The organism is Sphingomonas sp. BE138, from assembly GCF_031456125.1.
Lineage (GTDB): Bacteria > Pseudomonadota > Alphaproteobacteria > Sphingomonadales > Sphingomonadaceae > Sphingomonas.
Map to the genome: position 1 here is coordinate 56298 of NZ_JAVDUC010000007.1, position 53598 is coordinate 109895.

The following is a 53598-nucleotide window of genomic DNA, read 5'->3' on the forward strand; positions in this document are numbered from 1 at the left end:
TGGCCGCTCGACACGCAGGCGGAGAAGGTGCGCGGCGCGGGGGTGAAGGCGTGAGCGCCGGCGTCGGCAAGGCTCGCGGGGCGATCGGCGTCGTCGGCGCCGGCGCCTGGGGTACCGCGCTGGCGCAGGTGGCGGCGGCGGGCGGGCATGAGGTGCGGCTGTGGGCGCGCGACCCGGCGCTGGTCGACGCGATCAACGCGCGCCACGAGAATGCCGCCTACCTTCCCGGAATCCCGTTGTCGCCGAACATCCGCGCCACCGGCGATCTGGCGTGGGTGGCGGCGGCGGCGGCGAACCTGGTCGTCACGCCCGCGCAGGCGATGCGCGCGGTACTGGCGCAGCTGCCCGCCAATGCGCAGCCGCTGGTGGTCTGTTCCAAGGGCATCGAGGCCGGCACCCACCGGCTGATGAGCGAGGTCGCGCAGGAACAGCACCCCGCCTCGCCGGTGCTGGTGCTGTCCGGCCCGACCTTCGCGCACGAGGTCGCGCGTGGACTGCCGACCGCGGTGACGCTGGCCGGCCACGATCCCGCGACGCGCGCGCTGCTGGCGACCGCGATCGCTGCGCCGCATTTCCGCCCTTATGCCAGCAGCGACGTGATCGGTGCGGAGATCGGCGGCGCGGTGAAGAACGTGCTGGCGATCGCGTGCGGCGTGGTCGAGGGCGCGGGGCTGGGGCAAAATGCGCGCGCCGCGCTAATCGCGCGCGGTTTCGCGGAAATGACGCGCTTCGGTCTGGCGAAGGGGGCGCGCGCGGAGACGCTGGCGGGTTTGTCGGGGCTGGGCGATCTGGTGCTGACCTGCTCGTCGACCGCATCGCGCAACTTCTCGCTGGGGCTCGGCATCGGGCAGGGGCAGGCGGCGGCGGATCTGCTCGCAAACCGGCGGACGGTCGCGGAGGGCGCGTTCACCGCGCCGGTGCTGCTGGAGGCGGCGCGGGCGGCGGGCGTGGAGATGCCGATCGCCGCGGCGGTGTGTGCGCTGCTGGACGGAGCCGAGGTGCGCGGCGTGATCGGCGAGCTGTTGTCGCGGCCCTTGAAGGAGGAGGGGTAGGGGACACTGGCCTCAAGCGCTGAACGTCCGCCACCCACACCGTTCGCCCTGAGCCTGTCGAAGGCCGTGCCAAAAACGTCACCTCTGCGGGCACGTGCTTCGACAAGCTCAGCACGAACGGAGTGGGTGAGGCGGGCGACTCCACGGTGCGTGCGTCTTCCCGGTCAAGTCGGGTAGCTCGAGAGCCTGCCGGCCGGGCCGGGCGCTGCGCCCGCAGCGGCGCGGACGTGGCCGCGCCTGCGCCCGGCCGTCAGTCGAACAGGCTGCTGACGCTCGCTTCGTCCGAAATCCGCCGCATCGCCTCGGCGATCAGCGGCGCGATCGTCAGGTGGCGGATCTTGCCGGCGTCCTTGATCGTGTCGTGGTTGCCGATCGAATCGGTGATGACCAGCTCGTGGAGCGCCGAACCCTCGACCCGCGCCACCGCCCCGCCCGACAGCACGCCGTGCGTGACATAGGCGACGACGTCCTCCGCGCCCGCTTCCTTCAGCGCCGCGGCGGCGTTGCACAAGGTACCCGCCGAGTCGACGATATCGTCGATCAGGATGCAGAAGCGCCCCTCGACGTCGCCGATGATGTTCATCACCTCCGATTCACCGGCGCGCTCGCGGCGCTTGTCGACGATCGCGAGCGGAGCGTTGTCGAGCCGCTTCGACAGCGCGCGTGCCCGCACCACGCCGCCGACGTCGGGCGAGACGACCATCAGGTTCTTCGAGCCGAAGCGCGCGCGAATGTCCTGCGACATCACCGGCGCGGCGAACAGATTGTCGGTGGGAATGTCGAAGAAGCCCTGGATCTGCCCGGCGTGCAGGTCAACCGACAGCACGCGGTCCGCGCCCGCGGTGGTGACGAGGTTGGCGACCAGCTTGGCCGAAATCGGGGTGCGCGGCCCCGGCTTCCGGTCCTGCCGCGCATAGCCGAAATAGGGGAGTACCGCGGTGATCCGCTTGGCCGACGCGCGCTTCAGGGCGTCGATGCAGATCAGCAGTTCCATGAGGTTGTCGTTGACCGGATAGCTGGTCGACTGGATGACGAACACGTCCTCGCCGCGGACGTTTTCCATGATCTCGACGAAGATCTCCTCGTCGGCGAAGCGGCGTACCAGCGCCTCGGTCAGCGGCACCTCCAGATAGTCGGAGATCGCACGCGCCAGCGGCAGGTTGGAATTGCCGGTCATCAATTTCATGGACGAACACCCTTTCGTGCGCGCTCGTCTACGCGCGGGGGCTGGCGAGGGGAAGGGGGGGCGCGTAAGCGGCGGACGCATGACCGTGATCACCCGTTTCGCCCCTTCGCCGACCGGCACCTTGCACGTCGGCAACATCCGCACCGCGCTCCACAACTGGATGTGGGCGAAGGCGCACGGCGGGCGGTTCCTGCTGCGCATCGACGATACCGATGCGGAGCGCAGCGAGGAGCGGTTCGTCGAGGCGATCCGGGCCGACCTGGCGTGGCTGGGTCTCCACCCCGACGCCGAGGAGCGCCAGTCGCTGCGCACCGCGCGCTACGAGGAAGTGTTCGCGCAACTCCGCGCCGCCGGCCATATCTACCCGGCCTATGAGACCGCGCAGGAGCTGGACCTGAAGCGCAAGATCCTGCGCGGTCGCGGCCTACCGCCGGTGTACGACCGCGCCGCGCTGTCGCTGACCGACGCCGAACGCGCTGCGCTGGAGGCCGCGGGCGTCCGCCCGCACTGGCGCTTCAGGCTGGACCATGCCACGCCGATCGCGTGGACCGACCTGATCCGGGGACCGCAACATTTCGACGCGGCGACCATGAGCGATCCGGTCATCCGCCGCGCCGACGGCTCGTGGCTCTATATGCTGCCCTCCGCGATCGACGACATGGACATGCGCGTCACGCATGTCGTGCGCGGCGAGGATCACGTCACCAACACCGCGCTGCAATTACAGATGTTCGCCGCGATGAGCGCGACCCCGCCCGCCTTCGCGCACGAGGCGCTGCTGACCGGCGCGGAAGGGAAATTGTCGAAGCGGCTCGGCAGCCTGGGCGTCGACGCGTTCCGCGAACAGGGCATCGAGCCGGCGGCAATCGTGTCGCTGCTGGCAAGGCTCGGCACCAGTCTGTCCGTAGAGCCGCACCTCGACCCCGCACCGCTGGTCGAGACGTTCGACTTCGCGCACTTCGGCCGCGCACCGGCGCGCTTCGACGAGCGCGAGCTGGCGCAATTGAACGCACGCATCGTCCACCAGCTGCCCTACGCCGCCGTCGCCGACCGCCTGCCCGCCGGCATGGACGGGGCCGCCTGGGAGGCGATCCGCCCCAATCTGGAGACGGTCGCGGGCGCCGCCGACTGGTGGCATGTCGTCGAAGGCCCGGTCGACGCCCCCGCCCCCGGCGACGACGCGACCTACCTGACGCAGGCCGCAGCGGTCGCGCGCACGATCGACTGGGCCGGCGACCCGTGGCACGCGCTCACCGCGGCGCTGAAGGATGCGACCGGGCGCAAGGGCAAGCCGCTGTTCCTGCCGCTGCGCCGTGCGCTCACCGGGCGCGACCACGGGCCGGACATGGCCGCGCTGCTCCCGCTGATCGGGCGCGAGCGCGCGATCGCGCGGCTGGACTCGAACAGCCGCGGCTGACGTCCTATATTACCCTGCATGCGAACCTTTCTCGCCCGCATCTCGCCGGTGCGCGCCACGCGCGACCTGCGCTACTTCCTTCGGACGCGCGAGCGTTACGAGTGGAGCTTTTTCGCGCTGTCGGTCACGGTCACCGCGGTGGTGATCTGGGCGTTCTTCTACGATTCCTATGCCGAGAAGGAATATCGTCCCAACATCGTCTACTTCCAGCAATGGAAGCTCGATCGCACCGACGCCGAGATCATCGCGCAGCAGAAGATCGACAAGCCGATCCGCGATGCCGAGATCGCCGCGCAGCGGGCGCGCGAGGAAAAATTGCGCGCCGGGTTCAAGCGGCTCGACGACAAATTGACCGACCTAGGCATCTGACCCGTTGAGCGACGATGCGCGCTGGATGGCCGCGGCGCTGGCGCTGGCGTCGCGCACGCGCGGTCGCACGACCCCCAATCCCAACGTCGGCTGCGTGATCGTCCGCGACGGCCGCGTCGTCGGGCGCGGCTGGACGCACGCCGGCGGGCGACCGCATGCCGAGGCAATGGCGCTGGCCCACGCAGGCGCCGACGCGCGAGGCGCGACCGCTTACGTCACGCTCGAACCGTGCGCGCACGTCAGCGCACGCGGCCCCGCCTGTGCCGACCTGCTCGCCGCCGCTGGGGTCGCGCGCGTGGTCGCTGCGCTCGGCGACCCCGATCCGCGCACCGACGGTGAGGGATTCGCGCGCCTCGCCGCCGCCGGGATCGCGGTGGAGACGGGCGTACTGGCCGCCGAGGCGCGCCGCTCGATGGCGGGCTTCCTCACCCGCCGCGCGCTCGGCCGTCCGCATGTCACGCTCAAGCTCGCGCTGTCGCTCGACGGCGCGGTCGCGATGGCGGACGGGCGCAGCCGCTGGATCACCGGTCCCGAGGCGCGCGCGCACACGCACCTGGAGCGCAGCCGCCACGGCGCGATCCTGGTCGGGCGCGGGACGTGGGAGGCGGACCGGCCGCGGCTGGACGTGCGGCTGCCGGGACTGGAGGATCGCGCGCCGCTCCGCGTGGTGCTGTCGCGACGCACGATGCCCGACGTGACCACCATCGCCGCTCCCGCCGCCATCGCCACGCTCCCCGCCGACCATCTGTTCGTCGAGGGCGGCGCGACCACCGCTTCGGCCTTTCTCCGCGCCGACCTCGTCGACCGCCTGCTCCTCTACCGCGCGCCGATCCTGATCGGCGGCGGGCGCACGCTTCCCGACCTCGGGCTCGCCGACCTCGCCGACGCGCACGCGCGCTGGACCTGCACCGATCGCCGCCAGCTTGGCAGCGACCGGCTCGAAGTCTACGAGCGCGCCTGAAAGGCTTTTCCCATGTTCACCGGCATCGTCACCGACATCGGCACCATCGAGGGCGTGGAGGAACGCGGCGACCGGCGCGTGACCGTCGCCACCGCCTATGACACCGCCGCGATCGACCTCGGCGCGTCGATCGCCTGCTCCGGCGTCTGCCTGACGGTGGTCGATACCGCGCCGGGCCGGTTCGTCGTCGACGTATCGGGCGAGACGGTATCGCGCACCGCGCGCGATCAGTGGCAGGCCGGGCGCCGCCTGAACCTGGAACGCGCGATGAAGCTTGGCGACGAACTCGGCGGCCATATCGTCACCGGCCATGTCGACGGCATCGCCGAGGTGACCGACGTCACCGTCGACGGCGATTCGCGCCGCATCGCCTTCCGCGTCGACGCCGCGCTCGCCCCGTTCCTCGCGCCCAAGGGCTCGGTGACGATCGACGGCGTGTCGCTCACCGTCAACGCCGTGATCGACGAGGGCGACACCACCGTCTTTTCCATCAACCTGATCCCGCACACGCAGGCCGTCACCACGCTCGGCGCGCTGGCGGCCGGGCAGGCCGTCAACGTCGAGATCGACGTGCTGGCGCGCTATCTGCAACGCATGGAGCATTATCGTGGCCGCTAACCCCGAACTCGCCCGCCTGCGCCACGGCTATCTCTCGACGCCCGAGGAGATCATCGACGAGGCGCGCAACGGGCGGATGTTCATCCTGGTCGATGACGAGGATCGCGAGAACGAGGGCGACCTCGTCATCCCCGCGCAGATGGCGACCCCGGAGAAGATCAACTTCATGGCGCGCCACGGCCGCGGGCTGATCTGCCTCGCCATGACCAAGGCGCGTGTCGAGGATCTCGGGCTCGACCTGATGAGCCGCAACAACGGCACGCGGCACGAAACCGCCTTCACCGTCTCGATCGAGGCGCGCGAAGGCGTGACCACCGGCATCTCCGCCGCCGATCGCGCCTGCACGATCGCCGCCGCGATCGATTCGACCAAGGGGCGCGCCGATATCGTCACGCCGGGCCACGTCTTCCCGCTCGTCGCGCGCGACGGCGGGGTACTGGTGCGCGCGGGCCATACCGAGGCGGCGGTCGACGTGTCGCGGCTCGCCGGGCTCAATCCCTCCGGCGTGATCTGCGAGATCATGAACGAGGACGGCACGATGGCGCGCCTCGACGATCTCGTCTCGTTCGCACAGCTCCACAACCTCAAGATCGGCACGATCCGCGACCTGATCGCCTATCGCCGCCGCCACGACCATCTGGTCGAACTGGTGAGCGAGGCGCCGTTCACCAGCCGCTGGGGCGGGGACTGGACCGTGCGCGCCTATCGCAACAAGGCGACCGGCACCGAGCAGATCGCGCTGGTCAAGGGCCGCGTGGATCCGGCGCGGCCGACCCTGGTGCGGATGCACGCGCTGTCGCCGTTCGCCGATCTGTTCGGCGAGGAGGGCGAGCGCAGCCGGATGCTGTCGCGCTCGATGGAGATCATCGCAGGCGAGGGCGCGGGCGTGATCGTCGTCATCAACCGCCAGCGCGCCGACGCCTTCACCACCGCGGTGCGGATGAAGGCGGGCGAGAGCGCGCCGGCCGATATGGAGGAATTGCGCGACTACGGCGTCGGCGCGATGATCCTCGCCGAACTGGGCGTGCACGACATGGTGCTGCTCACCAACACGCATCACACATTGGTCGGGCTCGACGGCTACGGGCTGTCGATCGTCGGCGAACGGAAGGTGGATTGATGGCCAACGTCCTCATCGTCGAAGCGCGCTTCTACGATCATCTCAACGACATGCTGGTCGCGGGCGCGCGCGCGGCGATCGAGGCGGCGGGGCACCGCGCCGAGGTGTTGACCGTGCCCGGCGCGCTCGAGGTGCCCGGCGCGATCGCGATGGCGGCGGACAGCGGCCGCTACGACGCGTTCGTGGCGCTGGGCGTCGTGATCCGCGGCGAGACCTATCATTTCGAGATCGTCGCCAACGAAAGCGCGCGCGGGATCATGGCGCTGACGATGGACGGCGTGCCGATCGGCAACGGCATCCTGACCACCGAGAACGAAGCGCAGGCGATCGTCCGCGCCGACCCGGCACAGCTCGACAAGGGCGGCGCTGCGGCGACGGCGGCGCTGGCGATGCTCGACCTGAAGGAACGGCTGGGGTGAGGCGGGGGCGTCACTGATATCGGAACGGCACGGACCGCAGCATCGTGCGCAACGTCGTTCCGAGAAGCAGCCCGATCAGCGATAGATAATCGATGCGATGCAGACCGAGCGCGACGGTGAAACATCCTTGCAGGGCGAGCCACAGGAGCAGGACGATCGCCATCTCGCGGGTGAACATCCGAGCGCGCGGCGACAGGCGGCGGTAATGACGATAGAGCCAGCCGTCGATCGCTCCCATGTCCGCCAGCCGTTGCCCGGCGTACAATGCCATCACATCGGTACGGGTCATATTGAGTTCCAGCGGTTCCTGTCGTGAGACCTCGGCCATGCGTTCTGCTCCGTCCGGACGTACCGCGCTCACCATTGCACGCGACTTGCCCTGGATAAAGCACAGGACCGCGTCGGTTCTGACCCGTTGTTCGCTCTTCCGTGTCGATAGGACACACGCGCTGCACGCAGTACCGGCGACCTTCCGCTTCGATACCGCGCCCCTGCCGTGTACGATCGATCGATGAACGACGGCCTTTTCGCGACGGCGCTACGCGGCGACTCGCCGGGCGGTTCGAACGAGGACGTGGCGGCTTTTCTCAACCGTTTCGCGGCCGATGTGGCGCATGCCTATCACCGCGGCGAGTTGCCGTACGCGGTGTGCGACAGCATCGTCTGCGATCTGCGCGCGCTGCTCGACGGGCTGTGGATGGATGGGGTCTCGCATGCCTGGCCCGCGCTGTTCCAGCAGGTGTATGATGCGTTCGAGGCGGGGGCCCGGCATGCGCGCGCCGATGGCTCCGACGATCCGGTGGCGGCCTATACCGATCCGGCGATCGCGGCGATCGTGGCGCGGCTGGACGGGGCGGCGTAGCGCTGTCCTACACGCGCCAACATCCCGCATGGAGCGATCATGGCCGACCCGCGAACGTTGAGGAAATGCGCCATCGTCTCAACATTCGCAACATTCGCACGGTTATCCCAGCCGCTCGATCAGCGCCATCGCCGCCTGCGGGGCCCGCACCTTCGCGCCGTTTATCATGAAGATGAACGTGTCGCGCGGCTGCACCGGGGCGGTCTGCGCGACATAGGGCAGACCGTCCGGCGACTCCCCCGCCGCCCACGCCCTGGCGACGTCGCGCCAGCGGTCGAGCGCGTCGGGGGCGTAGCCGGCCGGCTCCTCCTCGCGCGCATCCTCCAGCCGGGCGTAGACGAAGTCGCCCGACAGGTCGGCCAGCGCCGGATAGTCCGCCGAATCGCCATGCACGATCGCTACCCCGGCCGCACGGCACAGGTCGACGAAGGCGGGGGTCGCGAAACTAGCGTGCCGCACCTGGATCGCGTGGCGCAGCGGCACCCCGGCCTCGCTGGCGGGCAGCAAGTGGAGGAACGCGGCCATGTCCGCGGCGTCGAACTTCCGTGTCGCCGGCATCTGCCACAGGATGGGCCCCAGCATGTCGCCCAGCTCGACGATCCCCTGCCCGACGAAGCGCGCGATCGATTCGCCCGCGTCCGCCAGCACCTTGCGCGTCACGCAATAGCGGGACGCCTTCAGCGTGAAGACGAACCCGTCGGGCGCGGTCGCGCGCCAGCCGGCGAAGGTCGCGGGCTTGAACGAGGAATAGAAGGTGCCGTTCACCTCGATCGCGGTGACGTGGCGGCTGGCATATTCCAGCTCGCGCTTGTGCGGCCATTTGTCGGGATAGAAGCTCCCGCGCCACGGCTCGTAGGTCCAGCCGCCGATGCCGACTCGGATCGAGGATAATGTCATCGCACCGGCTTGCCGGGTCGCACGGCACGTGTCGAGCCGGCGCGCCGTGCCGCCGCATGCGCCTCCGCCCGCGTCAGCAGCGCGTCGAGATCCTCGGGCGCGATGTCGAACGTCTCGTGCAGGTCGGCGAGTGCGGCGTCGATGTCCGCGGCGTGCAGCCCGCCCAGCGCCGCCGCGGCCGGGGCGGGGGCGGGGCGGTGCGGATAGCCGTGCCCGGTCATCCGGTGGTAGCAGATGCCGAGCGCAACCAGCGCCAGCGAGTTGACGCCGACCGGCGCCAGCGCAAACATCCATCCCGCGGCATGGATGCCGGGGCTGCCGATCACCGCCGTCAGCGCCGCCGCGCCGCCGGGCGGGTGCAGGCACCGCAGCAGCGACATCGCCAGGATCGCCGCGCCGACCGCAACGCCCGCCGCCAGCGCGGTCTGCGGAATCAGGTGATAGGCCGCGACCCCGACCAGCGCGGAGAGCGTATTGCCGCCGATCACCGGCCACGGCTGTGCCAGCGGGCTCGCCGGCACCGCGAACACCAGCACCGCCGACGCACCCAGCGGCGCCACGATGATGGGCAGGTCGGCCTGCGACAGCGGCAACCGCGCGCAGACCAGGAACGTCAGCGCCAGGCACAGCGCCGCGCCCAGACAGGCGATCAGCCGCGCCGGCCAATGCGCGCCGGCGAGCAGGAGCGAAAACAACGGCTTCATCACGCGGCCGCCGTAGCGTGCCGCCCGCCCGCCGTCACCGCCCGCATGCTAGCCGCAGGTGATGTGGGTAACGTTGCCGTCGCGGTCGATGTGGATGTTGCGGCGCGTGGGAATGAAATCCATCGTCGCCTGATCGCCGGGGCGCAGAATGCGCAGCTTGGTCGGGTCGAGCCGCGCGCGCAGCCATTTGCCCGGTAGTGGCCTGCCCGGCACCACGCCCTTGATCGCGCAGGCGGCACCCGGCGCAGCGGATCGTTCGCCGCGGGGCGGATGCAGCGGCGGCAGAACCGATGGACGATCGACCCGCGACGGGTCGGCGGACATCGCGCCCAGCATGCCTAAGACGATCATCGCTCACCCTCCATCCGCGCGCCGAACCGACGCCATGCGCACGATATGCGGCCCGGCCCCTGAACGAAAGTCGTCCGGCCCCGTGGCGATATGTTCGGTGATGGTGGAAACTGGAGCGGGCGAAGGGATTCGAACCCTCGACCCCAACCTTGGCAAGGTTGTGCTCTACCCCTGAGCTACGCCCGCTCTGGCGCCGTGACCGGAAGCGTGTGAAGCGCTCCCGCCGGGTGAGGTGGTGCCATTAGCGGCGGTGTTTGCACCCCGCAACAGCTTTTTCGCAGCCACCGACGTTTTTCATGCCGAATTGACCCGCCCCGGTCCGGACCCTAGGTCGTGAGGGCATGACCGCCCCCACGATCCTGCTTGTCGAGGACGATCCGTCGCTCCGTATGCTCACCGCGCGCGCATTGCAGGAGAACGGTTTCGCCGTCCGCCCCGCGTCGGCCGCGCCGGAGATGTGGCTGGCGCTCGATTCCGGGCCGGTCGACCTCGTGCTGCTCGACATCATGCTGCCCGGAACCAGTGGGATCGACCTGTGTCGCTCGCTGCGCCAGAAAAGCGACGTCCCGATCATCTTCATGTCGGCGCGCGCCAGCGAGACCGACCGCGTCGTCGGGCTGGAGCTGGGGGCGGACGATTATATCGCCAAGCCGTTCGGGACGCGCGAGCTGGTGGCGCGGGTGCGTGCGGTGCTGCGCCGCCCGGCGCTCGATCGCCGCGCGGGGGCGGGTGATCAGGGCGTGCTGACCTTCGACGGCTGGACCGTCAATTTGCCGCGCCGCGAGCTGTCGTCGCCGAGCGGCGCGATCGTCGACCTGACCGGCGCGGAGTTCGACCTCCTCGTAGTGCTTGCCGATCACGCACAGCGCGTGATCGCGCGCGAGCGGCTTATCGAGCTCAGCCGCACGCGGCTGGGCGACAGTTCGGACCGCTCGATCGACGTGCTCGTCAGCCGCCTGCGCCGCAAGCTGGGCGGGGCAGGTGCGCCGGCACCGATCGTGACGGTGCGCGGGGTCGGCTACATGCTCAACGCGCCGGTCGAGCGCGCCTGACCGCGTGACGTTTCCGCGCCCGCCGGCCGCATGACCTTCCTGCGCCGTCCGGCGGTCGGCCTGCTGGGGCAGGTGCTGGCGATCCTCCTGCTCACCTTGGTGATCGAGTTCGGCGCCAGCACGTTGCTCTATGAACGCGCGAGCAGCTTCGCGGTGCGCGACGACGAAGCGAACCGGCTCGCCGAGCATCTGGTCATCAGCCGTCGCCTGATCGCCGAACGCCCGCCCGAGGAGCGCTCGGCGATGGCCGCGGAGCTGACCACCGACCGATACGCGCTGCAATGGAGCGCGACGCTGCCGACGATCCCTCCGATCGCCCCGGCGCTCAACGAGATGCAGCGGCAGGTGATCGAGTGGGAGCCGTCGCTGGCCGCGACCGATCTGTGGCTGCGCTTGCAATCGCCGGGCCGCCGCTCTGTGGTGACGGGGGGCTTGCGACTGTCGGACGGCAGCTGGCTGTTCTTTCGCACGCGCCAGCCGATCGCCAATCTCAATCTGTCGTTCGAGCGGATCGCGCTGGCCATGGTGCCGGCGATCGCGCTGATGCTGTTGGGTGGATTGCTGCTGCGGCGCGTGCTGCTGCCGCTGCGCCGACTGGCGACCGCGGCGGATCGGGTCGGGCACGGGGCAGTCGAGCATGTGGAGGAGGACGGACCGGGCGAGGTGCGGCGCGTGATCACCGCCTTCAACCGCATGCAGGACCGCATCCAGGCGCTGATCGCGGGGCGGACGCAGGCGCTGGCCGCGGTCGGCCACGACCTGCGCACGCCGCTGGCCCGGCTTCACCTGCGCACCGAGGGGCTGCCGCACGACGAGACGCGCGACGCGATCGCGCGCGACGTGGCGGAGATGGAGGCGATGATCACCTCGCTGCTCGCGTTCCTGGGCGGATCGGCCGAGCCGGAGCCGGCGAGCGTGGTCGATCTGGCGGTGCTGTGCGCGACGCTGGCCGACGATGCCGAGGATCGCGGGCGGATCGCGACCTATGTCGGTCCGGACCATGTCGAATGGCGGCTGCGACGCGTCGGCTTCAAGCGTGCGCTGGTCAATTTGGTCGAGAATGCGCTGCATTACGGCGACGAGGTGACGATCACGCTGCTGACCGACCGGCCGGGCGTGACGATCTGCGTCGAGGACGACGGACCGGGGATACCGGACGACGAGCTCGACCATGTGCTGGAGCCGTTCGTACGGCTCGATCCGGCGCGGGCGCGCGACACGGTGGGGTTCGGGCTGGGTCTCTCGATCGTCCAGCTGGCCGTGTCGGCCGAGGGCGGCGTGCTGACGTTGGAGAACCGCCAAGACGGCGGACTGCGCGCCGCGATCGCGCTGCCGCCGCAAGACACGAAATGACACGTACGCGCCGCACGGCGGAAAGAAGTCGGCCGTAGGCCCTGGACGATTAGGACAGGGAGAACGGACGTGGTCAGGGGAGGCAAGCGCGGCGCGGAGGGCGTGCCCGCGTCGCTGGTGCAGGCGACGGGTACCCGCTGGAAGGTGCACGCGTAATGGCCAGCGGCCCTCCCGCCCAGCCAGCGGCGGCGACCCGCCCGGGCATTTCCGTCCCGTCGATCCCGCTGCTGGGGCGCGACCTGACCTCGTCGATCGTCGTCTTCCTGGTCGCCATGCCGCTGTGCATGGGGATCGCGATCGCCTCCGGCGTGCCGGCCGAGAAAGGGCTGATCACCGGCATCATCGGCGGGATCGTCGTCGGTGCGCTCGCCGGTTCGCCGTTGCAGGTCAGCGGCCCGGCGGCCGGGCTGGCGGTGATCGTCTACGAGCTGGTGCGCGACCAGGGCTTGTCCGCGCTGGGTCCGATCCTGGTGGTCGCGGGTGCGGTGCAGGTCGCGGCAGGCGTGTTCCGGCTCGGCGGCTGGTTCAAGGCCATTTCGCCCGCGGTGGTCCACGGCATGCTCGCCGGCATCGGTGTGCTGATCGTGGTGGGGCAGTTCCACGTGCTGTTCGACCACCGGCCCCTGCCGAGCGGGCTGCAGAACCTGGCGGCGATGCCCAGCCGGATGCTCGGCCTGTCGCCGACCAATCTTCAGGTCAGCGAGTTCGCCTTCCTGATCGGCGTCGTGACGATTGCGGCGATGGTCGGCTGGGAGAAGTTCCGCCCCGCCGCGCTGCGGCTGATGCCGGGCGCGCTGGTCGGGGTGCTCGTCGGTACGATCGTGGCGTTGCTGCTCGGCGTCGAGGTCGCGCGCGTCCAGGTGCCCGATTCGATCTTCGCCGCGGTCGCGCCGCCATCCGGGAACGCGTTCGCGCGGCTGCTCGATCCGGCGGTGATCGCCGCGGCGGTGGCGATCGCCTTCATCGCCTCGGCCGAGACGTTGCTGTCGGCGGCGGCGGTCGACAAGATGCACAACGGCGTGCGTACCGACTATAACAAGGAATTGCGCGCGCAGGGTGTCGGCAACCTGCTGTGCGGGTTCGCGGGCGCGCTGCCGATGACCGGCGTGATCGTGCGCAGTTCCGCCAACGTCCAGGCGGGCGCGGCGACGCGGCTGTCGGCGATCCTCCACGGCGTCTGGATCCTCAGCTTCGTCGCGGCGCTGCCGTTCGTGCTGAAGCTGATACCGATGGCGGCGCTGGGCGCGATCCTGGTCGTCACCGGCTTCCGGCTGGTCAGCGTCAAGCACGCCACGCACCTGTTCCGCGACTATGGCGTGCTGCCGGTGCTGATCTGGGCCGCGACGCTGATCACCGTCGTGTCGACCGACCTGCTGACCGGCGTGCTGGTCGGGATCGGGCTGACGATGCTGGAGCTGATCCCGAACCTGCACCGGCTGCGGTTGCGGGTGTACGAGGGCACCGAGGCGGATACCCACGCGATCACGCTGGATGGCACGGCGACCTTCGTAACGCTTCCCAAGCTGGCGGAAACGCTGGACCGCGTGCCCGCCGATACCCGCGTGACAATCGACGCCTCGCGGCTCGACGCGGTCGACCACACCACCGCCGAGATGCTGCGCGACTGGTTCCAGCGCCGCCGTGCCTCGGGGCAGGCGGTGGAGGTGACCGGCGCGCGTGGCCGGATCGCCACACTGACCGAGGATCGTCACTGATCGTCCTCGTTGGCAATGTTTTGATACCAAACAGACACATTGCTGCAATGCGGCGCGGATACCTCGGAAGGGTGGACCAGCCCACGCCCTTCCGCTGCATGTAGCGGGAGAGAGCGAAGCGGACCGCAAGCAGGAGGAGCCTCTTTCCATCAGGAGGTTCCATGAAGTACGCATTTCTTCTCCCCGCCGCCATGCTGGCGCTGGCCGCCGTTCCCGCCGCCGCGCAGGAGGAAGCGCCGCCGAAGCCGGTGACGGTGTCCGGCTCGGTCGGATTGGTCAGCGACTATCGCTTCCGCGGCGTCTCGCAGTCCGACGAGAACCTGGCGGTGCAGGGCGGTTTCACGATCGCGCACGAAAGCGGTGTCTATATCGGCACCTGGGGCTCGAACCTGGCCGGCTGGGGCACGTTCGGCGGCGCGAACATGGAGCTCGATCTGATCGCGGGCTATAAATTCCCGGTCGGTGACGGCGGTACGCTCGACGTCGGTGCCACCTGGTACATGTACCCGGGCGGTTTCGACAACACCGACTTCATCGAGCCGTACGTCAAGCTGTCGGGCACCGCCGGGCCGGTCAGCCTGACCGCGGGCGTCGCCTACGCCCCCAAGCAGGAGGCACTGGGTGCCTGGTAGGCCAACGGTACCTCGGCGGCGAACGGCGAGTACGATCGGCCGGGTGCGAAGGGCGACAACCTCTACGTCTGGGGCGACGCGGCGGCGGCGATCCCCAACACCGGGTTGACCGCCAAGGCGCATATCGGCGCGTCGAGCGGCAACAAGGGCCTGGGGCCGTTCGCGACCAGCGTCGCCCCGACCGGCGCCTATGCCGACTGGCTGCTGGGCGTCGATTATGCGATCCCCAGCACGCCGCTGACCGTTGGGGTCGCCTATGTCGACACGAACATCACGGATCGCGAGGCGGCGTATCTCCAGCCGAGCTTCAGCCGTGGGCAGGACGGCGTCGGCTCGATCGCGGATGCCAAGGTGGTCTTCGCGCTGACGGCGGCGTTCTGACCTGGCGGCGGCGGGGGGTTTGTATCCCCCGCCGCCATCCCACATAAGGGGGCGAGCAATTGCAGGAGTGCCCCCTTGGCCACGTTAGGCATGTCACCGGCAGAGAAGGAAGCCGTCCAGCGGTTCCGCGCGAGCGTCGTCGAACCGTCGATGACGCAGCTCGTGATCGTCGATTTCTGGGCGGAATGGTGCGGGCCGTGCAAGGCGCTGGGACCGGTGCTGGACAAGGTCGCGGCGGATTATGCCGACAAGGGCGTCGTGCTGGCCAAGGTCGACACCGACAAGGACCAGTTCATCGCCGCACAATTCCAGATTCGGTCGATCCCGACCGTCTATGCGATGTTCCAGGGACAGCTGGTCGCGGACCTGACGCCCGCGCGGACCGAATCGCAGCTCAAGCAGATGCTCGATCAACTGCTGCGCCAATTGCCGATCAGCGGCGCGGCGCAGTCGCAGGAGGCCGAGCTGGAGCCGCTGATCGCGATGGGCGAGCAGGTGCTGGCCGAGGGCGATGCGGTGCGCGCGCTGTCGATCTTCGACCAATTGGCGGAGATGGCGCCCGATCACCCGGCAGTGCTCGCGGGGCGGATCCGCGCGCTGGTCGCGGCGGGGCAGGTCGACGACGCCGAAGCGGCGATCGCGGCGTTGCCCGAGGATGTGGCAAAGCTGCCCGACGTGGCGCGCGCCGCCTCGGCACTCGCGCTCGCGAAGTCGGCACCGGCGGTGGACGATCTCGCCCCGCTGGAGGCGGCGGTCGCGGCCGATCCGGATGATCTTCAGGCACGCTACGACCTCGCCAACGCGCGCATGGCGGCGGGGCAGCGCGATGCGGCGGCGGACGGTTTCCTGTCGATCGTCGCGGCGGATCGCGACTGGAGCGACGGCGCCGCGCGGCAGCAGCTGCTCAAGCTGTTCGAGGTCGTCGGCTTGGAGGATCCGTGGGTGTCGGCGCAGCGCCGCAAGCTGTCGGCGATCCTGTTCGGATGACCGATACCACGCGGCTCTCGATCTTCCCGTTGCCGGGTGCGCTGTTGTTCCCGCAGCTGCACCTGCCGCTGCACATCTTCGAGCCACGATACCGCGCGATGGTGTCGGATGCGATGGCGCGCGACCGGCGGATCGCGATGATCCAGCCGCGCCCCGGCATCGGTGACGAGGAGGCGCCCGAATTGTTCGACATCGGCTGTGTCGGGCGGATCGCCGAGGTCGAGGCGCTGGACGACGGCCGCTACAATGTGATCCTGCAAGGATTGTCGCTGTTCCGGGTTCGCCGCGAGCTGGTGGTGACGACGCCGTTCCGGCAGGTCGAGGCGGAGCTGCTGCCCGTCGCTGCCGACGAGACGCTGGCGCTCGGCGCGCGTGCCTCGCTGGAGATGGAATCGCGGCGCTTCGCCGAGGCGCATGGCTATGCGGTCGACTGGAAGTCGGTCGGGCGGCTCGACGACACCAGTCTCGTCAACGGCATCGCGCAGATCGCGCCGTTCGATGTCGCGGCGAAGCAGGCGCTGCTGGAGGCGCCCGATCTCGCCGCGCGGGCCGAGTTACTGGTGCAGCTGATGCAGTTCTTCGGCCGTCACGACGGCGAGGACCGGGTCACGCTGCAATGACGATCGATCCGTGGTTGCTGGAGCGGCTGGTCTGTCCGGCCACGCGCACGCCGTTGCGGTATGACGCCGAGCGGGCGGAGCTGGTTTCGGAGGCGGCACGGGTCGCTTACCCGGTGCGCGACGGGGTGCCGGTGCTGCTGGTCGAGGAGGCGCGCGCGCTGGATTGAGTGCGCGGCAACATCACCCGCTCGCCCTGCGCGTGTCAAAGCGCGTTACCGGGGTTATGTGCTCTTCGGCGACGCTCAGGACCACCTTCGAAAGGCTCGCGCGAACGGTGGGGCGTCGGCGCTGTCGGCCGCAGTCGAACGCTTTATCGCATCGCCAGCTGCGGAAATCCCGCCCGGAATCCGGCGACCTTCGGCTTGTCCCAGCGCACGATATACGGATGCGTCGGGTTCTTGCGGAAGAAGTCCTGGTGGTAATCCTCGGCCGGGTAGAACCGGCCGGCCTCGATCCGGGTGACGATCGGCCGCGGGAAGGCGTGGGCGTTGCCGAGCTGCGCGATATAGGCAGCGGCGACGGCGCGCTGTTCGGGCGTCTGCGGAAAAATCGCCGAGCGATAGCTGGTGCCGCTGTCCGGGCCCTGTCGGTTCAGCTGCGTCGGATCGTGCGCGATCGAGAAATAGACGCGCAGCAGCGTGGCATAGCTGACGATGCGCGGATCGTAGGTGATGCGGATCGCCTCGGCGTGGCGGGTCGTTTCGCTGCTGACCGCGCCATAGTTGGCGGTTTGCGCGGTGCCGCCGGCATAGCCGGCCACCACATCGCGCACCCCCTTCACCTGCTGGAACACCGCCTCCATGCCCCAGAAGCACCCGCCGGCGAGTACCGCCGTCTGCAACCCAGCCGACGGCGATACGTCGCGCGCGGCGGCGGGGATCGGCACGGCGCGCTCGGCCTGCGCGGTGCCGCAGGCGGCAAGGAGGAGCGGCAATGCCGCGAGCGTGGCGGAAATGCGGATCATGGCCAGGATATGGGGCGGCGCTGGCCGCTCCGCCAGAGCAGCGCGGCCGGATCAGCGGACCCGGGTCAATGCGCCTGGATCAACGGGCGGCGTGCGTCGCGGTCGCCGCATAGGCGTTGGCCGGCGCTTCCGATTGGGTGACATGGGCGGCCATCATGCCCAGCGCACCCAGCACGAAGCCACCGGCGAACTGCCATGCGAAGCTCGACGTGATGAAGCGGGTCATTCCTGGTCTCTCTTTGCCTGTTGTCTCGCATCGCCGCCGGGCCCGAGCCGCAGCGACGATGGAGCCATCATCGCCCCGCGCGCCTGAACGGCGGCTGGGACGATCGTTCATCGGCGATTTAACGACAGCGACGCTGTCGCACCATGAGGAGTGCGGAAAGCGATCGTTTCGAAAAGTGCGTTATTCCAGCGCGGCACAGGCAGCCTGAATGCGGTGGCACGCCTCGGTCAGCAGCGCCTCCGACGTCGCATAGCTGATCCGCATCGCGGGCGAGACGCCGAACGCCACGCCTTGCACCGCCGCGACCTTCGCATCGTCGAGCAGATAGCCGACGAAATCGCTGTCGGTCTCGATGCGCTTGCCCGCCGGAGTCGCCTTGCCGATCACGCCCGACACGTCCGGATAGACGTAGAAGGCGCCTTCCGGCTTGGGACAGGTGATGCCCTCGGCGGCGTTGAGCATGTTGACCACCAGGTCGCGGCGGACCTGGAACGCGGCGGCGCGCTCCTTCAGGAACGACTGGTCGCCGGTCAGCGCCGCCGTCGCCGCGGCCTGCGCGATCGAGCACGGGTTGCTCGTCGACTGCGACTGGAGCTTGGCCATCGCCTTGATCAGCCATGGCGCGCCGGCCGCGAAGCCGATCCGCCACCCGGTCATCGCATAGGCCTTCGAACAGCCGTTGACGGTCAGCGTGCGCTCGTAGAGCGACGGGCATACCTCGGCGATCGTCGCGAAGCGGAAGCCGTCGTAGACGATATGCTCGTACATATCGTCGGCGAAGATCCAGACGTGCGGATGCCGCTCCAGCACCGCGCCGAGCGCCTTGAGTTCGTCGGCGGTATAGGCGGCCCCGGTCGGGTTCGACGGCGAGTTGAGGATCACCCACTTGGTGCGCGGCGTGATCGCCGCCTCCAGCATGTCGGGCGTCAGCTTGTAGCCGACATCCGCACCCGCCGCGACGATCACGGGGGTCGCGCCCGCGAACTGCACGACGTCCGGATAGCTGACCCAGTACGGCGCGGGCACGATCACCTCGTCGCCGGCGTCGAGCGTCGCGACGAGCGCGTTGAAGAGCGTATGCTTGCCGCCGACGTTCACGCTGATCTGCGCCGGCGTATAGTCGAGGCGGTTGTCGCGCTTGAACTTGGCGACGATCGCCTCCTTCAGCTCCGCGGTGCCGTCGACGTTCGTATATTTCGTCTTGCCCGCGCGGATCGCCTCGATCGCGGCGTCCTTGACGAAGTCGGGCGTGTCGAAGTCCGGCTCGCCGGCGCCCAGCCCGATCACGTCGACCCCGGCACGCTTCAATTCCAGCACGCGGCTGGTGATCGCCAGCGTCGGCGAGGGATTGATGCGGTCGAGCGCGGCGGAGGTGTGCATGGTCGGCGCCTTCTATGGGAAGCGCGTGCGCCTATGCGACGCGGCGGCTCATTGTGCAACCGCGCACACGGCTGGAAGTAGCCCGCGCAACGCATTGCCGACGAAGAACCCGTCGCTCAGGTCGTCGGGCGTCAGGTCGCCCTCGATCGCGCGGCCTTCGTCGAGCAGCGCGCCGCGCAGCACGCCCGGCAGCAAGGGGCCGGCACGCGGGGTGACCAGCGTGCCGTCACGCAGCACGAACAGGTTGGTGAAGCTGCCCTCCGTCAGGCGGCCGTCCGGGGCGACGAACACCACCTCGTCGACGCCGCTGGCCGCGCGGGCCGCGTCGTAGAAGCGCCGATCGCTGGTCTTGTGGCGCAGCCGCCAGTCGCGCTCGCCGACCGGCAGCGGCGCCACCGCCACGCGCAGCGGGCGATCGGGGGCAGGCGGGCGCGCGGCGACCTCGATCGCGATCCGTCCCGTCTGCGACGCCATCAACCGCACGCGCGCCGGCTTGCGCAGCCGGAAGGTCGCGGCCTGCAATTCGTTGCGGGCATCGTGCCGGTCGAAGGTGAAGCCCAGGATCGCGGCGCTCGTGCGAAGGCGCTCGATATGGCGGTCGATGTGCAACAGCCCCTCGTCGGGGTCGAACGCCATCGTCTCCAGCAGGTCGAAGCGATGCTGCGCGCCAGCCAGGAACACCGCCTTGGCCATCGCCTCGTCCCATTCGTCCTCGACGCGCGAATCGGCGACGATCCCGCCGCCGATCCCGATCGTGGCATGGTCCGCGCCGTGGTCGATCGTCAGCGTGCGGATCGCGACGTTGAACGCCGCCGAGCCGTCGGCATCGATGCGGCCGATCGCGCCGGTATAGGCGCCGCGGGGGGATCCGCGCTCGATCGTGGCGATCGCCTGCATCGCGCGGACCTTCGGCGCGCCGGTGATCGACCCGCACGGGAACAAGGCCTGGAGCACGTCGACGGCGTCGCGTCCCGGTGCCAGCGTCGCGGTCACGGTCGAGGTCAGCTGGTGCACGGTCGGATAGCGTTCGACGGTGAACAGCTCGGGCACCGCGACGCTGCCCGGCACGGCGACGCGCGACAGGTCGTTGCGCATCAGGTCGACGATCATCAGATTCTCGGCGCGCTGCTTGCTGTCCTGCGCCAGCGTCCGCGCCACCGCCAGATCGATCGCGGGATCGGGATGGCGGCGCGCCGTGCCCTTCATCGGGCGGCTGGTCAGCGCGTCGCCGTCGCAGGTGAAGAACAATTCCGGCGACAGCGACAGCAGCGTCTGCGTCCCCGTCGCGACCAGCGCGCTCCATTTCGCACCCGACGTGCGCCGCAGCCCGGCGAACAGCGCCAGCGGATCGCCCAGGAACGGCACACGCGCCCGGAAGGTGAGGTTCAGCTGGTAGATGTCGCCCGCGCGGATCAGCGCCTGCGTCGCGTCGAACATCGCGGCATAGTCGGCGCGCGACGGCTCCGGCGCGGGCGTGCCGGTCCAGGCGCCCGCGGGATCGGGAAGCACCGCGTCGACGTCAGCAACGTCCTCATGCCCGTCGAACAAGCCGAACCACGCCAGCGGCGTCGGGCCCGCCTCGGCGACCGCCGCGGCCGGCTCGAACCCGGCACCCGCACCGTACGACAGGAACCCCGCCGCCGCGCCTGTCCATTCGCGGATCGCCGACAGGACGCCCGGGACCTCCGCAGGCGCGTTGGCGACCAGGATGCGGGCCGGCCGGGTGTACAATCTTGCGGCATTGCTGCCCGACCTGGCGTCTTGAAGCAGGACGAAGGGAGCAGCGAGGTGCATCGGCATCTTGATGCCCGCGCGTCGCCGCGCCCGCAAGTCGCGTTGCTTCCGACAAAGGTCGAAGCTAGCACCGCCGGTACCCCGCGACCGGGCAGGAGCTTTCCCGAATGATCGACACCCCGTTGCGCGCCGCCGTCATCCCAGTCACCCCGCTCCAGCAGAATTGCACGCTGATCTGGTGTACGGCGACGAAGAAGGCCGCGGTGGTCGATCCCGGCGGCGACCTGCCCCGCATCCTGGCGGCGATCGAAAAGGCGGGGGTGACCGTCGAGAAGATCCTGCTGACGCACGGCCATATCGACCATGCGGGCGAGGCGGGGCCGCTCGCCGAGCAACTGGGTGTGCCGATCGAGGGACCGCACGAGGACGATCGCTTCTGGCTGGCGCGGCTGGACGAGGACGGGCGGCAATGGGGCATCCGCGGCGTCGTGGTCGAGCCCGATCGCTGGCTGGTCGATGGCGATACGGTAACGATCGGCGACCTGACGCTCGACGTGTATCACACGCCCGGGCACACCGCCGGGCATGTCATCTTCCACCATGCCCCGTCGCGATTCGCGCAGGTGGGCGACGTGCTGTTCCAGGGTTCGGTCGGGCGCACCGACATGCCGCAGGGCAACCACCCGCAGCTGATCGAATCGATCGTGACCAAGCTGTGGCCGCTGGGCGACGATACTGCGTTCATCCCGGGGCACGGGCAGCCCAGCACCTTCGCGCACGAGCGCGCCCACAATATGTTCGTCAGCGACCGGGCGCTCTCCGCCTAGTGGCACCGCGACGACGCTCGCGCGTTGAGCGGTGGGAGGATGGTGTGACCGGCTTTGCTTGCAACCTGCGCGAAAATGGCTATAGGCGCGGGGCTTCGCGATGCGAGCCGATGCCCGGCTGCCTGCCGCGGCCGGTGCTCGCATCGTCCGCGCGGCGCCGTGCATCGGCTCGTCGCTCCTATGAAATACTAGACAGATCAAGGTGCCACGATGGCCGTCCCCAAGCGAAAGACCTCTCCCTCCCGCCGTGGCATGCGCCGCGCGCACGATGCGCTCTCGGTCGAGGCGTTCCAGGAATGCCCGAACTGCGGCGAGCTGAAGCGCCCGCACAACCTGTGCACCGCCTGCGGTCACTACAACGGTCGCGAGGTCATCGCGGTCGACGCCTGATCCTTGACGGGTACAGGCATGTCGGCCGAAGCCCGTCCGGGTACAGGTGTAGCGTCGGGAGCGTGATCCAGTGATGTCCGACAGGTCCCGGATCGCCGTCGACGCGATGGGCGGTGACGAGGGGCTGGCGGTGATGCTGGCCGGGGTGGCGCGTGCGTGCCGCCAGTATGACGACGTCAACTATCTGCTGGTCGGCGACGAGGCGGCGATCCGGGACGGGCTGAAGAATCACCCGAACCTGTCGCAGCATTCCGAGATCGTCCACGCCCCCGACGTGATCGCGGGCGACGAGAAGCCGAGCCAGGCGATTCGGCGTGCCAAGACCACGTCGATGGGAGTGGCGATCGACTGCGTGAAGCAGGGGCGCGCCGCCGCCGCGGTGTCCGCCGGCAATACCGGCGCGCTGATGGCGATGGCCAAGCTGTCGCTTCGGACCATGCGCGGGATCGACCGACCGGCGCTTGCCGCGCTGCTGCCGACGCTGGGTGACAACGACGTCGTCATGCTCGATCTCGGCGCGAATACCGAATGCGACGCGCGCAACCTGGTGCAGTTCGCGGTCATGGGCGCGGCCTATGCACGTACCACGCTGGAGCTCGATTCGCCGCGGGTCGCGCTGCTCAACATCGGCAGCGAGGACCAGAAGGGCACCGAGGAGATTCGCGACGCCGCGCAGATGCTGCGCGCCGCGCCGCACCTGCCGATGCGCTTCGAAGGATTCGTCGAGGGCGATCGCCTGTCGCGCGGGCAGCATGACGTGATCGTGTGCGACGGCTTCTCGGGCAATATCGCGCTCAAGACCGCCGAGGGTACGGCGCGTTTCGTCGCCGACCTGCTGAAGCGCGCGTTCCGCAGTTCGGCACGCTCGAAGATCGGCTTCCTGATCTCGCGCCCGGCGACCGAGCTGCTGCGCGATCATCTCGATCCGAACAACCACAACGGCGCGGTCTTCCTGGGCCTGAACGGGCTGGTCGTGAAGAGCCATGGTAGCGCCAACGAGCGCGGGGTGGCGACCGCGATCGGCAATGCTGCCAAGATGGTCCGTGCCGACCTGACCCGGCGCATCATCGAAGACCTGCGCCACTTCGAAGCAAAGGCGGCCGCATGATCCGTGCCGTGCTGACGGGGACGGGAGCTGCGCTTCCCGCCCGCCGCGTCTCCAATGCCGAACTGGCAGAGCAGGTCGACACCTCCGACGAGTGGATCGTCGAGCGCACCGGTATCCGCTTCCGACACATTGCGGGCGAGGGCGAGACGACCGCGACGCTGGCGCGTGATGCCGCCATCGCCGCGCTCGCCGCGGCCGGACTGGCGGCGGGTGATATCGACCTGATCGTCCTCGCTACCGCCACCCCCGACAACACCTTTCCGGCCACCGCCACCAAGGTGCAGGCGATGCTGGGGATCGACGATTGCGTCGCGTTCGACGTGGCGGCCGTCTGCTCGGGGTTCCTCTATGCGGTGCAGGTCGCCGACAGCATGATCCGAGCCGGCGCGCACACCCGTGCGCTGGTCATCGGCGCCGAGACGTTCAGCCGCATCCTCGACTGGGAAGATCGGGCGACCTGCGTGCTGTTTGGCGATGGCGCCGGAGCGATCGTGCTGGAGTCGCGCGACACCGCCGATGATGTCGGCGATCCCGCCGCCCGCGGCATCCTGGCGACGCGGCTGCACGCCGATGGTCGCCATAATGGGTTGCTTTATGTCGATGGCGGACCGTCCACGACCGGGACGGTGGGCAAGCTGCGGATGAAGGGTCGGGAGGTCTTTCGCCACGCGGTCGTCAATCTGGCGGCGGTCATGGAGGAGGCCTTGAGGGCCGCCGGGCTGGTTGCCGACAAGGTCGATTGGGTCGTTCCGCATCAGGCAAATGCGCGGATACTGGACGCGACGGCACGCAAGCTTTCCCTGCCTTCTGAACGGGTTGTGGTCACTGTCGATCAGCATGCCAACACGTCCGCCGCGTCGGTACCGCTGGCCCTGGATCAGGCCGTACGCGACGGTCGAATCCAGCCCGGGCATATCGTCGTTCTAGAGGCGATGGGCGGCGGATTCACGTGGGGAGCGGCCGTCGTCCGGATGTGACCCGTGATTCCGGCCGCATCGACAAGTCGAGGCTGGCTCGATAACGGAGGGGAATTACTGAACCTTTTCGGGGGCTAGGGCAGCTCGATGATGCAAGCAGGTACGTTGACGCGCGCAGATCTGGCGGAGTCGCTTCACAAGCAGGTGGGGCTTTCCCGTGCCGATTCGGCGCGGTTCGTTGAGCAGATCCTGGACCATATGTGCGGTGCGCTTGCCGAGGGCGAGAACGTGAAGATTTCCGGCTTCGGCACGTTCGTGCTGCGCGACAAGGGCGAACGTATCGGACGCAATCCCAAGACCGGCGTCGAGGTACCGATCGCGCCGCGCCGCGTCCTGACCTTTCGCGCCAGCCAGATGATGCGCGACCGCATCGTCGGCGCAGGCTGAGCCCGTTGGCGTCGGACAGTAAATCCGCCGCCGCGTTTCGCACCATCGGCGAGGTCGCGCTGGCGACCGGCCTCGCGCCGCATATCCTGCGTTATTGGGAAGGGCGCTTTCCCCAACTTCGGCCGGTGACGCGCGCGGGCAACCGTCGCTATTACCGGCCGGAGGACGTCGCCTTGGTCGAGCGGATCGACCGTCTGCTCAACCGCGATGGCTATACGATCAAGGGCGTCCAGCAATTGCTGGCGCGCGAGTCTGCCGTGGCGGCTCAGCCATCGTCGCCGCTGGCGGCGATGCCGGCGTCGGCGGAACTGATCGCCGTCCGCGACCTCCTGGCGCGCGCGCTCGCCGACGATTGACGGCGCGATCTGTGCACCGGACGCGGTGCGCTACGCCGATCTGCTGGTCGAACCGCGCGCGTCGATCACCGACTGATAGTGCGCGACCAGCGCCTGCGCGTGTTCACGGTCGCTCCACACCTTCGGCGCCGCGACACCCGCCGCCCGGCGCAGGACGTGCTGATCGCGCGACGCCATGGCGACGATCGCGCGTGCGCAGTCATAGGCGTCGCCGCTGCGGTAGCGCTCCGCGAAGGCGGGTTGCGCCACTGCCGACGCTCCGCCGCGATCGGGCACGATCAGCGGCTGTCCCGATGCGAGTGCCTCTGACGCAACCAGCCCGAACGGCTCTGAGTGGCAACCGTGGATGAAGGCGTCCGCGCTCGCCATGATCGAGGCGAGCTGTCCGCGATGATAGATCGGCTGGAACATCCGCACATGCGGGCTCTCGTCGATATGCCGCTCCAGCGTGCGCGTGTCGGGACCCAGTCCCAACAGCACCAGACCGACCGGCAACTTCGCACCGGCGCGCCGCACGGCGTCGATCACCATCGGCCAGCGTTTCTCCGGGTGGTGCCGCCCCACGCCGATCAGCAGATAGGCGTCCTCGGGCAGCCCGCATTGCGCGAGCATCGCGGCGCGCAGCGTGGCGCTGCGCAGCTCCGGTGAGAAATGCTCGCGCTCGATCCCCAGCGTCATCGTCGCGTCGACACGCAGCCCGCGCGCGCGCATCCGCTCGGTCAGCAGCGGCCCGTTGGTGACCACCGTGTCGAACCGGTCGAGACACCGCGCCATGTGCCGGTCGTACCAACCGAACGCACGCTCGATCGTCGCCTCCGACGCGATCCGCGCGAACCAGCGCTTCGGATAGGCCTCCATGTTGTCGTTGTGCATGAACCACGATCGCACGGCGTCGCCCCGCCAGTCGGCGACGATCGCCGCCGAGCGCCACGGCGCGCAATTCTCGACCACGTCGGGGCGATAATGGTCCAGCAGCGCGTGGACGGGGGCGGCATCCCAGAACAGCCCGTAGTTCGAATCGAACGGGATTCCCGGCGCCTTCACGTAGTGGATGCGCGCACCGCCGGGGCGCTCCTCCACGCGATCCTCGCGGCCGGGCGCGATCACGATCTGCTGGTGGCCCAGTTCCGACATGATCGCCATCTTGCGGTCAAGGTACGACCGCACGCCGCCGCCGTTCGGCGCGTAGAATTCGTTGACGTCGACGATCCGCATGATTCGCCTCTCGTTCAGCGCATGAAGCCGAAGCCGCCCAGTCCGCGCAGATATTGCGCGCGGATCACGGTACGGGTGACGCCGGGACCGACGTCGATCAGGGCATCTGCCAGCTTGGGACGCGCGCGACCAATCTTGTGGTTGCTGGGAAAGCCCGCACCGTCGCTCCAGAAGTTGAACTTGCGCTTCCCGTCACGGTCGTGGCCCAGGAACAGCGCGTAGCGGCCCGGACGCGGCACGCGGATGCAGATCGCCGCATCGCCGCTCGGCGGCGGGGCGACGGTCACGCGGCGGAAGAACTTGCCTGCCTTCGCCAGGTCCTTGTCGCCGGCGAGGAAGTCGTCTTCGTTGGGCGGATACAGCTCCAGCTTGAGCGTGCCCGAACGGTCTTTCAACCCGGTGACGGTGGCAAGGATCGCCGGCCCCTGCTCGGCGGTGCACGCGGCGGCGTCGCTGCCCAGCACCTGCGCGCGCGCGCCCGGTGCCGCCAGCGCCAGCGCCGCGGCCGCGACGCTCCACATAGCCATTCTCATGCTGCCTTGCGCCATGCGCGCGTCCTTTCCCACACATACACCGCCCCGAACAGCAGCAGCAGCAATCCGTGCATCAGCAGGGTCGATGCGGCGGTGAACGCCATCAGGTCGGACAAGGTACGATCATGCCCGATCACCAGGATCGCGAAGTTGGCGAAAAGCAGGTCTTTGTTGGGCAGGAACGGCAACCTTGAGACCAGTTGCCGCCCGGCGACCAGGAACAGCCACATGCCGATCGACACACTCGGCACCGCCCATGCCCAGGCGAGCGCGATCGTGACGCACGCCGCCGCGATCCGCAGCAGGTCGATCCAGAAGATGAACCACAGGTCCCGGCGCGGCAGCGAGAAGACGCGCTTCGAAAACAGGATCAGCGCCAGCGACAGCGCGGTCGCGAAGATCAGCGACCAGATCATGGCCTGGATCACCTCGGGGGCGATCAGCTGGTAGCCGAGCGGCAGCGCCACCGCGCCGAGCAGCAGCGCCGTGACGTTACCGGTGATCGCCGAGACGATGCTGACGTCCTTCACCGCCCCGAACGGCGCGGTGACCATTTCCAGCCGCGCGCGCGCCCAGGCGTAAAAATAGGCGTCGCCGGTGTAGCCGACGAGGATGTCGTTCGCGATCCGCTTGCGGTTCAGCGCCGGGAACGCGGCCGGCGGCACGTCCCACAGCCGGCGGAAGATCGCGTAGTCGCACAGCGGCAGCGCGAAATAGGAGGCCAGAAAGAAGATGTAGAAGCCGGGCGAGGTCGGCACCGCGCGCCGCAAGCCGGCCAAGCCGTGATCGAACAGCTCGTGCCAGACCCCGATCAGCATCGCGACGGTCAGCACCGTCGCCAGCAGCGCCGGCCAGCGCCGCCGCAACGTCTGCACCGGTTGCAGCGCGACCAGCGGGGCGGCGTCGCCGTTGGAGAGTGGAGAGGGAGGGGAAAGTGGCTCGTCGACGCGCAATCGTCTCATCCTGCGCCCGTTTCGCACGGGCAGCGGGCCTTAGCAGCCCCGGTCGGTGCGCGCCAGCGGGGGACAGGCGCGGTCAGTCGTCCGTACGGCCCTCCTCGACGTTCTCGGAGCGGCGCTCCATGGCGGTCTTGATGATCGCTGTCATCGGATCGGCAAGCGCCAGCCCCATGATCCCGAACAGCGCACTCGCCAGGATCTGTGCGCCGAGCGTCAGCGCCGGCGGCAGGTCCACGGTGCGCTTGGCGACCATCGGGATCACGACGTAGCCGTCGAAGGTCTGGACGACGACATAGACGATGATCGCGAGCACGCCGGTATGCACGCCGGCCGAAAATCCGACCGCGACCATCAGCGCGCCGGAAATGAACGCGCCGATATTGGGGATGAAGGCCAGCAACCCGGTCATGATGCCCAGGATCATCGCCATGGGCACGCCGACCAGCCACAAGGCGATCGCGGTCAGCACGCCTTCCAGCGCCATGCCCAGCAAACGCCCGGCGAGCAGGCGCCGCAGCGTCTGCGCCATGCGCTTCAGCGTAACCGCGAATTCGACGCGGTTGCGCTCGGGCACCATCCATTGCAGCCCGCGCTCATACCCGCGCGGATCGATCGCGATGAACAACCCGAGCACGACGATCATGAACCCGCTGGTCAACGCACCCGCCGCAGTGCCCAGCCAGCTCGTCACGCGGCCTACCGACGACAGCGCCTGTTTCGCGAAACCGGTAAGGTCGCTGGTGCCCGGCATCAGCCCTTGTGCGCTTAGCCACTGGCTAAGCCGCAGCACCTGTACCTCGACCGTCGAGCGCAGCTGCTGCGCCTGCGCAGCGATCTGCACGCCGGCCAGGTAGAAGGTGCCGAGCAGGAAGGCGACCGTCAGCAGGCAGACGATCAGCAACCGCCAGCTGCGCCCGATCGGCAGCGCGCGCCCGAGCAGCCGAACCCCGCCGTCGAGCAGCGCTGCGAACACAAGAGACGCGAAGATGATGAGGAGCGGCTGCACCAGCAGCACGATCAGCGCGATCGCACATGCCATCCCCAGCCAGACCGCCGCGCGGCGGATCTCGTCGCGCGTGGCGTCGTCGCGCACCTCGCTGGGGCTCGCGCCAGCCCTGACCCGGATGCGCTCGCCACCGGCGTCGATCCGCACCTCCCGTGGCTCGCTCATGGGCGGGGTGCGATCATGGTACGCGCGTCGGGTGAAGCGAGGTGCCGGCACGTCCGCCGCGCAGCGCACCGGGCCAGGTCAGTGGATTCCAGGTCGCATCGCCATCGACCGAGAAGGTGATGAACTCGGCACGCCCGCCGATATTCTCATAAGGCACCGGGCCGCCCAGCCCGCGCTCGAACCCGCCCAGCGCGAAGCGGCTGTCGGCGGAGCGGTCGCGATTGTCGCCCATCAGGAACACGTGGTTAGCTGGGATCGTCACCGGGCCGTAATGATCGCCGGGGCTGTCGGGTTCCAGATCGACCGTGTCGTACCGGCGGCCGTTGGGCAACGTCTCGGTGACGATCGGCAAATGGCAGACGGTGGTGCCGTCGCCGCGCTGCTGCCGCGCACCGGGATATTGGTCGGCGTCGCAGGTCGCGTTGGCGTCGACCGGCAGGTCGCGATAATGGAGCGGGCCGCGCTGCACGGGTTTGCCGTTCAGGATCACCACGCCGCCGCGCACCGCCAGCGTATCGCCGGGAAGGCCGATCACGCGCTTGATATAGTCGCTCGACTGGCCCGGCGGGGTCACGATCACGACGTCGCCGCGCTCGGGCAGGCTGCCCCAGACGCGACCGTGGACGAACGGCACCTGCACCGACCAGCTGTCGACCGGCTGGTGGAGCACGACGCCGCGGAAAATCGCGACCGGATCGGGGATCGTCGGCGAGACGAACGACCAGCCATAGGCGAATTTCGAGACCACCAGCCGGTCGCCGACCAGAAGGCCCGGCAGCATCGATTCGCTAGGAATGTAGAAGGGCTTGGCGATGAAGCTGTGGAAGCCGAGCACCGCCAGCAGCAGCCAGAAGAGCCCCTTGACCTCGCCCCACCAATCGAAGCCGGTGCGCGCCGCCGTCGTCTCGCTGCTCGTGGCGGGCGGGGGCGGGCGGTCGCCGGTCAATGCGATATCCTCTGCCACGCGGTCACTCGGCTCCTGCATGTTGGTCGGGAAGCGCCTCGATGATGACGAACGCCTGCGCCCAGGGGTGATCGTCCGTCAGCGTCAGGTGGATGTGCGGGCGGTATCCGGCGGGGATCATCGCGTCGAGCCGCGCCCTGGCGCCCCCGGTCAGCGCCAGCGTCGGCGCGCCCGAGGGGGCGTTGACGACGCCGATGTCCTTCATGAACACGCCGGCCCTGAACCCGGTGCCGACCGCCTTGGAGAAGGCTTCCTTCGCGGCGAAGCGCTTGGCGAGCGTGCCGGCCTTGGTGAACGGGCGCCGCGCCGCCTTGGCACGCTCGACCTCGGTGAAGACGCGCGCCTCGAAACGTTCGCCGAACCGCGCCAGCGACTGCGCGATCCGCTCGATATTGCACAGGTCGGAGCCGAGGCCGACGATCACGCCTCCGTCCTCATCGGGCCTGCTCCATCAACGTCTTCATCCGCCGTACACTCTCGGCCAGACCGGTGAAGATCGCCTCGCCGATCAGGAAATGGCCGATGTTCAGCTCGCGGACCTGCGGGATCGCGGCGACGGGCATGACGTTATCGAAGGTCAGGCCGTGCCCGGCATGGACCTCGATCCCGTTCTTCGCCGCCAGCGCGGCGGCGTCGGACAGGCGGCGCAGCTCGGTGGTGCGCGCCTCGCCGTCCAGCTCGGCATAGCGACCGGTGTGCAGCTCGACGACCGGCGCGCCGAGCGCGACCGCCGCGGTGATCTGGCGCGGGTCGGGTTCGATGAACAGCGAGACCCGGACGTTCGCCGCGCCGAGTTGGCGCACCATCGGCGCCAGGCGATCATGCTGCTTCGCGGCGTCGATCCCGCCCTCGGTGGTGCGTTCCTCGCGCTTCTCGGGCACGATGCAGGCGGCGTGCGGGCGGTGGCGCAGCGCGATGTCGAGCATCTCGTCGGTGGCCGCCATCTCGAGATTGAGCGGGATCGACAGCTCCGCGGAGAGCCGCGCGATATCGGCGTCGGTGATGTGGCGGCGATCCTCGCGCAGGTGCGCGGTGATCCCGTCCGCCCCGGCCTCGGCGGCGAGCAGCGCGGCGCGGACCGGATCGGGCACGCCGCCGCCGCGCGCGTTCCGCACGGTCGCCACATGGTCGATGTTGACCCCGAGGCGCAGCGGCGCGGTCACGCTGCTGCCCGGCTACCGGGCTTGATCGCCGGGATGGCCGCCAGTTCGGGCGGAAGGTCGTCGGGCTGGTAGGTCGGCACCTCCAGCCGGATCAGCGGGAAGAAGGGGACGCCGATATCGGCGGTTCCGTTCGATCGGTCGACCAGCGCCGCACCCGCGATCACGCGCCCGCCCGCCGCCTCGATCGCCTTGATCGCCTCCCGGCTCGACAGCCCGGTGGTGACGACGTCCTCCATCATCAGCACCTCCTGCCCCGGCTCCAGCCGGAAGCCGCGCCTCAGCTCGAAGGTGCCGGTCGGTCGCTCGACGAACATCGCATCGACGTCCAGCGCACGCGCCATTTCCTGCCCCGCGATCACCCCGCCCATTGCGGGCGCGACGACCGCGGTGATCCGCCGGCGCAGCTCGGACGGGAGGCGCATCGCCAGCGCCTCGGCCAGAGTCGCGGCGCGGCGCGGGTTCATCAACACCCGCGCGCATTGCAGGTAGCGCGGGCTGCGCAGCCCCGAGGACAGGATGAAATGCCCTTCCAGCAGCGCATCGGCGGCGCGGAATTCGGCGAGCACGTCGTCGTCGGTCATCGTGTGAAACGTCTCCTGCGCGCGCCATACGAGCGCGCGCCATACGAGCGCGGCCGCGCGCGCGCAACGCACGCCGCAAGAAATGACGCGTACGCGCGCCCTCTTGAGGCGGGGGGATGCCATGCTATAGGCAGGTGCAGGAGGGGCGCTTCGACACGCCCGGGACGCGAATGCGCGCACCACGACAGGGGTGACGATAAGAAGATGCTGAGAACCGGGATAAAGGGTTGGGTACTGGCGGCGGGCTTCGCGCTGGCCACCCTGACGGGGGCGGGCAGCGCCGGGGCACAGGCGCCGGCCGCGACGTCCCCCGCCACGGCGGCCACCGCAGCGCCGACGGGGCTGCGACCGGCCGACTCGAAGCAGGGGACCTCGGGCGGTTCGCTGCAGAAGCCGGACGCCGCCCCGGCGTCCCCCGCACTGGCGATGGACGGGGCCCCGGCATTTGACGCGACCGCCTCGGCACCCGGCGTCGGCCAGCCGCTCGACGGCGTGATCCATATTCAGCCGCAGGTGACCAAGAACGGGCTGCGCGCGCACTGGTTTCACGATCGCATCCTCTTCCCGTTGATCACGATTATCTCGATCCTGGTGCTAGTGCTCCTGGTCGTCGTGATCGTGAAGTTCCGCGCCAGCGCGAATCCGACGCCGTCGCGGACCAGCCACAACACGATCCTGGAGGTCGTCTGGACGCTGGCCCCGGTGCTGATCCTGGTCGCGATCGCCGTGCCCTCGATCGGCCTGCTCCAGGCGCAGTTCAAGCCGGCGCCGGCGGGTGCGGTGACGCTGAAGGCGATCGGAAACCAGTGGTTCTGGAGCTACCAATATCCGGATCACGGCGGGATCGAGATTACCGCCAACATGCTCAAGGAAGGCAATCAGGTCGCACCGGGCGAACGCGCGCGCAGCGCGTCCGACGGTCCGCGACTGCTCGCGACCGACAATCGCGTCGTGCTGCCGGTCGGCGTGCCGATCCGCCTGATCACCACCGCCAATGACGTCATCCACAGCTGGGCGGTGCCGGCGTTCTGGATCAAGCTCGACGCGATCCCGGGCCGGTTGAACGAAACCAGCTTCACCATCGACAAGCCCGGCCTGTATTTCGGCCAGTGCAGCGAATTGTGCGGGGCGCGCCACGCCTTCATGCCGATCGCCGTCGAGGCGGTGCCCCCCGCGCAGTTCGCGGCCTGGGTCCGCGCCAAGGGCGGTACGATGCCTGCGCCGGGGAAGGCGTCCGACGCGGTGATCCCGCAGCCGGGTGCGGACAATTCCGCGTCGGTGATGGACGAAGCGGCGGTCGCCAATGCGATCACCGGGCCGATCGAGAACGGGACCGACACTCCCCCCATTTCCCCGCAGGGCGCCACCGGCAATCCGGGCGGCGTCGGCGAAGCCGGACGCTAAGATCATGACCGACACCGCGCTCCACCCCTCGGCGTTCGTCGCGCACGACGACCACCATCATCATGCGGATGCCGATCACAAGCCCGGCTTCTTCGCGCGCTGGTTCATGTCGACGAACCACAAGGACATCGGCACGCTCTACCTGATCTTCGCGATCGTCGCGGGGATCATCGGCGGCGCGATCTCGGGCCTCATGCGCGCCGAGCTGATGCATCCGGGCATTCAGTATCTGCCGCAATGGGCGACGATGCTGCACGGCGGGCAGGAGCAGACGTTCGACCAGGCGCTGCACCTGTGGAACGTGCTGGTGACCGCGCACGGCCTCATCATGGTCTTCTTCATGGTGATGCCGGCGATGATCGGCGGGTTCGGCAACTGGTTCGTCCCGATCATGATCGGCGCGCCGGACATGGCGTTCCCGCGCATGAACAACATCAGCTTCTGGCTGCTGGTGCCGGCGTTCCTGCTGCTGCTCGCCTCGCCGTTCTTCGGCGGCGCGGGCACCGGCTGGACCGTGTATGCGCCGCTCTCCACCTATGGCGAGCCGGGGCCGTCGGTCGACATGGCGATCCTGTCGCTGCACCTGTCGGGCGCCAGCTCGATCCTCGGCGCGATCAACTTCATCACCACGATCTTCAACATGCGCGCCCCGGGCATGACGCTGCACAAGATGCCGCTGTTCGCCTGGTCGGTGCTGGTCACCGCCTTCCTGCTGCTGCTGGCGCTGCCGGTGCTGGCGGCGGCGATCACGATGTTGCTGACCGATCGCAACTTCGGCACGACCTTCTACGATCCGGCCGGCGGCGGCGATCCGGTGCTGTACCAGCATTTGTTCTGGTTCTTCGGCCACCCCGAAGTGTACATCATGATCCTGCCCGGCTTCGGCATCATCAGCCACATCGTCGCGACGTTCAGCCGCAAGCCGGTGTTCGGCTACCTCGGCATGGCCTATGCGATGGTCGCGATCGGCGTGGTCGGGTTCGTCGTGTGGGCGCACCACATGTTCACGACCGGCATGAGCGTGAACGTGAAGATGTACTTCACCGCCGCGACGATGGTGATCGCGGTGCCGACGGGCATCAAGATCTTCTCGTGGATCGCGACGATGTGGGGCGGCTCGCTGCGCTTCCCGACACCGATGGTCTGGGCAATCGGCTTCATCTTCATGTTCACGGTCGGCGGCGTGACCGGCGTCGTGCTCGCCAACGGCGGCGTCGACGATTACATGCAGGACACCTATTACGTGGTGGCGCACTTCCACTACGTGCTGTCGCTGGGTGCGGTGTTCTCGCTATTCGCCGGCTTCTACTACTGGTTCCCGAAGATGTCGGGTAAGATGTATTCGGAGCTGCTCGGCCAGCTGCATTTCTGGGTATTCTTCGTCGGCGTGAACCTGCTGTTCTTCCCGATGCACTTCCTGGGCCTGCAGGGCATGCCGCGCCGTTATCCGGACTATCCGGACGGCTTCGCGCACTGGAACAACATCGCGACGATCGGCTACATGATCATGGCCGCGGGCATGGCGATCTTCTTCGTCAACGTCATCTGGTCGCTGCTGGCGGGCAAGAAGGCGCCGGACAATCCGTGGGGTGAGGGCGCGACGACGTTGGAATGGACGCTGTCCAGCCCGCCGCCGTTCCACCAGTTCGAGACGCTGCCCAAGATCGACTGATCGCGTCGGCAAGCAACCAGGCGGCGGGATAGCGACAGCTTCCCCGCCGCTGTCGCTTTCGGAGGGGCTGCGATGACTGCCGATCCGCTTGCGTGGCGCGTCGAGTGCGCGTGCGCCGCCGCCTATCCGCCGCGACAGGCGGTGCGAATCGGCGACTGGGCGGTGGCGCTGTCGGATGGTGGCAGCCGGCGCAGCAACTCGGCGAGCGCGATCCTGCCGGGGGCGGCGCTGGACGCCGCGACGCTGACGGCGATCCGCGACCACTTCAGCACAGCGCGGCAGCCGGCGATCGTGCGCGTGACCGACCTGACGCCCGATATCGACGATCTGCTCGACAGGAACGGGTTTGCGCCACGCGAAGGCCAGACGCGAACGTTGCTCCGTCACGTCGCGCGGCACGCGCGCACCGCGCCCGCCGGCATCGTCCTGACCGATGCGCCTGATCCGATCTGGCTGGCGACCCGCCTCCGCCTGGCGCCTAGCGCCGAGGATCCCGCGCAGGTTGCCGCGCGGATCGCGCTCCCGACGGGCTACGCACGGCGCGGCGATGTGGCGATCGGCTATGCCGCGCTTCATGGCGACATCGCCGTGATCGAAGCGATTGCCACAGACCCTGCGGCGCACCGTAAGGGGCATGCCCGCGCGATCGTCACAGGACTGATCGACTGGGCTGCGCGCGCCGGGGCCTCCCACCTGGCCTTGCAGGTCGAGGCGACGAACGTCCCGGCCCGCGCCTTGTATGCGCAGGCGGGCTTCACCCCCGACCTCTACGGCTATCATTATCGCAGAATCACGCCATCTTCGGCGCCGGACCGGTAAGTGGCGCCGAAGCCGAGCGATCGATCGCGCCGGGCGCTCAGGGCGCGGGTTGCCGCGACGTTGCCCGCCGGGAGAAGTCCAGCGTCCAACTGGCCCCGATCAGGAATACCCCCGCGGTCGCAAGCGACGTATTGCCGTGCGCGGGGTCCAATCCGGCGATCCGCGCGACATTTTCGAAGCGCCAGAGCAGCACATACCCCGCGACGCCTACCAGCGCGAACGCCCGGTGCTGGCGCAGCAGCAGCGGCAGGGTGACGAGTACCACCGCCAGATCCGGCGGATGCACCCCCACCAGGCATGAGACCGCGCTCGCCGAAAAGGCGGCGCTATAGAGCACGCGATCGGCCACGGTCAGCGCACGATGCCGGTTGATGATCACGCCGAGCGTCGTCGTCACCGCTGCGGCGATCAGCAGGCCGACGCTGATCGGCATCTGCACACCGGTCGTCAGTGCCAGCAGGTGCGGCAGCCCCACCATCGAGATCGGCTGGTTGATCGGCACGCCGTCATAGCTGCCGCCGATGTTCGCCAAGAGCCCGCGAACCTGCTCCTCCGCCCCGGCGAGCAACAGTGGCGGCACCGCCAGCGCGGCGGTGATCAGCCCGCCGATCACGCATAGCCGGAACCCGCCGGGCGCGGTGCACAGCATCAGCAGGACGGGCACGCCGAACTGCGGCTTGAGGGCGAGCAGCACGACGCCGGTCAGCTTCACCCCGTCGCGGCCCACTGCCATGCCATAGGTCAGCACCGCGAACCCGAACACCGCCGGCATCACCGGCTGCCCAAGCTGCAACGTTCCCGCCAGCGGATTGAAGGTCAGGACGTAGGTGGCCATGACCAGCGTCAGCAGCGTGTCGCGGCGCACGTGCAGCAGCGCGGCGGTCCGCAGCGCCAGCCAGGCGGCGATCCCGACCAGCAGATAGCTCGCCGCCTGCCAGACGTGCAGCGCGGCCAGCGGCGGCAGCGCGGCGAATGGCACCGCGATCCAGAACCACTGAAAAGGATAGACCCATACCAGCAGCGGGTGGTCGGCGCCGAACACGCGGATGCTCTCCGGGATATAGCCGGACCCATAGGGATTGCCCCGGCCGCTCCACATCTCGCCCGCCAGCCAGACATAGCGGAAATCGGTGTCGTTGAGCGGTCGGTTGAGCACTTGCCGGAGCTGGACCGCGAAGAGCACGAGCGCCAGCAGCGCCAACCCCGCCACCGCCCCGCTCCGCAGCTTCTGCTGGTTCATCCGTCTGTTGCCCCCGTCACCGTCGTCGTCCGGCTTAGGCGAGCGGGGTGCGAGCGTCCACATGGGGATGCGCCGCTGCGGCTTCCCACGTCCGCGTTGCGGGGGTAGAGCGGGGGCTCGATGACTCCTGCCGCCCCCTTGCTGCCGCCGGCCGACTGGCGAGATTTCCTGGCGTTGACCAAGCCGCGCGTGATGACGCTGGTCGTCTTCACCGGGCTGTGCGGGATGCTCGCGGCGCCGGTCGGGATCCATCCGGTGCTCGGCTTCACCGCCATATTGTGCATCGCGCTCGGCGCGGGTGCCGCGGGCGCGCTCAATCAATGGTATGAAGCCGATCTGGACGCGGTGATGAAGCGCACCGCGCAACGTCCGCTGCCCGCCGGACGGATGGAGCGGCAATCGGCGCTGCACTTCGGGGTCGGGCTGGGCGCGTTCTCCGTCATCCTGATGGGACTGGCGGTGAACCTTGCCGCGGCGGCGATCCTGACCGTTTCAATCCTGTTCTACGTGCTGATCTACACCGTCTGGCTGAAGCGCCGCACGCCGCAGAACATCGTCATCGGCGGTGCGGCGGGAGCGTTCCCGCCGCTGATCGGCTGGGCGGCGGCGACCGGGCAGGTGGCGGTCCTGCCGCTGCTGCTGTTCGCGCTGGTCTTTTTGTGGACCCCGCCGCATTTCTGGGCGCTCGCGCTGTTCGTGAAGACCGATTACGCCAATGCCGGGGTGCCGATGCTGCCGGTGGTGGCGGGCGAGGCGGTGACGCGGCGACAGATCGGGCTGTACACGATCCCGATGGCGGCCGTTGCGGTCGCGCCCTGGCCGCTCGGGCTGGCCGGCGCGATCTATGGCGTGGTCGCGGTCGCCATGACGGCGGCGTTCTGCGTGCTCGCCGCGCTGGTCGCCGCGGGCGCCCGGCGCGCGGGCACGGCGATGTTTTACGAGAAGCGCCTGTTCGCCTTCTCGATCGTCTATCTTTTCGTGATCTTCGGGGCGCTGGTCGTCGATCGGTGGGTGGCATGAGCGACGATGAACAGGATCTGATCCGCCGCAGGCAGAAGGCGCGCGCGATCGTGGTGGCGCTGCTGCTCGGCGCATTCGTGGTGCTGGTGTTCTTCATCACCATCGCGCGCATCCAGCAGGGCATGGCGCATTGAGCCCGCCCGCCCGATCGGATCGGCGCCCGCGCACGGTGCGCACCGCGCTGCTGGCGGTGCTGGGCATCTGCTTCATGGCCGGGCTCGCCTTTGCCAGCGTGCCGCTGTACCGCCTGTTCTGCCAGGCGACCGGGCTGAACGGCACGACGGGGCGCGGCGAAGTGGCGCCGGGCGGGGTGCACCGTTCGATCGACATTGCCTTCGACGCGAACACCAGCCCCAAGCTGCCATGGCGCTTCGTCCCCGAGCAGGAGCAGGAGACGGTCGAGATCGGTGCGCGCGACATGGCGTTCTTCACCGCCACCAATCGCAGCGCACAGGCGGTCACCGGCACCGCGACCTATAATGTCACGCCGGCGATCGCCGGCAAATATTTCACGAAGATCCAGTGCTTCTGCTTCACGCAGCAGACGCTGAAGCCCGGCGAGACGCAGCGGATGCCGGTGATCTTCTACGTCGATCCCAAGATCCTGACCGATCCCGACACGCGCGACGTGCAGACGATCACGCTCAGCTACACCTTTTACCCGGTGGATTCCGCCAGGGCGAGCGGGTAAGACCGGGCGATAAGCGAATTGGGGAGAGCCGCGCATGGCGGGTGCCAAGAACCACGATTACCACATCCTGCCACCCAGCCCCTGGCCGTTGTTGAGCTCGCTGGCCGCGCTCATCATGGCATCGGGCGGCATCATGTACATGCATGAGGCGGTCGGCGGTGGCTGGGTGTTCCTGATCGGCCTCGCCTCCGTGCTGTTCTGCATGTACGGCTGGTGGCACCAGGTCATCCGCGAGGCGCATGCCGGCGATCACACGCCCGTCGTGCAGCTCCATTTCCGCTACGGCATGATCCTGTTCATCGCCTCCGAGGTGATGTTCTTTGTCGGCTGGTTCTGGGCGTTCTTCGACTTCTCGCTGTTCCCGACCGCGATGCAGGTCGTCGACGGGCAGGTCGAGCGCGCCGCCGAGGGGGCTGCGGCGATCGCCGCGCAATGGCCGCCCAAGGGGCTGGAGGTCATCAACGCCTTCGAACTGCCGCTGCTCAACACGCTGATCCTGCTGTGCTCTGGTACCACGGTCACCTGGGCGCACCACGCGCTGATCCACAACCAGCGTGGCGGCGAGAAGCGCGGGCTGTGGGGTCTGCTGGGCGTCGGCGATCGCGACGGCGTGCTCAAGGGCCTGTGGCTGACGGTGGCGCTGGGCGTGCTGTTCAGCAGCATCCAGGCGTATGAATACATGCACGCGCCGTTCCCCTTCAAGGGCATCAACTATGGCGCGGCGTTCTTCATGGCGACCGGCTTCCACGGTTTTCACGTGCTGGTGGGCACCATCTTCCTCGCGGTCTGCCTGATCCGCGCCTACCAGGGCGAGTTCACGCCGAAGCAGCATTTCGGGTTCGAAGCCGCCGCCTGGTACTGGCACTTCGTCGACGTCGTGTGGCTGTTCCTGTTCGTCACCGTCTACGTCTGGGGCGGCTGGGGCGCGCCCGTCCACGGCGGATGACCCACGCCGATCGGGCGCCGGCGGGGGCAGCGCCGCGCCCGATCGACTGCGGCATCGGGGGGTTCTGTCCCCGGTGCGGCGCCCGCACCTTGTTTGCGGGCGCGATTCGTTTTGCCGATCGTTGCGCCGCCAGCGAACTCGACATTGCCGCCCTCAACGTCGGCGATGGACCGGCGGCGCTGCTGGTGCTCGGCTGGGGCGCGGTCGTCGTGGCGCTGGCGATTGCCGTCGAACCGTCGCTGTCGCCGCCATGGTGGCTGCACGTCCTGCTGTGGGTGCCGCTGACCACCGCCAGCGTCGTCTGGTCGCTGCGTGCCGCCAAGGGCTGGCTGCTCGCTGCCGAGTTTCGCACCGCCGCGCGCGAGGGGCGCATCGCCTCGTGAAGCGCATTCCCGTCGTCCCGACCATCATCGTTGCCGTCGCGATCGCGGCGATGGTCGCGCTGGGCCTGTGGCAGCTGCTGGAGCGGCGGCCGCAGAAAGAGGCGTTCCTGGCGCAGCTCGCCGCCAACCCGACGCTGCCCGCCGTCGCTTTCCCGCGCTTTTCGGACGAGACATTGCTGTTCCGGCGGTCGAGCGCCTTCTGCCTGGAGCCGGTATCGATCACGCGCGCCGGCGCGGGGGCGGCGGGCTATCGTGTGATCGCCGTGTGCCGGACCGGTGCGGAGGGGCCGGGGCTGAGCATCCAGATCGGCACGACGCGCGATCCGGTCGGCAAGGTCGCGTGGCGCGGGGGCAAGGTCAGCGGGTGGATCGCGCATGCGCCGGATGGCCGTCCGCTGATCGCCGAAGTGACTCAGCCGGGCGCACCGCGCCCGCTGATGCTGGTTGCCGACCGGCCGGCGGCGGGGTTGAACGCCAACACGCCGCCGTCGCTCGACGCGATCCCGAACAACCACCTCGCCTATGCGGTGCAATGGTTTCTGTTCGCCGGGGTCGCCGGCGTGATCTACGTCATCGCACTACGGCGGCAGGCGAGGCGGGTGGACCAGCCCGAATAAGCCAGGCGAAGGCGCGGAGGAGCTTCTGTGCAGATACGCCGCATCAGCGACCCTCAGATGCCCGCATACCAATCATAGTCGACGTTATCTTCCCAATAGCCGCCGCGACCCTTGCCGATGCCCGCGAGGCTGTCGACCGCGGTCACGCGCATCAGATATTTCGCGTGCTTGTAGCCCAGCTGCCGCTCGACCCGCAGCCGCAGCGGCGCGCCGTGACCGACGTCGAGGAAGCGGTCGTTCATCGCCCAGGCGAGGATCGTCTGCGGGTGAAAGGCATCGACCAGATCGATCGACTCGTAATAGGGTGCGCCGCCGTACAGATCGGCGCAGCGGAACACGATGTACCGCGCCGAGTCGCGCAGCCCCGCCGCCTTCAGCACGTCGCCGAGTCGCGGCCCCTGCCACTTGCCGATCGCGCTCCATCCCTCGACGCAGTCGTGACGGGTGATCTGCGCGCGTTGCGGGAAGGCGCCGAGATCGGCGAGCGACAGCCGCAGCGGGCGCGCGACCAACCCGTCGACCGTCAGCCGCCAATCGGCGAACCGCCCGGCGCGGAGCGCGGCATAGTCGGCGGTGCCCGGATCGCGCGTGCCATTGGTGCGGAAGCGCGGCGACATCTGTTCAGGACGAAATTCGGGGGCGAGCGCGTCGCGGTTCATCAGCGCGCGCTGGAGCCCGCGGTGCATGTCCTCGCCCTTGAAGATGATCGTCCGCACGGTGGGCTGCTGGATCACGCGGTCGCAGCCGCTGAGCACCAGCCCCGCACCGCTCGCTATCAGCGTCCGGCGCCTAATAGGAGAGGGGATCATTCGGGCACCCGCCACTTGCCGGTCAGCATCGAGCGCACCTCGTTGCGCCATCCCGCCAGGATCACGAGCACGAGATGCACGACGGTGAACGCGGCGATCACGACCATCGCGATGAAGTGGACCGAGCGCGCCGACTGTCGCCCGCCGAACACGTCGAGCAACCATGGCCACGCCGCGTTCATGCCCGGCGACAGCGCCAGCCCGGTGAGGATCACCAGCGGCAGAGCGACGAAGATCACCGCGACATAGCTCAGCTTCTGAAGCGCGTTATAGTCGCCGGGCGCCTCGGGATCGTGGAAACGGAAGGCGAGGTGCGCACGCACGTCGGCGACGAGATGCGCTGCGCTTATGTCGCGCCGCCGGACCGCGAGGTCGCGCTGAAAGTGCCGGTTGAGCAGGCTGACGATCATGAAGGCGAGCAGCGAGAAGGCGAGCACCAGCGCGAAGAACAGATGCCAGCGCCGCGAGATCGCCAGATTGTAGTTCGCCGGGATCGTCAGCCATGCCGGAAACCGCGGCAATTGCGCCCAGGCATGGTCGAAGTTCGCGCCGTACCGGCCCCAGTAGAGCCGCGGATGCGCGTTGCTGATCCCCAGTCCCGAGCCGATCAGGACGACGATCGCGACCGCATTCACCCAATGCCACAGGCGCGTGGCGAGGCGGTGGCGACGGATCACGGTTGCGGGCATCGCCGCTTCCTAGCAGAAGCCGCGCCATGACCGAATGGCATTTCTACGAACCCGCACGCGGCCACGGCCTGGCGCACGATCCGCTCAACGCGATCGTCGCGCCGCGACCGATCGGCTGGATCTCGACCGTGTCGGCGGACGGGCGGCGCAATCTGGCACCCTACAGCTTCTTCAACCTGTTGGCCTATCGCCCGCCGATCCTCGGCTTCTGCTCGTCGGGCGAGAAGGACTCGCTGGCGAATGCGCGCACCCGCGGCGAGTTCGTCTGGAACCTGGCCACGCGCGATCTGGCGGAGGCGATGAACGAGACGTCGGCGCCGACCGACGAGGACGAGTTCGTACGCGCCGGGCTGGCGACGCTGCCGTCGGCCCTGGTCGCCCCGCCGCGCGTGGCGCTCAGCCCGGTGCAGTTCGAATGCCGGGTGACGCAGATCGTGCAATTGCAGGATACGGCGGGCGCAGCGTTGCCGAACTGGCTGGTGCTGGGCGAGGCAGTGGCGATCCATATCGACCGCGCCATGCTCGAGGACGGCGTCTATCGCACCGAGCGGGCGCACCCGATCATGCGCGGCGGCGGGCCGGCGGACTATTTCGAGGTCGGCGAAAAGTTCGCGATGACGCGGCCGCAGTGATGCGAACCACGCGGACGTTCGTCCGCCCGCGTGATCCAGGCGTGTCAGCAGATCTTGCCGTGCAAGATGTCACCAGCCTTGATGAGCGCCTTGACGGCGAAGCGGACTGGCAGCGGCAGGTAGCCCGACAGGAATTCGAGCACCTGTTTCACGGTGTCCCAATTCTGGCAGAAGACACTTTTCACATCGGTCAGCGGCTTCGCTTCGATCGGCGTCTCGTCCATCATCGCCAAGGCGATCTGCTGACGCTCGTCGGCTGTGAATTCCACCATGATCTATCCCCACCATTGATCCGGAGTCGTTCCGGCGGGGCCGAGCATAGGCTCGCGGTGACGATGATCTTCGTGCCGTTCGGTTCGGAATGGTTCTATCCGCGTCCGATAGTCGCCTGAACGGGCACAACAATGCTTGGCCGGCGCGACGCTGTTGCTCAGCCATAGGCGCGGGCGAAGAACACCGCGGTGGTCGCGCCGGTGACCAGGATCGTCCACCACCGCACCACGATCGCGGGCAGCCGCTTGCCGACGATCGCGCCCAGCCAGCCGCCGACGATCCCCCCGGCGAGCATCGGCAGGCACGCGTCCCATCGCACCATCCCGCACGCGACGAAGACCAGGGCGGCGGCGAGATTGGCGGTCGCCAGCATCAGCGTGCGCGGCGCGAACATCGCGCGTGGGCTCGTGCCCGCCAGCAGCCCGTAGGTCGCCGTGGTCATGATCCCGACCCCACCGCCGAAATAGCCGCCATAGGTGCCGAGCACCGCCTGCACGATCATCAGCGTGCGCGTGCCGATCGTCACCCGCGCGGCCAGCCAGTCCGCCGCGCGCGCGCCAAAGGCGATCGCGACGAACGCGATCAGCAGCAGCCATGGCACGATCAGGTCGAACGCCGCGCCGGGCGTGACCACCAGCAACACGCTGCCCACCAGCCCCGCGACGAAGGTGATCGCGGCCAGCACCCGCACGGAAACGCCGCCGACCGGCTGCAACTCGCGGCGGAAACTCCATGCGCTCGCCGCCGCGCCCGGCATCAGCCCCAGGTTGGAGGTGGCGTTGGCGATGTTGGCGGGGGTGCCGAGGGCGAGCAGCGCCGGCATGGTGGCGAAGGTACCGCCACCCGCCAGCGCGTTCATCATGCCCCCGACGACGCCCGCCCCGGCCGCGAGCGCCACGCCGGCGGCATCAACCAAGTGCCGCCTGCTTCTCCGCGGCCAACCGGTCGAGCTCGGCGCGGCTCTTCTTCTCGGCCGCGGTCTTCAACTGTCCGCACGCCGCATCGATGTCGCGCCCGCGCGGGGTGCGCACCGGCGCGGAGATGCCGCCTTCGAAGATGATTTCGCTGAACCGCCGCACGCGCTCGGGCGTCGAGGTCTCGTAGGGCGCACCCGGCCACGGATTGAACGGGATCAGATTGACCTTGGCCGGCAGCTTGTAGTGGCGGAGCAGCCGAACCAGTTCCTGCGCCTCGGCGTCCGAATCGTTCTTGTCCTTGAGCATGACGTATTCGAACGTGATGCGCCGCGCGTTGTTGGCGCCGGGATAATCGGCGCACGCCTGCAGCAATTCCTCGATGCCGTATTTGCGGTTCAGCGGCACGATCTCGTCGCGGACGTCCTTGGTCACCGCATGAAGCGACACGGCCAGGTTGACGCCGATCTCCTCGCCCGCGCGTGCCATCATCGGCACCACGCCGCTGGTCGACAGCGTGATTCGCCGCTTGCTGAGCGCCAGGCCGTCGCCGTCCATCACCAGCTTCAGCGCATCGCGCACCGCGTCAAAATTGTAGAGCGGCTCGCCCATACCCATCATCACGATGTTGGTCAGCATCCGCCCCTCGGGCTGGCTCGGCCATTCGCCGAGCGCGTCGCGCGCCAGCATGACCTGGCCGACGATCTCGCCCGCGGTCAGGTTGCGCACCAGCCGCATCGTCCCGGTGTGGCAGAAACGGCAGTTGAGCGTGCAGCCGACCTGGCTCGACACGCACAAGGTCCCGCGGTCGGCGTCGGGGATGAACACCGCCTCGTAATCCTGTCCGTCCTCGGAGCGGAGCAGCCATTTGCGCGTGCCGTCGGTCGACACTTGCGCCTCCACCACCTGCGGGCGGCCGATCACGAACCGCTCGGCCAGCCACGGATGCTGCGCCTTGGCGATGTCGGTCATCACCGCAAAGTCGGTCGCGCCGCGGTTGTAGATCCAGTGCCAGATCTGCTTGGCGCGCAGCTTGGCCGCCTTTGCGTCGAGCCCCGCGTCGGACAGCACCTGCCGCAATTCATCGCGCGGCAGCCCGATCAGGTCGATGCGCCCGTCCGTACGCGGCGCGCTGGCGCGCGGGACGGTCACGGGATCGATGTGCCCGGGGATGGGCATGGGGGCAGCCGAGGATGTGAGCATCGCGCGCACATAGTCGACAGGCGCTGATTTTTCCAGCGTTATGGCGCCGCGCAGCCCAGTTGCGCGGCATCGATCGCGGTCGCCGCGCCGGCCAACGGATAGGTGTCGGCGATCGCCCGTCCCGCGGCATCGAGCGTGGTCAGCGTCATCGCCGTCGCGCCCCGCATTGCGCCGACGATCGCGCGGTCGGTCGCGGCATCGCCCGCCCGTGCCGTCATGCGGTCTCCGATCAGCGCAAAGCGCCGTTCGCCGATGGCCAGCGTCAGCGGCGCACCCGCGCCGCGGGCCCGCGACAGCCGCAGCAGCAACGACGACGCGCGCGTCGCGCCCTGCCGCGCCGCGACCAGCGCATAGGCGCCACGCCGATCGGTGTCGCCGTCGCGGCGCAGCGGCTGCGCGATTGCGAAGCAGCGCGGGCCCGGCAAATCGCGCAGTGCCGCCCACCGCTGCCATACGCCCAGCGGTTCGCGCACCGAGGCGGCGGACAACAGGGCGAGGGCGATCATCATCGTGTGGCGCGCTGTCGCCGCGGAGCGCCACGAAGGCAACCGAAATCAGTGTTGCCGAAGCGCCACGCAAATTCTTGTTTATGTCAGGTTCATGCAACGAGCGACGCGCTGCGTATTTGTTGCCGCACGCCCCAGGGTTCGGGGTGCGTGAGATGGAGTGAGACATGCGTAAGCTTGCGATGGCGGTACTGGCGGTGGCGGCAGCGACCCCGGCGATGGCGCAGGACGGCCCGGCGAACGGCTCGTTCGAGGGCGGCCGGGTCGAGGTGCTGGCCGGCTACGACAACGTGCAGGACGGCGGCGACGGCGATTCCGAGGGGCGGCAGGGGCTCGCCTATGGTGGCCGCATCGGCTATGATTTCCAGCGCGGCAACCTGCTGTACGGCATCGACGGCGAGCTGACCGACGCCACCACCAAGGCGCGCAGCTACAACGCGCTGGCGGCGGGCGACCGTTTCTCGGTGGAGGCGGGGCGCGACCTCTATGTCGGCGGTCGGCTGGGCTACGTCATCTCGCCGCAGGCGATGATCTACGGCAAGGCCGGCTATACCAACGCGCGCTTCGAGAGCCGCTACCAGGCGACCACCAATGCCGAGAACGAGCTGGTGGACAAGACCAACCTCGACGGCTTCCGGCTGGGCGCGGGGCTTGAGTACAAGCTGACGCCGACGTCGTTCGTCACGGCCGAATATCGTTATTCGCATTACGGCGACCTCGACGGCTATGACATCGATCTCGACCGGCACCAGCTGATGGCGGGGCTTGGCATCCGTTTCTGATTTCGCATCCGCGTTGGAGCGGGAAGGGTCGGGGCGCTTGCTCCGGCCCTTTCTTTTTGGCTAGGGAGAATCGGCCAATTGCCCCTGGTGAGTGACCTGCGGGCCGGGGGAAGTGACGATGAAGGCGACGATCGAACGCGCGACGCTGCTGAAGGGGCTGAGCCACGTCCAGTCGGTGGTGGAGCGGCGCAACACCATCCCGATCCTGTCGAACGTGCTGCTGGAGGCGACCGCGGAGGGCCAGCTGCGCCTGATGGCGACCGACCTCGACCTGCAGATCAACGAAAGCGTCGCCGCCACGGTCGACCAGCCGGGCGCGACCACCGTGTCGGCGCACACCCTGTTCGACATCGCCCGCAAGCTGCCGGAGGGCGCGCAGGTGTCGCTGACCGCCGCTGAGGGGCGGATGACGATCGTCGCAGGCCGCGCGCGCTTTTCGCTCGGGACGCTCCCGCGCGACGACTTCCCGGTCATCGCCGAGGGCGAATTGCCGACGCAGTTCGAGCTGCCGGCCGAGACGCTGAAGCAGATCATCGACAAGACGCGCTTCGCGATCTCCACGGAGGAGACGCGCTATTATCTGAACGGTATCTTCCTGCACACCGCAGAGGGCGTGCTGAAGGCCGCCGCGACGGACGGCCACCGGCTGGCGCGCGTGACGGTCGAACAGCCGGAGGGCGCGAACGGGATGCCGGACGTCATCGTGCCGCGCAAATGCATCGCCGAACTGCGCAAGCTGCTCGACGAGGTCGACGGCTCGGTCGGCGTGTCGTTGTCGGGGACCAAGATCCGGTTCGACCTGGGGCAGGCGATCCTGACCTCCAAGCTGATCGACGGCACCTTCCCGGATTACAGCCGCGTGATCCCGACCGCCAACGACAAGATCCTGAAGCTCGATCCGAAAAGCTTCATGGAGGGCGTCGACCGCGTCTCGACCATTGCGACCGAGAAGACGCGCGCGGTGAAGATGGCGCTGGACCGCGACAAGATCACGCTGTCGGTCACCAGCCCCGAAAACGGTACCGCCGCCGAGGAAGTGCCCGGCGACTATGCCGCCGCGCCGTTCGAGATCGGTTTCAACAGCCGCTACCTGATGGACATCCTGGGGCAGATCGGCACCGACCAGGTCGAGGTCCATCTGGCGGATGCCGCCGCCCCGACGCTGATCCGCGAGAACGACAAGAGCCCGGCGCTGTACGTGCTGATGCCGATGCGGGTGTGATGCGTTTCGTCCTTCCCGCGCAGGCGGGAATCCAGAACCTCTGACGTTGCGGCTCGATCGATAGACCTGCGCGTCTGGATCCCCGCCTTCGCGGGGCTGACGATGGAGGTTCTTTTGCCTCACCGCGCCCGCATCATCGCGCGCAGGCGGCCCGGCATCCAGCGCGCCGCGAACGCCATGCGCTGCGCGGTCTTGCCGACCACCGTGTGGACGCGGTCGCCGTGCACCGCCGCCCACGCCTTTTCCGCCACCACATCGACGGGCGTGAACTCCAGCTTGCGGCGCACCACCAGGTCGCGCGCGGTGTGGTTGGTGCCCGGGATCGCCGCCGACAGCAGGTTGGTGTCGATGAAGCTGGGCATCAGCGAGCGGACGCGGATGCCGTCGGCGGCCCATTCGCCGTCCAGCGCCTCGGTCAGGCCGCGCACCGCGAACTTGGTCGCCGAATAGATCGCCAGCCCCGCCGATCCGTAGATCGCCGAGGCCGAGGCGGTGTTGAGCAGGCACGATCCCGGCGTCGCCTTCAGGTACGGATAGGCCATGCGTGCGCCATAGGCCATGCCCCGGAAGTTCACGTCGATCACGCGGTCGATCGCGTCCAGCCCGATCTCCGCGAACGCACCGCCCGCGGCGATGCCGGCATTGTTGAACAGCACGTCGAGGCGCCCGTCGCCGACGCGCGCGAAGTCGGCGAGCACTTCCTCCCATTCGGACGGGTCGCGCACATCCATGACATGCGTGCTGGTGCGATCCGCCGGCAGCAGCGCAGCGGTCTCCTTCAGCCCCTTCGGATCGATGTCCGCCAGCCCGACGCGCCAGCCGCGCGCGCTGAACACTTGCGCCACCGCGCGCCCGATGCCCGAGCCGCCGCCGGTGACCAGCATCGCCTTCATCACTCGCTCTCCCGTCTTAACGCTTGTTACCGCGCCACGCTTCCCGCATCACCGGCGGGGATGCCAGCACTTTCGTCCGGACCCGCGGTCGCCTTCGATGGCGTCGCCAAGCGTTACGCCGACGCCGCGGCGGTCGACGACGTGTCGCTGGCGATCGACGCAGGTGCGTTCGTCGCGCTGGTCGGCGCATCGGGATCGGGCAAGTCGACCTTGCTCAAGACCGTGAACCGGCTTGTCGTGCCCGACCGCGGTCGCGTCACGCTCGATGGCGCCGACGTCGCGAGCGAGCGCGCGCCGGCGCTGCGGCGGCGGATCGGCTATGTCTTTCAGGATGTCGGGTTGTTCCCGCATCTGACCGTCGCCGAGAACATCGCGCTGCCGCTGCGGCTGGCGCACACCCCCGATCCGGCACGCGTCGCGACGATGCTCGAGCTCGTCGAGCTGCCGCAGGCGGTGGCGACGCGGATGCCGTCCGAGCTGTCGGGCGGGCAGCGGCAGCGCGTCGGGGTGGCCCGCGCGCTGGTGACGCGGCCGGGGCTGCTACTGATGGACGAGCCGTTCGGTGCGCTCGACCCGGTGACGCGCGAGTCGCTGGGTCAAGCGGTGCGGCGGCTCCACGACGAGATGCGGCTGACCACGATCATGGTCACGCACGACATAGCCGAGGCGCTGCTGCTCGCCACGCGCGTCGTGGTGATGGCGGCCGGGCGCGTGGTCGCCGACGAACCGCCGGCCGCGCTGCTGGGCGGGGCGGGGGGCGAGGCGGCGCAGGCACTGGTCGCGGTGCCGCGCGATCAGGCCATGCGCCTGGCGGCGCTCGCCGGGTGAGCGACGGGCTCGCCCGCGTCCCCGCGCTCGCTGCGCAGCATCTGCTGCTCGCGATGGCGGCGCTTGCCGTGGCGCTGGCGATCGGCGTGCCGGTCGCGATCCGCGCCGCACGCGCACCGCGGGTGGCGGCGGGGGTGCTCGCCGCCGCCAGCCTGGTACAGACGATCCCCAGCCTCGCGCTGCTCGCGCTTTTCTATCCGGTGCTGCTGTGGATCGGGCATGGCGTGCCTGCGCTCGGCTTCCTGCCCGCGCTGCTCGCGTTGACGCTCTATGCGCTGCTGCCGGTCGTCCGCAACATCGTCACCGGCTTGCGCGGGCTTGATCCGGCGGTGCTCGAGGCGGCGGACGGGATCGGGATGACGCGTGCGCAGAAGCTGCGGCTGGTCGAGCTGCCGCTGGTGCTGCCCGTCGCGATGGCCGGCGTGCGCACTGCGGCGGTGTGGACGATCGGCGCGGCGACGCTGTCGACCACCGTCGGGCAGCCGAGCCTCGGCGACCTGATCTTCGCGGGATTGCAGACGCAGGCCTGGGCGCTGGTGATCGCGGGCTGCATCGGCGCGGCGGCGCTGGCGCTGGGGGTCGATGCGCTGCTGGGCATCGCCGAACATGCCGCGGAGCAGCGGCGTTGGGGCCGCGTGTGGCTGGCGCTCGGCACCCTCGCGCTGGCGGTCGTGGCGGCCAGCGCGCCGCTGTGGCGCGGCGGGGACCGGCGCGTGGTGGTGGGCGCGAAGAACTTTTCCGAGCAATATATCCTTGCGCGGTTGATCGGCGACCGGCTGAGGCGCGCCGGCTACACGGTCAGCTACCGCGACGGGCTCGGCTCCGCGGTGGCGTTCGGCGCGGTCGCGGACGGCGAGGTCGACGTCTACGTCGATTACGCCGGCACGATCTGGACCGCCGAGATGCACCGGACCGACGCGCCGTCGCGTACCGCCCAGTTGCGCGCGATCGCCGACTGGGCGCGCACCACACGCGGAATTACCATGCTCGGTGCACTGGGATTCGAGAATGCCTATGCGTTCGCGTTGCGCGGTGACGCGGCGAGGGCGCAGGGGATCGCGACGCTGGACGATCTGGTCCGCGTCGCGCCGCGGCTGCGGTTCGGGGCCGATCTCGAATTCCTCGACCGACCCGAATGGCAGGCGATCCGCCGCGCCTATCCGCTGCGCTTCGCCTCGGCGACACCGTACAGCCCGACCTTCATGTACCGCGCGCTGGAAAGCGGGCGTGCCGACGTCATCAGCGCCTTCTCCTCCGACGGGCGGATCGCCGCCGACCGGCTGACGGTGCTCGCCGATCCGAAACGCGCGATCCCCGGCTACGACGCGATCCTGCTGGTGTCGCCCGCGCACCGCGGCGATCGGCGCTTCGCCGCGGCGCTGCGCCCGCTGATCGGACGTATCCCGGTGGCGACGATGCGTGAGGCCAATTACCGCGTCGATCGCGACCGCGACAAGCAGACTCCGGAGGCGGCCGCGCGCTGGTTGGCGGTGCGCATCGGCCTGTAATCCGTCAAAAGAACAGTTTTCGCACCGATACCCGGATCGTGCGCCCGACCGGGTCGAGATAGCCCGGCTGAAACCCGATCGGCACCGCGCCGCTCTGATCGCGGACGTCGCGGCGAGTGTTGAACAGATTGTCGAGCTGGACGCTCACCCGCATGCCGCGCATCCACGGGTGCGCGCGCACCCAGTCGATGTTGCCGCCCAGGTCCGCGAACAGTCGCAGGTTCGCGGTCGCCAGCCCGCCGAAGTCGAGCGTCTCCGGCGCCGCCGCGGTCCCGCCGTTTACGCGCGTCCCGCTCTGGTAATTGACCGACAGCCGCGCGCCGAGCCCGTTGTTGACGTAGCCGGCCTGTCCCTCCAGTTCGTGCCGCGCCTGCCCGCCCGCCGCGCCGATCGCGTCGCCGTTCAGCAGGTCGAGCACCGGCCCGCCGTCCGCGACCGTGACGCGCTCGGTCAGATGCCAGGTGTGATACAGCGCGAACTGCACCCGGCCGCCGGCCTGTCCGCCGCCACCCCCACCAAAGCCGCGTCCACCAAAGCCACGCCCGCCGCCCGGCGGACCACCCTGGGGGGCACCGCCGGCATCCGGTCGCCCGCCGTTCATCGCGCTGCCGTCCGGCCGGGTAGGATCGGTGGCGGGGCGATCGGGGCGCCGTTCACCGCCGGGCGGCCGCAACCCCTCGAACGGGTTCGGCCCCTCGCCGGCGCGATACGCCTCGATCCGCTTCTGCAACTCCGACTTGATCCGGAACGACAGGTTCACACCGTAGCGTAGCTGTGACGTCTCGCTGCGCGCGAAGTTGATCGGGCGCGAGTCGATGCGCAGCAAATTGCCCGCCGTATCGCGCTGGAAACGGTCGGGGAAAGCGGCCTCGATCGCGGCGGTCGCGCTGGGGAAGGCCGCGATCGGATCATCCGTCGTCTGGCGCGTGTAATCGGCACGGAAGTTGATCTGCCGCGCGCTCCACGGGGTGATGTCGACGCCGAGCTTCAGCGCGTGGCGGTTGTCCGCGATCAGGTTCGGATTGCCGCCGGTCACCGTCGTCACCGTCGCGGTGGTGCCGCGCACGTAATCGAACACCCGCACGCCCGGCGTCGTGACGGTCGGATTGCCGAGCTGCTGCGCGGACGGCGCCTCGTCCTCCTCGGTCACCGACGCGAGCACGCGCACGCCGGTGATCGGCGTCCAGTTCGCGCCGTATCCGATCGTCCACAGCGTCCCGAAGTCCGACAGCTGGTCGACCGCCAGATTGCCGTTGATCGACAGCCGCCCCAGTGCGCTCAGCACGCCTTGCGCGCGGTTGGCGATCGGGAGGTCGAGGTTGAGCTGCGCATTGGCGACGTCGCGCCCGATGTCGGCGCTGCTCGCCACCCCGCGCCGGAACGAGTCGCTGGTGAAGTCGCTGGTCGACGCGCCGATGCGGATGCTGGTGTTGGCATAGCCCGCGGGCAGCAGGAACAGCGGGCCGGCCGCCAGCGCGTCGAGCCCGGCACTGGTCGCCACGGACCGTCCGCGATCCGCCGGGGAGGCGCCCAGCGACAGCGGCGCATAAGGGTTGGCGAGCGGATCGAACGCGTCGATCCCGGCCTGCAGCGCGCTGGCGTCCAGCCCGGTCGTGGTCAGCGTGTTGCTTTCGTCGCGGTCGAGATTGCCGGTCAGCGACCAGCGCCATTGGCCGCGATCGCCGTTCAGCGTGCCGCCCAGATGCAGGTCGGTCGTCTCGACACGCTGCGTCAGCGCCGGCACGTCGTCGAACGCTCGCGTCAATCGTACCGGCACCGCGAACGGCGAGAACGGGCTGCCGACCGGCAGGTCGAGATCGACCTCCGCCAGTCCGCGCAGGGCGCGCGTGACATTGTGATCGACGGTCGCGTTCAGCGACGCGGAGGTGTTGCCGAAGATCGTGGTGGCATAGGTGCCGTTGGCGCTGAACGTCCGTTGCTGCGGCAGCAGCGTGCGATACGCACCCTGGTCGGTGGTGTTGCGCGTCGTCGAAAAGTCACCGAGCGCCGGGGCCACGGTCGCGGCCGACGCCGGCACGCCCAGTGTTGTCGCATTCCCGAACAGCGGGTCGATCGCGCCCCGGTTCTGCGATGACACGTTGCCGCCGACCGCCGCCGCGTTCGGCGCCTGGATGATGTCGCGCTCGGCCTCGGTCAGTGCGCCAGGGCGGCTGTATTCCAGGTGCAGGTTGACGCGTTTGTCGCCGCGGATGCGCAAGAGGTCCAGTTCGCCACCCGGCGTGTTGCGTCCGCCCTCGGTCGCGAAGCGATCCTCTGCTTCGGCGGTCACCGCCTTGAAGCGGCGACGCAGCACGAAGTTCACGACGCGCTGATCGGCGCGATAGCCGTATTTCAGCGCGACCTCCTCGGGCAGGATGTCGACGCGCTGGATCGCCTCGGTCGGCAGGTCGCGGATCTCCTGGAAACCCGAGATCCGCCGTCCGTTCAGCAGCACCACCGGCGCGCCGCCCGCGCCGCGCCCCGATCGCGTCTGCGGCGACAGTTCGTTGAGCAATTCGGTGACCGAGCTGACGCCGTAGCTGCGGATGTCGGCGGGGGACAATTGCTGCTCGGGCGCGATGTCGCCGACGACTGCACCGCGCTGCGTCCGGGATCCGGTGACGACGATGTCCTCGCTGCTTTCTTCCTCCGGCTCGGGCTCGGCGGCGGTCGCCTGCGCTGGGGCGTTCGCGGGCGCGGCCGCTTGCTGCGCCGCGGCGGGCAAAGCGGCGGTGGACGCGAGAAGGAGGACGAGAAGACGCATGACATACCCCGGCAACGGCGAGCGGCCGCGCTATCGGTGATTTGTCGCACAATTATGCCGGAGAGGGGTGCCCCCTTTCCCCTCCGGGAAGAAGGTTGGGGTGAGGGGCGGGGGTCTCACCGAGAGGTTGCTCTCCGCGAGGCTCCGACCCC

61 protein-coding genes, 1 tRNA gene and 1 pseudogene (1 of these 63 cut by a window edge) are annotated in these 53598 nt (G+C 69.1%); 36 read left to right on the forward strand and 27 right to left on the reverse strand.

What is annotated here, in order from left to right; translation table 11 throughout:
* Positions 1-54 carry the end of a tRNA (adenosine(37)-N6)-threonylcarbamoyltransferase complex transferase subunit TsaD gene (gene tsaD, locus J2Y58_RS10605; RefSeq protein ID WP_310102656.1) on the forward strand. Its footprint begins 972 nt before the window's first position, so only the last 54 of its 1026 coding nucleotides appear in the window; its start codon lies off the left edge, out of view; the stop codon is at positions 52-54.
* A complete protein-coding gene (locus tag J2Y58_RS10610) occupies positions 51-1052 on the forward strand; it encodes an NAD(P)H-dependent glycerol-3-phosphate dehydrogenase (RefSeq protein ID WP_310102659.1) in 1002 nt (333 codons plus the stop codon). Before tsaD ends, J2Y58_RS10610 begins: the two co-directional genes overlap by 4 nt.
* Before the next feature lie 250 nt (positions 1053-1302).
* Here the strand turns inward: J2Y58_RS10610 and J2Y58_RS10615 are convergent, their stop codons facing one another.
* Positions 1303-2238, reverse strand: coding sequence for a ribose-phosphate pyrophosphokinase (locus J2Y58_RS10615; protein WP_310102662.1), 936 nt, complete (start codon positions 2236-2238; stop codon positions 1303-1305).
* 79 nt (positions 2239-2317) lie between these two features.
* Between J2Y58_RS10615 and J2Y58_RS10620 the strand changes: the two genes are divergently transcribed.
* From J2Y58_RS10620 to ribH, 6 genes are read left to right on the forward strand one after another with little or no spacing between them, the layout of a single operon-like run.
* Complete coding sequence (locus J2Y58_RS10620; RefSeq protein ID WP_310102665.1) at positions 2318-3655, forward strand: glutamate--tRNA ligase; 1338 nt, start codon at positions 2318-2320, stop codon at positions 3653-3655.
* 18 nt (positions 3656-3673) lie between these two features.
* Positions 3674-4024, forward strand: a complete 351-nt coding sequence (locus J2Y58_RS10625; RefSeq protein ID WP_310102668.1) for a hypothetical protein — start codon at positions 3674-3676, stop codon at positions 4022-4024.
* Positions 4025-4049: 25 nt separating this feature from the next.
* A complete protein-coding gene (gene ribD, locus J2Y58_RS10630) occupies positions 4050-4985 on the forward strand; it encodes a bifunctional diaminohydroxyphosphoribosylaminopyrimidine deaminase/5-amino-6-(5-phosphoribosylamino)uracil reductase RibD (protein WP_405053093.1) in 936 nt (311 codons plus the stop codon).
* A 12-nt stretch (positions 4986-4997) separates the two neighbouring features.
* Positions 4998-5603 carry a riboflavin synthase gene (locus J2Y58_RS10635; protein ID WP_310102674.1) on the forward strand — a complete coding sequence of 202 codons (606 nt, stop codon included), beginning with the start codon at positions 4998-5000 and terminating at the stop codon, positions 5601-5603.
* Positions 5593-6723: a 3,4-dihydroxy-2-butanone-4-phosphate synthase gene (gene ribB, locus J2Y58_RS10640; protein WP_310102677.1), complete on the forward strand. Its 1131-nt coding sequence runs from the start codon at positions 5593-5595 to the stop codon at positions 6721-6723. The genes J2Y58_RS10635 and ribB overlap by 11 nt, the downstream gene beginning before the upstream one ends.
* Positions 6723-7142 carry a 6,7-dimethyl-8-ribityllumazine synthase gene (ribH, locus tag J2Y58_RS10645; protein WP_310102679.1) on the forward strand — a complete coding sequence of 140 codons (420 nt, stop codon included), beginning with the start codon at positions 6723-6725 and terminating at the stop codon, positions 7140-7142. The genes ribB and ribH overlap by 1 nt, the downstream gene beginning before the upstream one ends.
* A gap of 10 nt (positions 7143-7152) precedes the next feature.
* Here the strand turns inward: ribH and J2Y58_RS10650 are convergent, their stop codons facing one another.
* A complete protein-coding gene (locus J2Y58_RS10650) occupies positions 7153-7470 on the reverse strand; it encodes a hypothetical protein (protein WP_310102683.1) in 318 nt (105 codons plus the stop codon).
* Positions 7471-7653: 183 nt separating this feature from the next.
* Here J2Y58_RS10650 and J2Y58_RS10655 point away from each other — a divergent pair, with 183 nt between their 5' ends.
* Positions 7654-8004 carry a hypothetical protein gene (locus J2Y58_RS10655; RefSeq protein WP_310102685.1) on the forward strand — a complete coding sequence of 117 codons (351 nt, stop codon included), beginning with the start codon at positions 7654-7656 and terminating at the stop codon, positions 8002-8004.
* Between the two features lie 102 nt (positions 8005-8106).
* On the opposite strand, the gene J2Y58_RS10660 is transcribed toward J2Y58_RS10655, so the two are convergent.
* The 4 genes from J2Y58_RS10660 to J2Y58_RS10675 all read right to left on the reverse strand — a co-directional run bounded on the left by J2Y58_RS10660 (position 8107) and on the right by J2Y58_RS10675 (position 10142).
* Complete coding sequence (locus J2Y58_RS10660) at positions 8107-8901, reverse strand: DUF72 domain-containing protein (RefSeq protein WP_310102687.1); 795 nt, start codon at positions 8899-8901, stop codon at positions 8107-8109.
* A complete protein-coding gene (locus J2Y58_RS10665) occupies positions 8898-9605 on the reverse strand; it encodes an HPP family protein (RefSeq protein WP_310102690.1) in 708 nt (235 codons plus the stop codon). The genes J2Y58_RS10660 and J2Y58_RS10665 overlap by 4 nt, the downstream gene beginning before the upstream one ends.
* A 48-nt stretch (positions 9606-9653) precedes the next feature.
* Positions 9654-9956: an I78 family peptidase inhibitor gene (locus J2Y58_RS10670; RefSeq protein ID WP_310102692.1), complete on the reverse strand. Its 303-nt coding sequence runs from the start codon at positions 9954-9956 to the stop codon at positions 9654-9656.
* Positions 9957-10067: 111 nt separating this feature from the next.
* Positions 10068-10142: transfer RNA gene (locus J2Y58_RS10675), tRNA-Gly, on the reverse strand.
* 155 nt (positions 10143-10297) lie between these two features.
* Here J2Y58_RS10675 and J2Y58_RS10680 point away from each other — a divergent pair.
* From J2Y58_RS10680 to J2Y58_RS10710, 7 genes and pseudogenes are all read left to right on the forward strand, one after another.
* Entirely contained in the window at positions 10298-11008 is a 711-nt protein-coding gene (locus tag J2Y58_RS10680) for a response regulator transcription factor (protein ID WP_310102694.1), read from the forward strand.
* Between the two features lie 30 nt (positions 11009-11038).
* Entirely contained in the window at positions 11039-12361 is a 1323-nt protein-coding gene (locus J2Y58_RS10685) for an ATP-binding protein (RefSeq protein ID WP_310102696.1), read from the forward strand.
* Positions 12362-12516: 155 nt separating this feature from the next.
* Positions 12517-14076 (forward strand): SulP family inorganic anion transporter, encoded by a 1560-nt coding sequence (locus tag J2Y58_RS10690; RefSeq protein ID WP_310102698.1) that lies wholly within the window; start codon positions 12517-12519, stop codon positions 14074-14076.
* Between the two features lie 161 nt (positions 14077-14237).
* Positions 14238-15089 (forward strand): annotated as a pseudogene (locus J2Y58_RS10695) (TorF family putative porin).
* 90 nt (positions 15090-15179) lie between these two features.
* Positions 15180-16076: a tetratricopeptide repeat protein gene (locus tag J2Y58_RS10700; protein WP_310103064.1), complete on the forward strand. Its 897-nt coding sequence runs from the start codon at positions 15180-15182 to the stop codon at positions 16074-16076.
* Positions 16073-16696, forward strand: a complete 624-nt coding sequence (locus tag J2Y58_RS10705; protein ID WP_310102700.1) for an LON peptidase substrate-binding domain-containing protein — start codon at positions 16073-16075, stop codon at positions 16694-16696. The genes J2Y58_RS10700 and J2Y58_RS10705 overlap by 4 nt, the downstream gene beginning before the upstream one ends.
* A complete protein-coding gene (locus J2Y58_RS10710) occupies positions 16693-16863 on the forward strand; it encodes a Trm112 family protein (RefSeq protein WP_310102702.1) in 171 nt (56 codons plus the stop codon). The genes J2Y58_RS10705 and J2Y58_RS10710 overlap by 4 nt, the downstream gene beginning before the upstream one ends.
* 143 nt (positions 16864-17006) lie before the next feature.
* Here the strand turns inward: J2Y58_RS10710 and msrA are convergent, their stop codons facing one another.
* The 4 genes from msrA to pabB all read right to left on the reverse strand — a co-directional run bounded on the left by msrA (position 17007) and on the right by pabB (position 21060).
* Entirely contained in the window at positions 17007-17660 is a 654-nt protein-coding gene (gene msrA, locus J2Y58_RS10715) for a peptide-methionine (S)-S-oxide reductase MsrA (RefSeq protein ID WP_310102704.1), read from the reverse strand.
* A 79-nt stretch (positions 17661-17739) separates the two neighbouring features.
* Complete coding sequence (locus J2Y58_RS10720) at positions 17740-17886, reverse strand: hypothetical protein (RefSeq protein WP_310102705.1); 147 nt, start codon at positions 17884-17886, stop codon at positions 17740-17742.
* Positions 17887-18066: 180 nt separating this feature from the next.
* A complete protein-coding gene (locus tag J2Y58_RS10725; RefSeq protein ID WP_310102707.1) occupies positions 18067-19266 on the reverse strand; it encodes a pyridoxal phosphate-dependent aminotransferase in 1200 nt (399 codons plus the stop codon).
* Positions 19267-19314: 48 nt separating this feature from the next.
* Positions 19315-21060 (reverse strand): aminodeoxychorismate synthase component I, encoded by a 1746-nt coding sequence (gene pabB, locus J2Y58_RS10730; protein ID WP_310103067.1) that lies wholly within the window; start codon positions 21058-21060, stop codon positions 19315-19317.
* Between the two features lie 107 nt (positions 21061-21167).
* Between pabB and J2Y58_RS10735 the strand changes: the two genes are divergently transcribed.
* From J2Y58_RS10735 to J2Y58_RS10760, 6 genes are all read left to right on the forward strand, one after another.
* Positions 21168-21827: an MBL fold metallo-hydrolase gene (locus tag J2Y58_RS10735; RefSeq protein WP_310102709.1), complete on the forward strand. Its 660-nt coding sequence runs from the start codon at positions 21168-21170 to the stop codon at positions 21825-21827.
* 210 nt (positions 21828-22037) lie between these two features.
* Positions 22038-22217 (forward strand): 50S ribosomal protein L32, encoded by a 180-nt coding sequence (gene rpmF, locus J2Y58_RS10740; RefSeq protein ID WP_028967316.1) that lies wholly within the window; start codon positions 22038-22040, stop codon positions 22215-22217.
* Positions 22218-22290: 73 nt separating this feature from the next.
* Positions 22291-23325, forward strand: a complete 1035-nt coding sequence (plsX, locus tag J2Y58_RS10745; RefSeq protein WP_310102713.1) for a phosphate acyltransferase PlsX — start codon at positions 22291-22293, stop codon at positions 23323-23325.
* Positions 23322-24302, forward strand: a complete 981-nt coding sequence (locus tag J2Y58_RS10750) for a beta-ketoacyl-ACP synthase III (protein WP_310102715.1) — start codon at positions 23322-23324, stop codon at positions 24300-24302. The genes plsX and J2Y58_RS10750 overlap by 4 nt, the downstream gene beginning before the upstream one ends.
* Before the next feature lie 87 nt (positions 24303-24389).
* Positions 24390-24689 (forward strand): integration host factor subunit alpha, encoded by a 300-nt coding sequence (locus J2Y58_RS10755; RefSeq protein ID WP_310102717.1) that lies wholly within the window; start codon positions 24390-24392, stop codon positions 24687-24689.
* Between the two features lie 5 nt (positions 24690-24694).
* Positions 24695-25045 (forward strand): MerR family transcriptional regulator, encoded by a 351-nt coding sequence (locus J2Y58_RS10760; RefSeq protein WP_310102720.1) that lies wholly within the window; start codon positions 24695-24697, stop codon positions 25043-25045.
* A 30-nt stretch (positions 25046-25075) separates the two neighbouring features.
* Here the strand turns inward: J2Y58_RS10760 and J2Y58_RS10765 are convergent, their stop codons facing one another.
* The 8 genes from J2Y58_RS10765 to pyrE all read right to left on the reverse strand — a co-directional run bounded on the left by J2Y58_RS10765 (position 25076) and on the right by pyrE (position 31631).
* The gene (locus J2Y58_RS10765; RefSeq protein ID WP_310102722.1) at positions 25076-26260 is read right to left on the reverse strand and encodes a glycosyltransferase; all 1185 of its coding nucleotides are present in this window, start codon (positions 26258-26260) and stop codon (positions 25076-25078) included.
* A gap of 14 nt (positions 26261-26274) precedes the next feature.
* On the reverse strand, positions 26275-26787 hold the full coding sequence (locus J2Y58_RS10770) for a DUF2141 domain-containing protein (protein ID WP_310102724.1): 513 nt from the start codon (positions 26785-26787) through the stop codon (positions 26275-26277).
* Positions 26788-26789: 2 nt separating this feature from the next.
* The gene (locus tag J2Y58_RS10775; RefSeq protein ID WP_310102726.1) at positions 26790-27755 is read right to left on the reverse strand and encodes a hypothetical protein; all 966 of its coding nucleotides are present in this window, start codon (positions 27753-27755) and stop codon (positions 26790-26792) included.
* Positions 27756-27828: 73 nt separating this feature from the next.
* The gene (locus J2Y58_RS10780; protein ID WP_310102727.1) at positions 27829-28923 is read right to left on the reverse strand and encodes an AI-2E family transporter; all 1095 of its coding nucleotides are present in this window, start codon (positions 28921-28923) and stop codon (positions 27829-27831) included.
* A gap of 13 nt (positions 28924-28936) precedes the next feature.
* Positions 28937-29908, reverse strand: coding sequence for a signal peptidase I (lepB, locus tag J2Y58_RS10785; RefSeq protein ID WP_405053091.1), 972 nt, complete (start codon positions 29906-29908; stop codon positions 28937-28939).
* Positions 29892-30311, reverse strand: coding sequence for a holo-ACP synthase (gene acpS / locus J2Y58_RS10790; protein ID WP_310102732.1), 420 nt, complete (start codon positions 30309-30311; stop codon positions 29892-29894). The genes lepB and acpS overlap by 17 nt, the downstream gene beginning before the upstream one ends.
* 10 nt (positions 30312-30321) lie before the next feature.
* The gene (locus J2Y58_RS10795; protein WP_310102737.1) at positions 30322-31050 is read right to left on the reverse strand and encodes a pyridoxine 5'-phosphate synthase; all 729 of its coding nucleotides are present in this window, start codon (positions 31048-31050) and stop codon (positions 30322-30324) included.
* Complete coding sequence (pyrE, locus tag J2Y58_RS10800; protein WP_310102740.1) at positions 31047-31631, reverse strand: orotate phosphoribosyltransferase; 585 nt, start codon at positions 31629-31631, stop codon at positions 31047-31049. Before pyrE ends, J2Y58_RS10795 begins: the two co-directional genes overlap by 4 nt.
* A gap of 204 nt (positions 31632-31835) precedes the next feature.
* Here pyrE and coxB point away from each other — a divergent pair, with 204 nt between their 5' ends.
* The 3 genes from coxB to J2Y58_RS10815 all read left to right on the forward strand — a co-directional run bounded on the left by coxB (position 31836) and on the right by J2Y58_RS10815 (position 35526).
* On the forward strand, positions 31836-33035 hold the full coding sequence (gene coxB, locus J2Y58_RS10805) for a cytochrome c oxidase subunit II (RefSeq protein ID WP_310102743.1): 1200 nt from the start codon (positions 31836-31838) through the stop codon (positions 33033-33035).
* Positions 33036-33039: 4 nt separating this feature from the next.
* Entirely contained in the window at positions 33040-34707 is a 1668-nt protein-coding gene (gene ctaD, locus J2Y58_RS10810; protein WP_310102746.1) for a cytochrome c oxidase subunit I, read from the forward strand.
* 72 nt (positions 34708-34779) lie between these two features.
* Positions 34780-35526, forward strand: coding sequence for a GNAT family N-acetyltransferase (locus J2Y58_RS10815; RefSeq protein ID WP_310102750.1), 747 nt, complete (start codon positions 34780-34782; stop codon positions 35524-35526).
* Between the two features lie 37 nt (positions 35527-35563).
* Here J2Y58_RS10815 and J2Y58_RS10820 read toward each other — a convergent pair whose 3' ends face one another.
* Positions 35564-36766, reverse strand: a complete 1203-nt coding sequence (locus tag J2Y58_RS10820; RefSeq protein WP_310102753.1) for a glycosyltransferase family 87 protein — start codon at positions 36764-36766, stop codon at positions 35564-35566.
* Between the two features lie 120 nt (positions 36767-36886).
* On the opposite strand from J2Y58_RS10820, the gene J2Y58_RS10825 reads away from it, so the two are divergent.
* From J2Y58_RS10825 to J2Y58_RS10850, 6 genes are read left to right on the forward strand one after another with little or no spacing between them, the layout of a single operon-like run.
* The gene (locus J2Y58_RS10825) at positions 36887-37786 is read left to right on the forward strand and encodes a heme o synthase (RefSeq protein WP_310102755.1); all 900 of its coding nucleotides are present in this window, start codon (positions 36887-36889) and stop codon (positions 37784-37786) included.
* Positions 37783-37920: a hypothetical protein gene (locus J2Y58_RS10830; RefSeq protein WP_310102758.1), complete on the forward strand. Its 138-nt coding sequence runs from the start codon at positions 37783-37785 to the stop codon at positions 37918-37920. Before J2Y58_RS10825 ends, J2Y58_RS10830 begins: the two co-directional genes overlap by 4 nt.
* On the forward strand, positions 37917-38477 hold the full coding sequence (locus J2Y58_RS10835; RefSeq protein WP_310102761.1) for a cytochrome c oxidase assembly protein: 561 nt from the start codon (positions 37917-37919) through the stop codon (positions 38475-38477). Before J2Y58_RS10830 ends, J2Y58_RS10835 begins: the two co-directional genes overlap by 4 nt.
* 34 nt (positions 38478-38511) lie before the next feature.
* Positions 38512-39423: a cytochrome c oxidase subunit 3 gene (locus J2Y58_RS10840; RefSeq protein ID WP_310102763.1), complete on the forward strand. Its 912-nt coding sequence runs from the start codon at positions 38512-38514 to the stop codon at positions 39421-39423.
* Entirely contained in the window at positions 39420-39806 is a 387-nt protein-coding gene (locus J2Y58_RS10845) for a DUF983 domain-containing protein (RefSeq protein WP_310102766.1), read from the forward strand. The genes J2Y58_RS10840 and J2Y58_RS10845 overlap by 4 nt, the downstream gene beginning before the upstream one ends.
* Entirely contained in the window at positions 39803-40423 is a 621-nt protein-coding gene (locus tag J2Y58_RS10850; RefSeq protein ID WP_310102768.1) for an SURF1 family cytochrome oxidase biogenesis protein, read from the forward strand. The genes J2Y58_RS10845 and J2Y58_RS10850 overlap by 4 nt, the downstream gene beginning before the upstream one ends.
* Positions 40424-40476: 53 nt before the next feature.
* On the opposite strand, the gene J2Y58_RS10855 is transcribed toward J2Y58_RS10850, so the two are convergent.
* Entirely contained in the window at positions 40477-41232 is a 756-nt protein-coding gene (locus J2Y58_RS10855; protein ID WP_310102771.1) for a molybdopterin-dependent oxidoreductase, read from the reverse strand.
* Entirely contained in the window at positions 41229-41921 is a 693-nt protein-coding gene (locus J2Y58_RS10860) for a cytochrome b/b6 domain-containing protein (protein ID WP_310102773.1), read from the reverse strand. Before J2Y58_RS10860 ends, J2Y58_RS10855 begins: the two co-directional genes overlap by 4 nt.
* Before the next feature lie 26 nt (positions 41922-41947).
* Between J2Y58_RS10860 and J2Y58_RS10865 the strand changes: the two genes are divergently transcribed.
* Positions 41948-42553, forward strand: coding sequence for a flavin reductase family protein (locus J2Y58_RS10865; RefSeq protein ID WP_310102775.1), 606 nt, complete (start codon positions 41948-41950; stop codon positions 42551-42553).
* A 44-nt stretch (positions 42554-42597) separates the two neighbouring features.
* Here J2Y58_RS10865 and J2Y58_RS10870 read toward each other — a convergent pair whose 3' ends face one another.
* The 4 genes from J2Y58_RS10870 to J2Y58_RS10885 all read right to left on the reverse strand — a co-directional run bounded on the left by J2Y58_RS10870 (position 42598) and on the right by J2Y58_RS10885 (position 45452).
* Complete coding sequence (locus J2Y58_RS10870; protein WP_310102778.1) at positions 42598-42825, reverse strand: hypothetical protein; 228 nt, start codon at positions 42823-42825, stop codon at positions 42598-42600.
* Between the two features lie 158 nt (positions 42826-42983).
* A complete protein-coding gene (locus tag J2Y58_RS10875) occupies positions 42984-43742 on the reverse strand; it encodes a sulfite exporter TauE/SafE family protein (RefSeq protein WP_310102779.1) in 759 nt (252 codons plus the stop codon).
* Entirely contained in the window at positions 43735-44919 is a 1185-nt protein-coding gene (gene rlmN / locus J2Y58_RS10880; protein WP_310102782.1) for a 23S rRNA (adenine(2503)-C(2))-methyltransferase RlmN, read from the reverse strand. Before rlmN ends, J2Y58_RS10875 begins: the two co-directional genes overlap by 8 nt.
* Before the next feature lie 62 nt (positions 44920-44981).
* On the reverse strand, positions 44982-45452 hold the full coding sequence (locus tag J2Y58_RS10885; protein ID WP_310102785.1) for a hypothetical protein: 471 nt from the start codon (positions 45450-45452) through the stop codon (positions 44982-44984).
* 164 nt (positions 45453-45616) lie between these two features.
* Between J2Y58_RS10885 and J2Y58_RS10890 the strand changes: the two genes are divergently transcribed.
* Both J2Y58_RS10890 and dnaN read left to right on the forward strand, forming a co-directional pair.
* Positions 45617-46231 (forward strand): outer membrane beta-barrel protein, encoded by a 615-nt coding sequence (locus J2Y58_RS10890; protein WP_310102788.1) that lies wholly within the window; start codon positions 45617-45619, stop codon positions 46229-46231.
* A gap of 118 nt (positions 46232-46349) precedes the next feature.
* Positions 46350-47453, forward strand: a complete 1104-nt coding sequence (dnaN, locus tag J2Y58_RS10895; protein WP_310102791.1) for a DNA polymerase III subunit beta — start codon at positions 46350-46352, stop codon at positions 47451-47453.
* A gap of 119 nt (positions 47454-47572) precedes the next feature.
* On the opposite strand, the gene J2Y58_RS10900 is transcribed toward dnaN, so the two are convergent.
* Positions 47573-48346: an SDR family oxidoreductase gene (locus J2Y58_RS10900; RefSeq protein ID WP_310102794.1), complete on the reverse strand. Its 774-nt coding sequence runs from the start codon at positions 48344-48346 to the stop codon at positions 47573-47575.
* 60 nt (positions 48347-48406) lie between these two features.
* On the opposite strand from J2Y58_RS10900, the gene J2Y58_RS10905 reads away from it, so the two are divergent.
* Positions 48407-49174, forward strand: a complete 768-nt coding sequence (locus J2Y58_RS10905; protein ID WP_310102797.1) for an ATP-binding cassette domain-containing protein — start codon at positions 48407-48409, stop codon at positions 49172-49174.
* Positions 49175-49227: 53 nt separating this feature from the next.
* Positions 49228-50682, forward strand: a complete 1455-nt coding sequence (locus J2Y58_RS10910) for an ABC transporter permease/substrate-binding protein (protein ID WP_310103070.1) — start codon at positions 49228-49230, stop codon at positions 50680-50682.
* Between the two features lie 4 nt (positions 50683-50686).
* On the opposite strand, the gene J2Y58_RS10915 is transcribed toward J2Y58_RS10910, so the two are convergent.
* Positions 50687-53446 (reverse strand): TonB-dependent receptor, encoded by a 2760-nt coding sequence (locus tag J2Y58_RS10915; RefSeq protein ID WP_310102800.1) that lies wholly within the window; start codon positions 53444-53446, stop codon positions 50687-50689.
* Positions 53447-53598: the final 152 nt, after the last annotated feature.

Coding starts and splice junctions, on each gene's coding strand:
- J2Y58_RS10615 (WP_310102662.1), bottom strand. CDS start 2,238: ATGAAATTGATGACCGGCAATTCCAACCTGCCGCTGGCGCGTGCGATC.
- J2Y58_RS10620 (WP_310102665.1), top strand. CDS start 2,318: ATGACCGTGATCACCCGTTTCGCCCCTTCGCCGACCGGCACCTTGCAC.
- J2Y58_RS10625 (WP_310102668.1), top strand. CDS start 3,674: ATGCGAACCTTTCTCGCCCGCATCTCGCCGGTGCGCGCCACGCGCGAC.
- ribD (WP_405053093.1), top strand. CDS start 4,050: ATGGCCGCGGCGCTGGCGCTGGCGTCGCGCACGCGCGGTCGCACGACC.
- J2Y58_RS10635 (WP_310102674.1), top strand. CDS start 4,998: ATGTTCACCGGCATCGTCACCGACATCGGCACCATCGAGGGCGTGGAG.
- ribH (WP_310102679.1), top strand. CDS start 6,723: ATGGCCAACGTCCTCATCGTCGAAGCGCGCTTCTACGATCATCTCAAC.
- J2Y58_RS10650 (WP_310102683.1), bottom strand. CDS start 7,470: ATGGCCGAGGTCTCACGACAGGAACCGCTGGAACTCAATATGACCCGT.
- J2Y58_RS10655 (WP_310102685.1), top strand. CDS start 7,654: ATGAACGACGGCCTTTTCGCGACGGCGCTACGCGGCGACTCGCCGGGC.
- J2Y58_RS10660 (WP_310102687.1), bottom strand. CDS start 8,901: ATGACATTATCCTCGATCCGAGTCGGCATCGGCGGCTGGACCTACGAG.
- J2Y58_RS10665 (WP_310102690.1), bottom strand. CDS start 9,605: ATGAAGCCGTTGTTTTCGCTCCTGCTCGCCGGCGCGCATTGGCCGGCG.
- J2Y58_RS10670 (WP_310102692.1), bottom strand. CDS start 9,956: ATGATCGTCTTAGGCATGCTGGGCGCGATGTCCGCCGACCCGTCGCGG.
- J2Y58_RS10680 (WP_310102694.1), top strand. CDS start 10,298: ATGACCGCCCCCACGATCCTGCTTGTCGAGGACGATCCGTCGCTCCGT.
- J2Y58_RS10685 (WP_310102696.1), top strand. CDS start 11,039: ATGACCTTCCTGCGCCGTCCGGCGGTCGGCCTGCTGGGGCAGGTGCTG.
- J2Y58_RS10690 (WP_310102698.1), top strand. CDS start 12,517: ATGGCCAGCGGCCCTCCCGCCCAGCCAGCGGCGGCGACCCGCCCGGGC.
- J2Y58_RS10700 (WP_310103064.1), top strand. CDS start 15,180: ATGTCACCGGCAGAGAAGGAAGCCGTCCAGCGGTTCCGCGCGAGCGTC.
- J2Y58_RS10705 (WP_310102700.1), top strand. CDS start 16,073: ATGACCGATACCACGCGGCTCTCGATCTTCCCGTTGCCGGGTGCGCTG.
- J2Y58_RS10710 (WP_310102702.1), top strand. CDS start 16,693: ATGACGATCGATCCGTGGTTGCTGGAGCGGCTGGTCTGTCCGGCCACG.
- msrA (WP_310102704.1), bottom strand. CDS start 17,660: ATGATCCGCATTTCCGCCACGCTCGCGGCATTGCCGCTCCTCCTTGCC.
- J2Y58_RS10720 (WP_310102705.1), bottom strand. CDS start 17,886: ATGACCCGCTTCATCACGTCGAGCTTCGCATGGCAGTTCGCCGGTGGC.
- J2Y58_RS10725 (WP_310102707.1), bottom strand. CDS start 19,266: ATGCACACCTCCGCCGCGCTCGACCGCATCAATCCCTCGCCGACGCTG.
- pabB (WP_310103067.1), bottom strand. CDS start 21,060: ATGCACCTCGCTGCTCCCTTCGTCCTGCTTCAAGACGCCAGGTCGGGC.
- J2Y58_RS10735 (WP_310102709.1), top strand. CDS start 21,168: ATGATCGACACCCCGTTGCGCGCCGCCGTCATCCCAGTCACCCCGCTC.
- rpmF (WP_028967316.1), top strand. CDS start 22,038: ATGGCCGTCCCCAAGCGAAAGACCTCTCCCTCCCGCCGTGGCATGCGC.
- plsX (WP_310102713.1), top strand. CDS start 22,291: ATGTCCGACAGGTCCCGGATCGCCGTCGACGCGATGGGCGGTGACGAG.
- J2Y58_RS10750 (WP_310102715.1), top strand. CDS start 23,322: ATGATCCGTGCCGTGCTGACGGGGACGGGAGCTGCGCTTCCCGCCCGC.
- J2Y58_RS10755 (WP_310102717.1), top strand. CDS start 24,390: ATGATGCAAGCAGGTACGTTGACGCGCGCAGATCTGGCGGAGTCGCTT.
- J2Y58_RS10765 (WP_310102722.1), bottom strand. CDS start 26,260: ATGCGGATCGTCGACGTCAACGAATTCTACGCGCCGAACGGCGGCGGC.
- J2Y58_RS10770 (WP_310102724.1), bottom strand. CDS start 26,787: ATGGCTATGTGGAGCGTCGCGGCCGCGGCGCTGGCGCTGGCGGCACCG.
- J2Y58_RS10775 (WP_310102726.1), bottom strand. CDS start 27,755: ATGAGACGATTGCGCGTCGACGAGCCACTTTCCCCTCCCTCTCCACTC.
- J2Y58_RS10780 (WP_310102727.1), bottom strand. CDS start 28,923: ATGAGCGAGCCACGGGAGGTGCGGATCGACGCCGGTGGCGAGCGCATC.
- lepB (WP_405053091.1), bottom strand. CDS start 29,908: ATGCAGGAGCCGAGTGACCGCGTGGCAGAGGATATCGCATTGACCGGC.
- pyrE (WP_310102740.1), bottom strand. CDS start 31,631: ATGACCGACGACGACGTGCTCGCCGAATTCCGCGCCGCCGATGCGCTG.
- coxB (WP_310102743.1), top strand. CDS start 31,836: ATGCTGAGAACCGGGATAAAGGGTTGGGTACTGGCGGCGGGCTTCGCG.
- ctaD (WP_310102746.1), top strand. CDS start 33,040: ATGACCGACACCGCGCTCCACCCCTCGGCGTTCGTCGCGCACGACGAC.
- J2Y58_RS10815 (WP_310102750.1), top strand. CDS start 34,780: ATGACTGCCGATCCGCTTGCGTGGCGCGTCGAGTGCGCGTGCGCCGCC.
- J2Y58_RS10820 (WP_310102753.1), bottom strand. CDS start 36,766: ATGAACCAGCAGAAGCTGCGGAGCGGGGCGGTGGCGGGGTTGGCGCTG.
- J2Y58_RS10825 (WP_310102755.1), top strand. CDS start 36,887: ATGACTCCTGCCGCCCCCTTGCTGCCGCCGGCCGACTGGCGAGATTTC.
- J2Y58_RS10830 (WP_310102758.1), top strand. CDS start 37,783: ATGAGCGACGATGAACAGGATCTGATCCGCCGCAGGCAGAAGGCGCGC.
- J2Y58_RS10840 (WP_310102763.1), top strand. CDS start 38,512: ATGGCGGGTGCCAAGAACCACGATTACCACATCCTGCCACCCAGCCCC.
- J2Y58_RS10845 (WP_310102766.1), top strand. CDS start 39,420: ATGACCCACGCCGATCGGGCGCCGGCGGGGGCAGCGCCGCGCCCGATC.
- J2Y58_RS10855 (WP_310102771.1), bottom strand. CDS start 41,232: ATGATCCCCTCTCCTATTAGGCGCCGGACGCTGATAGCGAGCGGTGCG.
- J2Y58_RS10860 (WP_310102773.1), bottom strand. CDS start 41,921: ATGCCCGCAACCGTGATCCGTCGCCACCGCCTCGCCACGCGCCTGTGG.
- J2Y58_RS10865 (WP_310102775.1), top strand. CDS start 41,948: ATGACCGAATGGCATTTCTACGAACCCGCACGCGGCCACGGCCTGGCG.
- J2Y58_RS10870 (WP_310102778.1), bottom strand. CDS start 42,825: ATGGTGGAATTCACAGCCGACGAGCGTCAGCAGATCGCCTTGGCGATG.
- rlmN (WP_310102782.1), bottom strand. CDS start 44,919: ATGCCCATCCCCGGGCACATCGATCCCGTGACCGTCCCGCGCGCCAGC.
- J2Y58_RS10885 (WP_310102785.1), bottom strand. CDS start 45,452: ATGATGATCGCCCTCGCCCTGTTGTCCGCCGCCTCGGTGCGCGAACCG.
- J2Y58_RS10890 (WP_310102788.1), top strand. CDS start 45,617: ATGCGTAAGCTTGCGATGGCGGTACTGGCGGTGGCGGCAGCGACCCCG.
- dnaN (WP_310102791.1), top strand. CDS start 46,350: ATGAAGGCGACGATCGAACGCGCGACGCTGCTGAAGGGGCTGAGCCAC.
- J2Y58_RS10900 (WP_310102794.1), bottom strand. CDS start 48,346: ATGAAGGCGATGCTGGTCACCGGCGGCGGCTCGGGCATCGGGCGCGCG.
- J2Y58_RS10905 (WP_310102797.1), top strand. CDS start 48,407: ATGCCAGCACTTTCGTCCGGACCCGCGGTCGCCTTCGATGGCGTCGCC.
- J2Y58_RS10910 (WP_310103070.1), top strand. CDS start 49,228: ATGGCGGCGCTTGCCGTGGCGCTGGCGATCGGCGTGCCGGTCGCGATC.
- J2Y58_RS10915 (WP_310102800.1), bottom strand. CDS start 53,446: ATGCGTCTTCTCGTCCTCCTTCTCGCGTCCACCGCCGCTTTGCCCGCC.